Below are 57,671 nucleotides of genomic sequence, written 5' to 3' on the forward strand. Positions count from 1 at the left end.
GTTCTACGCGCTCATGGCCCTGGGCCTGTCGCTGATCATCAATCTGACCAACGTGATCAACTTCGCGCATGGCGGGTTCCTCGCACTGGGCGCCTACATCGCCTATACCCTGCATCCATATCTTGGTTTCTGGGGCGCACTGGTCGTTTCGCCTTTCCTGACCGCGCTGATCGGGATTCTCGTGGAACGCATCCTGATCCGCCCCCTGTACGCGCGGGATCCGCTCTACAGTCTGCTGCTGACCTTCGGTCTGGCCTTCGTGCTGCAGGATTCTGTACGCTACATCTGGGGCGCACAGGGCCTGCCGGTCCAGGTTCCGGCCATCCTCAATTCCTCGCTCAGCCCCACGCTCTTTTTCCTGACCGGCTATCGGGTCTTCATGGTGGCCCTGGTGGCCATCACCGTCGCCATCCTGTTTTTCATCCTCAAGAAGACCCGTCTGGGCATGCGCATCCGCGCAGGCACCCTGGACCTGGAAATGGTCTCGGCGCTGGGCGTCGACGTCCGCATCCTGCGCAACCTGAATTTCGGCCTGGGCATCTTTTTCGCCGGGCTGGCGGGAGTGCTGGCCGCGGGCATGCTGGGCCTGACGCCCACGATCGGCGATCAGCTGATCATGCCCAGCTTCGTCGCCGTCATCGTCGGCGGCCTGGGCAGTCTGGTCGGCACTCTGTTCGGCGGGCTGCTCATCGGCATCGCCGCCGGGGTCGTCACCGTGTTCTACCCCTCGGCTTCGGAAGCAACCATCTACGTCATGATGGCGCTCGTGCTCCTGATCCGGCCTCATGGTCTGTTCGGTGAAGAAGGAGGGACCAAACTGTGAACCATCCGATCACGAAATCCTTCAGCCTGATCGTCGTCTGGGCCATCCTGCTGACCCTGCCTCTGTGGATCGGCGGCATCGGCGGCTATACCGATCTGGCATCCCGGGTGCTCATCATCGGCCTGGCCGCCATGGCGACCAACCTGCTGGTCGGCCATTCCGGAGTCATGGCCTTCGGGCATGCGGCCTATTTCGGGCTCGGCGCCTACGGCACCGGCCTGGTCATCAAATATCTGATCCCCAGCACGCCGGTGGGCTTCATCATCGGCATCCTGGTCGGCACGCTGGGCGGCGCCATCATCGGTTATCTGCTGGCCAAACTGCGGGGCATCTATTTCGCGCTGGCCACCATCGCCTTTGGTCAGGTGTTCTATTTCATCGCCTTCCGCTGGAACTCGGTCACGGGCGGCGACAACGGCCTGACCTTTCAGCGACTGCCGATCGATCTGGGCATCACGCAGATCGACCTGTCCTCCAGCCTGACGTTCTACTACACGGCCCTGGCGGTCTTCGCCGTCTGCGCCGCGCTGATGGCCATCCTGTTGCGCTCGCCTTTCGGGCACACCCTCCTGGCCATGCGAGAGAACGAACGGCGGGCGCGATTCCTGGGCATTCCAGTGAATCGCCACCTGTGGATCGCCTACACCGCATCCTGCGTGTTCGTCTCCACCGCCGGCGGCCTGTACGGCCTGCTGAACAACTTTGTCAGCCCCCACAACCTGCACTGGACTCAGTCGGGCGATTTCGTGCTGATGGCCGTCATCGGCGGCATGCGCTCGTTCTGGGGGCCGCTGCTGGGAGCGGCCATTTTCGTCATCGCCCAGGACTATCTGTCCAGCATCACCGACAGCTGGATGTTCTTCATCGGGCTGATCTTCGTCCTGGTCGTTCTGTTCATTCCCCGAGGCATCGTCGGGTTGTTGCAGGGAAAGACATCATGAGCCTGCTCGAAGTCCACAACGTCACGCAGCGTTTCGGCAGCCTGGCCGCGGTCAATCAGGTCTCGCTGAACGTCGAGCAAGGCGAACTGCATGCGATCATCGGACCCAACGGCGCGGGGAAAACAACATTCTTCAACATGATCAGCGGTTTTTACCGCCCCACCAGCGGCCGCATCGTCTTCAATGGCAACGACATCACCGACCTGCCGCCGTACGCACGCGTCGGCCTGGGCATGGCGCGCACCTTTCAGATCACCGAGGTCTTTCCGGAGCTCAGCGTGCGCGACAACCTGCGCATCGCCGTCGAGATCACGCAGGGCCTGCGGTTGAAAATGTACGCCCCCCGCGCGCAGACGGCGCGCACCAACGCGCTGGTGGACGAACTGCTGGAAACCGGCGGCCTCACGGCAAACGCCGGGCGCAACGTCGGCGAGCTGTCTCACGGGGATCAGCGCTCCACGGAAATCATGATGGCGCTCGCCCTGAAACCGAAAATCCTGCTGCTTGACGAACCGGCCGCCGGCATGGGCAGCCAGGAAACCTACAACACCGCCGTCCTGATCCGCAAACTGCATCGCACGCAAAAGCTCACCATCGTGCTGGTGGAGCACGACATGCGGGTGATCTTCAACCTGGCCGACCGCATCACGGTCCTGACGGAAGGCGAAGTGCTGGATGTGGGCACACCCGCCGAAATCGCCACCAGCGAAAAGGTTCAGGTGGCCTATCTGGGGGAAAAACGTGAAGGCACTTGAAATTCAGCAACTGCACACATATTACGGAAAGAGTCACATCCTGCAGGGCATCGACCTGGAGGTCGAGGAAGGCGAACTGGTGACGCTGCTGGGCCGCAATGGCGCGGGCAAGTCCACGACACTGCGCAGCATCATGGGCATGACGCCGGCGCGCGAAGGCCACATCAGGGTCTTCGGCAAAGAATCCACTCACCTGCCGCCCTTTCGCATCGCCCGCCTGGGGGTCGGTCTGGTGCCGGAGGGACGGCGCGTCTTTGCCAACCTGACCGTGGATGAGAACCTGAAGGTGCCCGTCGACAGCCCGGGCCACTGGAACATCCCGCGCATCTACCAGCTGTTTCCACGCCTGGAGGAACGCAAGCATCACAAGGGCAAGCAGCTCTCCGGCGGCGAGCAGGAAATGCTCTCCATCGCCCGCGTCCTGCTGTTGAACCCCCGCCTGCTGTTGCTTGACGAGCCCTCTCAAGGACTGGCGCCCCTGATCGTCAAGAATGTCTTCGAGGTCATCGTCGCGGCCCGCGACGCCGGTACCTCGGTACTGCTGATCGAGCAGAACGTGCGCGCCGCCATCGAAGTGGCGGACCGGGCCTATGTCCTGGACCGGGGCCAGATCATCCATACCGGATCGGCGGCCGAATTCGGCCAGGACGAGCAACGCGTACAGGAGCTTGCCGGCGCCAGCGCCCAGAAATGGGAATTCACGGATTGACCGGCACGGTTCATCCCTGCCATGCCACAATAGGCGCTGTGTGTGTACTCGCCCGCATCGTCACGGGCTGAAGCTACGAACCGCGATTCAGGCAGGATTTTTTAAGAATGACTCTGAGCGAACCAGAAGGCCCGGCCCCCGATGAAAACATGGAACTGGCATCGTTATCGCATAACGATGTCACCATCCTCGCCGAGACGTTCCGGCTGCTGGGAGATCCGTCGCGGCTCAAAATCATGCTCTACTGCATGCAGGGAGCTTCCGCGGTGGGCGAAATCGCCGAGAACCTGGACCTCTCGCAGTCACTGGTCAGCCACCACCTGCGCCTGCTGCGCGGCGCCCGCCTGGTCAAGGGCGAGCGCCAGGCCAAACAGATCTTCTACGAGGTTGCCGACAGTCACGTCAGCCAGGTCCTGCTCGACATGGCGCATCACATCGTCGAAGAACACAACGACGACTGATCGTTTGCGCGCCCGTTTGCGCGCCGCGCCTGTCCGCTGAGGGTCACGGGGCTCCCTGGACCGAGGGCGCCTGACCGGTCTGAGGCCTCCGTTCAGCGCTGATGGCATGCATATGCCGGTCTCCGGCCTGATGATCGTGCCGGTCCCCGGCCGAGTGATGGTGCCCGTCTCCCGCGGCATGATCCTGCTTGTCCTGCGCCGCTGTCTCATGGCCCTCGCCGGGCGCATGATCGTGATCACGGCCATGGCCACCGGACTGTCCATCCGTTTCCGTTGACGACTGCAGGCTGCAGGGACTGATGTCGGCCTCTGAGTTCCAGTCGATGGCGACAGTGGCGTGTTCGATGCCGAACTGATCCCGCAGGACCTTTTCAGTCAGTTTGGCGACGACCCTGGCTTCATCGTCCACGCGCGGACGCACATGCAACGTCGCCATCGTCCGGCCCGAGGTCAGTTGCCACACATGCACATGGCTGACCGCCGCCAGCCCCGGCACGGCGTCCATCAGGCCGCACGCCAGTTTTTCGGGGGTCGCATCCTCTGGTGCGCCCTCCAGCAGGATATGGAGCGACTTGGCCAGCAGTTTCCAGGCGCTGCGCACGATCAGCGCCGCCACGATCACGGACAGAATGGGATCGATCGGCGTCCAGCCCGTCAGGTAGATGACGACCCCGGCCACGACGGCGCCGACCGACCCCAGGAGATCGCCCATCACGTGCAGGATGGCGCCCTTCACATTGACGTGATCGGTTTCTCCGCGCGTCATGATCCACAGCACCAGCACGTTCACCAGCAGGCCGACCACGGCCACAATCATCATCGGCCCGGCCAGGATGACGGGAGGTTCCGTCAAACGCTGCCATGCTTCATAGACGATCCAGATGACGATGAGCAGCAGGGTCACCGCATTCAGGAATCCGGCGATCACCTCGAAACGCAGATAGCCGAACGTGCGCTTGCTGTCGGCGGCGCGGCGGCCAAAGCGGAATGCGGCATAGGCCAGGGCCAGCGCGGCGGAATCGGTCAGCATGTGCCCGGCATCGGCCAGCAGGGTCAGCGACCCTGAAAGGATGCCGCCCACGGTCTCCACCACCATGAAGGTGAAGATCAGGATGAACGAGATCAGCACCTTGCGCTCGTTGGCGCTGGTGACGGTCGGGGTGTGATCATGGTCATGATCGTGATCATGCGCGTGAGCATGGCCCTGACGGGAGTGAGCGTGGGACATGGGGGCTTCTCGAATCAGGTTTGCATAAACTCAAGCATAACACATGAACACATATTCATGTGTTATATTCCAGTCAATGAAACCGTCCTCTGCTGTCCTTTTTGAAGCCCGTCCGTAAGCACCCCTGTCAAGCAGACAACGGTTGGTAGCCTCGGAGCGGCATCCCCCTTTCATGTACCACTGCCATATCCTTGAGCATGAGGATAACGGAATGATGGGGCAATTTGTTGTCAGCTGATGCAGCCAAGCCTGCCGTGATTCATCGTGATGGGTAGGCATTGATGCTCAACTGCCGACCGCTGGCAGGCTTATTTTGAATTCCGTGGCTTCAGGGGTGGAGCTTGCGAGGATCTTGCCGTTATGGGCCTCCACAATGGATTTGGCTATCGCAAGCCCCAGACCCGCTCCTTCCACACTGCGCTGGCGTGAAACATCCGTCCGGTAAAACCTTTCGAAAATCCGGTCAAGATGTTCCGCAGGAATGACGGGGCCCGGATTTTTGACGCTTATGGTCGCCATTTCCACGCTCGACTCCAGGGTCACGTTGATCGTATGTCCTGCCGATGTATAACGAATGGCATTGGATAATACGTTGCTCAGCGCTCGGCGGATCATCAGCCTATCCCCTTGGACGCATATCTGTTCGTCGGAGAGTTTAAACTTCACTTCACGCTCTTCAGCCCATGCGCCAAAGTAATCGAAGAGATTGCGCATTTCGGCCTCCAAGTCAATCTTGACGAGTTCGGGCTTGAGCAAGTTGTTATCTGCTTGCGCTAAAAACAGCATGTCGCCAATCATCTTTGCCATGCGTTCGTACTCTTCGAGGCTGGAGTACAGAACCTCGCGATATTGATCGATGCTGCGTGACTGAGAAAGCGCGACTTCAGTCTGTGTTTTCAGGTTTGTGATCGGCGTCCGTAATTCATGCGCAATGTCCGCGGAAAAGCCAGATAAACGTCGGAACACATCCTCAAGCCGTTCGATCATGCCATTGAATGAAATGGACAGTTCCACCAGTTCTGCCGGCACTGTGTGAGGCTCCAATCGAATATGCAATTGATCGGATCTGATTTGTCGTATTTCCCGGCTGATTCGCCGGATTGGGGCATGTCCTTGATGGACGGCCAACCAGGTAGCCAGAATGGCAATGAGGCAAGCAATGGTCGTTATGATGCGAAGATAGGTGCGAAAGCTTTCTAGATAGTGCAAATGGAAGTTGATGCTCGTTGCAACCGCGATGGTGAATGTTTTCTCTCCAGGAAAGCTCTTTGAAGTGGTGTGTAAAACGGCTCCTCGGAATGTCTCCCCATGATCTTGCCATGTACCGACCGTTTCGATGGAAATTTTCTTTACGGGCCGGGAAATACTCGCGAAACGACCCAGATCCGACCCAGGCGATGCATAAATCTGTGCACCCGTTTCAGAGGAAATGTAATATTGCGCATTGTAGTGCCCGGATATTTCGGTAGCAAAATGCTCTTTCAGGTCTTCAGGCGTAGCATTTGAAGGGAGTGTGGCCAAGGTATGTTGTAGCGCCTGAACAACGGCATTGAGTTCATCAACATCCTGCTGGACGAAATGCTCATTGATGGATCGTTCAATCATCCAGCCGAATGTGAGGAGCACAACTGTAATCACCGCGCCGATAGAGACGGTGAGCCGTACTGCCAGGGAAGCGGGGCGTCGCGCCATCCGTCAGCCTGGGAGAGCGACATCCAGCATGTAGCCCATGCCGCGTACCGTATGGATAAGCTTGGGCTCGAAGTCGTCGTCGATTTTTGCGCGCAGGCGTCTTATTGCGACATCAATGACATTCGTATCGCTGTCAAAGTTCATGTCCCATACCTGGGACGCAATGAGCGACCGGGGCAATACCTCACCCTGACGACGAACCAGAAGCTCCAGCAGCGCGAACTCTTTGTTGGTGAGGGCGATGCGTCTCTCCTGGCGTTCGGCGCGACGGCGCGGGATATCAAGGACGAGATCAGCGACCTGCAGCTTGCCTTGAAAAGCGGAAGCGGCGCCGCGACGCAGCAAGGTACGTACGCGCGCCAGCAGTTCCGAAAAAGCGAATGGCTTGACCAAATAGTCATCAGCGCCAAGCTCCAGTCCTTTTACGCGATCTTCCACGTTGTCTCTTGCCGTCAGAAAGAGCACGGGCGTAGAGGACTTCTCATACCGAAGCGCCTGCACGATTCGCCAGCCGTCCACATCAGGCAACATGACATCCAGGATGATCAGATCGTACGCGCCGGTGAGTGCCAGGTGATGCCCATCAAGGCCGGTTCGAGCCAAGTCTACGACAAAGCCGGCCTCTGTTAAGCCTTGACGGACATAATCCCCTGTTTTGACCTCATCCTCGACCACGAGCAGCTTCACGGCTGTGTACCTCTTAAAACCAGATCTCATCAACATTGCATGGATGACTGTAATCCTACCGCACTGTCATCGACATGACACGAACATTACAAACACGCAATGTTCGTGTGGCTCTTGCGAGGTAGGACCACTATTTCGCATATCACAATATTTGCGTTCATAGAGTCAGTTTTCAACCAGCGTTGACCGCTATATAAGCTCGCCCACATGCGCTGCCTCGGTTAAGGGAGGCTGCGATATGTGATCCCGTTGGGATTGGGCCCAACCTGGTAGGTGGCAACCACTTCTTGGGTACCGACGTCGATCGCGCTCACGCTATTATCAAGAGCATTGGTGACGAAGACGTATTTTCCATCTTTGCTCGCGACTACCCCATGGGCACCTTTGCCCGTCACCACCGTCCCGATCACGCTCTGGTTTTGGGTATCGATGACCGATACCGTATTATCCGGCTTGGTGTCGCTTCCCTGGTTGGCCACAAACATCGTATCGCCTGCGCCGGCATACAACTGGATTGGGCCACGACCGACATTTATCTGGTTGATGACTTTCCTTGCAGCAATATCGATGACTGCGACGCTGTTCTCATCTCGCAGTGAGACATACATCTGCTTGCCGTCCTTTGTGAATGCCACTTGCACGGGCGCTTTTCCAACAGAAATTCTGGCTTTTTCCTTGAGGGTTTTAGGTTCAATGACGGATACAGAGTTATCGCTGGCATTCGCGACGTAAAGCTCGTGTCCATCCGGGCTGAATCGCAGGCCGTGAGGATAAGCACCGGTGGCAATTTCAGCGGCAAATTTCCCTGTCTGGGTGTCCACGACGGACAATTGGTTTGCATCTGCGTTCGTAATATAGGCGTAGCGGCCATCCTGGCTGGTGACAACATGAGCAGGATGGTCGCCTGAAGGCAGCGTTTTCAGCACTCTATCAAGCCGCTCCACATCCAGGATCAGCAGGCCGGCATCCCCATGGCTGTTGGCGCTGGCGCCAGGTCCATTACCATGCCCACCTCCTTCCATTTTTGCTGTGCCGACAGCGAGCAATGTTTTTCCGTCGGGAGCAATCTGCACATTGTGGGGGATGACGCTGATCTGAGTCGTCTGTACATCACCCGTGCTTAGGGTGATTTTGCTAATGGATCCGTCACCTTCATTGGCGCTATAGACGACGCCGTTAGGAAGGGATGACGCATGGACCATACTGACGGAAAAAGCGAGAGTGACAGCCAGAAGAATGGGACGAAGTTTGAGCATGATGCCTCCAATATAGGCAGGGAAGGAAAACCTGCTTGCTGACCACGGCCGAGCGAAAGTCTCACCTTTCAGGGCGAGATCAAGCGAAGCAACATCAATGCGACGCCGACGACGCCCTTGCATCGTGGCGAAGAAACTCCGACCGAAGGGGCGGATCTCTTCACAACAGGACCAATGGTCAGAACTATATGGTTTCGCCTCTGACGTAACGATTACCTCGAAATTACATGTTCGTAATACATGTTCCTGCAACGTATATGCAGGGCGCTACGTCACTTGGAGTTAGATGGAATTCCGTGGAATCAGGAAACGCGACATGAAGATGACAAAGATGTAATGCTGAAGCAATCCGCCTGACAGACATGGGTCGCTATAGTGGTGTCGTTGCCGGGTATGTAGGTAAATGCCGGCAAGTGTTCAATAAAAGGAGTGTCGAGAGATGAAATGCGATATGAAGACCATGCTGAAAGGCGGCCTGGGATTGGCTTTGCTGATTGCTGTGGCCTACGCGGCGTTGCCGATTGCACGAGAGTGGATTGTTTCGATAAGCCCCTTTTTATTTTTTTTGATCTGTCCGCTGATGATGCTCTTCATGATGAAAGGAATGCAATCATGTCATTCTGAGCATAGTGGAAAGAAAAGCGAACCCGCGCCGGCTCCAGTGCCTGAATCGACTACCACAACCAAACATTTAGGATGATGAGCAGTTGAAGTGACATCGATCCGTTTTTTATTAGCCATGCTAGCGCCAGCACTGGCTTGGTTGCCTGGCGCCGGTGCCTACTTCTTCAGCCAGAGGTATCTTCGATTCACTGCGAGGCTTGTTTGCACTTCAACCAAACAGCCTCCGCGGAAGCCAGGGTTCAACCGGAGTATCCAGTGGTCCTCATTTGCATTATGAACCGCGCGTCAATTATCGACCATTAGATCCCATCCAAGAAATACGACAACTGGCCTCGCATGTCCAAAAATCAAGCTGTGTTTTTGCGGCATGAAGGCAGCAGGAACGAAAATGGGGTTTTGGCCCGTTCTTTTTTGACTTCGGATAGGACTGATCCATTGATTACAAAAAAGCAATCAGCCTGTCACCAGCCTGACAGTCGCACTTGATTAAGGTTAAGTAATGGCGTTTGTCGTTTTAGTCTTCGACAGGCAAATTTCAACTAAAAAACCCAGCTCACAGGATTCTCACGCGTGAAACGTCTGTCTACGCTAACTGTTCCCGTACCGTTCATGTCTCGCCGCCGCTTTGTTCAAGGATTAGCTGCTGGCGGCGTGCTTCTTGGTCTGTCGCCCTATGCCCGAGCACTTGGGATGCAGTCGAGCCGGACGACCAGCACAGGCTCTGCGCAGATCCTGACTGGAACCGAATTCAATCTGGAAATCGGTGAGTCTCCCGTCAACTTCACGGGCAGTCCCCGCATGGCAACTACCGTGAATGGCTCGCTTCCTGCGCCGACCTTGCGATGGCGCGAGGGCGATACGGTGACCATCAGGGTAAAGAACCACCTGAGAGAAGCCACCTCCATCCATTGGCACGGCATCATCCTGCCGTTTCAGATGGACGGCGTACCCGGGATCAGTTTTGTGGGAATTCCGCCTGGGGAAACCTTCACGTATCGGTTCAAAGTGCAGCAAAGCGGCACTTATTGGTACCACTCTCACTCGGGCATGCAGGAAGCTACCGGCGTTTACGGGGCGATCATCATCGACCCGGCAGTGGCGGATCCTATACGCGCCGATCGAGAGTATGTCGTCCAGCTGTCGGATTGGACCGACGAAGACCCGATGCGGGTGCTCGCCAAACTGAAGACGCAGGGTGACTATTACAACTATAACCAGCCCACGGCAGTGGATTTCTTCCGGGATGTCTCCGACATGGGACTTAAAGCGGCCGTGGACAAGCGCAAGATGTGGAATGAAATGCGCATGAGTCCCACGGACCTGGCGGACCTGTCGGCCGATGTCCTCACTTACCTGATGAACGGCACCACGCCGGCCGGGAACTGGACGGGGCTGTTTCGACCTGGCGAGCGTGTTCGATTGCGCTTCATCAATGGGGCGGCGAACACCTTCTACGACGTGCGGATTCCGGGCCTTGGCTTGACGGTCGTGCAAGCCGATGGCGTCGATGTGGAGCCGGTCACCGTCGATGAATTCCGATTTGGTCCGGGCGAAACGTATGACGTGCTGGTACAGCCGAAAGACGACGCCTACACCATTTATGCACAAGCCATGGACCGCACCGGCTATGCGCGCGGTACGCTGGCTGTCCGCGCCGGGCTCGAAGCGCCCGTGCCCGCGCTTGATCCTGTGGAATGGTTGACCATGGCAGACATGATGGGCGGCATGGGCGGCGGCATGGCGGGCATGAGCCCTGGCGGCGCCAGCCAGCCATCTATGGGTGGCATGAACCACGGTGGCATGGCCGGAATGAGCCACGGCAATATGGCCGGGATGAGTCATGGCGCCATGCAGGGCATGAATCACGCCGGTATGGCGGGCATGGATCACAGCGCGATGACGGCCACCGGCGCCAGCACCCAGGTGCGCCATGCCAGGACGGAATATGGGCCGAGTATCGACATGCGGGTAGACATGCCGCGCACCAATCTGGACGATCCGGGCATTGGCCTGCGTAACAATGGCCGGCGCGTACTGACGCTCGCTGACCTGCATACCGTGGGCGGGCCGATGGATCCTCGTGGCGCCGAGCGGGAAATCGAGCTGCACCTGACCGGAAACATGGAACGCTACGCTTGGTCGTTCGACGGCGTGGAATACGGAAAATCGACGCCGGTTCATTTCCGTTATGGCGAACGGGTCAGAGTCATATTGCACAACGACACCATGATGACGCACCCCATGCACCTGCACGGCATGTGGAGCGAACTGGAGACGCCCGATGGGCGGTTCCAGGCCCGGCGGCACACGATTCCGGTGCAGCCGGCCCAGCGGATCAGCTTCCTGGTGACGGCCGATGCCCTTGGGCGGTGGGCGTGGCATTGCCATCTGATGCTGCACATGGATGCGGGGATGTTTCGCGAAGTGGTGGTGGCATGAAAAGCATGAACAATCCGTCAGGCATCCAGGTCATGAACAATCAATTGAAGAAGAAGTTTCTTGCAGCGGCCATCGCTACAGCGGGGATGATACCCGTGCTTGCCTACGCGCAGCCGGATGGGGGACATGCCGGCCACACCTCGGACTCTTCAAAGGCGACGAATACACCAGCGACGGCCTCAGGCATGAATCACGGCTCCATGAACATGTCCAGCATGAACCATGGCGGTGGGGAAGCTCCAGCACAAGGCCATGACGCTATGAAGGCGCCGATGAAGCGGCCAGTAATGAGCAAGGAGTCCTCCGCCATGCAAGGGATGACGCACGGCCAGCCGAGCTCCAATGCGCCGGTCTCTGCCCACAATATGGACGCCATGGACCACGGCGATATGCAAATGCAAGGTGGTTCGGCGCCACCCGGCGCCCGCGATCCCGATGCCTACTCGGATGGCTACGTTCGCAATGCGGGCAAGTATGCGCTGCCACCCTCAGAGAAGTTGGTCATGTCCGACATGCACAACTTCGGTTCAGTGAATTTCGACCGATTGGAGTACGTCAGGGCGCGAGGCGAGGAGTGGGCGGCCTATGAAGGTGAAGCATGGTATGGCAGCATCTATACTCGCGCCGTGATCAAGGCCGAAGGCGAAGTGGCGAGCGGCAAACTGCAAGAGTCCAGGACGCAATTGTTGTGGCGTCATGCAGTGTCAACATTCTGGGACACAGAGTTGGGCGTGCGTTTCGATCATGATCGAGGTGCACCGAACCGGGAATGGTTGGCATTCGGCTTCAAAGGACTGGCGCCTTACTGGTTTGAAGTCGATGCCACTGCCTATGTTGGTCCAAGCGGCCGCAGCGCTCTGGGGCTGAAGGCGGAATATGACATCTTGTTGACCCAAAAGCTCTACTTGCAACCCAGTGTGGAAGTGAATTTTTATGGCAAGAATGACGAGCGCCGGGGCATTGGCAGCGGCCTGGCGGACGGTACGGCGGGCTCGCGCCTCAAGTACGAAATTACGCGTCAGTTTGTCCCGTACGTTGTAAGCACCCGGTCAACCCGTCTTGACGGTAGAGATCAAGCAGCGGGGGCCCACCGATGGGGCAGCAACTCGGCGATCCGATGGTTTTTCTGCGATGGCAGGCGCGTGAGCACATCCTTCAGATAGGCATACGGATCATGCCCGTTCAGGCGCGCCGACTGGATCAGGCTCATGATGGCGGCCGCCCGCTGGCCGCCACGCAGCGACCCGGCAAACAGCCAGTTCGAGCGCCCGATCGCCCAGGGCCGGATCTGGTTTTCCACCCAATTGTTGTCGATCGGCGCATCGCCATCGTCCAGATATCGTGTCAACGCCTCCCAGCGCTTAAGGCTGTAGTCGATGGCTCGTGCCGTCCCCGAGCCATCGGGCACTCGCTGACGTTGTGCGATCAACCACCGATGCAGGGTGTCTGCCATGGGTCGCGCACACTCCTGCCGTATCTGCCTGCGGTCATCGGTGGAGAGCTCTGAGACCTCGCGCTCGACACCGTACAGGCTGGCGAACAGCTCCAGCGCCTGGGCGGCGATCTGACTCTGGTGGTTGACGTGCAGATCGTGGAACTTGCGCCGGGCATGCGCCATGCAGCCCAGCTCCGTGATGCCTGCCGCAAACCCGGCCTTGTAGCCGGAGTAATCATCGGTCACCAGCTTGCCGCGCCAGTCCTGCAGGAAGGTGCGGCAGTGCTCCCCGGCACGGCTGGGCGCGAAGTCATAGACCACGGCCCGCAGGCTGTCGTAGGACGTGGGCGTGTACGCCCACAGATACGCCCGCTGCGTCTTGCCCGCGCCAGGCTTGAGCGTCTGCACCGGCGTCTCGTCGGCATGCAGCACCGTGCGGCCCAGCATCTCCACCTTGAGCGCATCGACCAGCGGCTGCAGGCGCAGCCCGCACACGCCCACCCAGTCGCCCAGCGTCGAGCCAGGCAGCGCCACCCCGGCACGCGCAAAGATGCCTTCCTGGCGGTACAACGGCAGGTGGTCGGCATACTTGGCGACGAGTACCTGTGCCAGCAGGCCAGCCGTCGGGATGCCCTTGTCGATGATCTGAGGGGGGACCGGTGCCTGCGTGAGCGTCTCGCACTGGGCACATACCCACTTGCCACGGATGTGGCGCTCCACAGTGAAGACGCCTGGCACGAAGTCCAGACGCTCGCTGACATCCTCGCCGATGCGCTGCATCTGGCAACCACACCGGCATTGTGTCGAGGCCGGTTCATGGTGGATGTCGACACGCGGCAGCTCGGCGGGCAGCCGCAGGCGACGCGGTGCTCGTGGTTTCTGTGGCGTGGCTGCGGGCACGTCCCGCAGGGCGTCCAGTTCTTCCTCGATGGCCGCCAGGTCCTCGTCCATCGTCTCTTGCAGCAGACTGAGCTGGGCGGCATTCAACTGTTCGCTACGCTTGCCATAGCGCCAGCGCTTGTACAGGGCCAGCTCATGCGTGAGCTGATCGATATGCGTCTGCTTGGTGTGGATCACCTGATCCCGTGTGGCAATCTGCCCGTCGCGTGCCGCCACTTCGCCCATCAGTTGCTGAACCAATGTGCGCAGTTGCTGCTCGTCGAGCTGATCGAGGGAGATTGCCGAATCCATAGGCGGCAGTATGCCGCCGACCGCCTTGTGGTGGTATTGGCGTCTTGCCTGATTTACAGCACCGAGATGGCACCCGCCGAACCCACATGCTGCCACGGCAGGCCCAGCACCAGAGCGTGCCACTGCGCGGCATCGAGCTCGATATGCGGCCCGTGCATCGCATCGGCCCAGACGAACTTGCCCCGATTCAGGCGCCGCGCTGCCAGCCACACGCCAATCCCATCATGGATCAGCACCTTCATACGATTGGCGCGACGATTGGCGAAGCAATACGCGTGATGCGGGTGGGCCGCACCGAATACCGTCACCACGCGCGCCAGGGCCGTTCCGGCACCCGCGCGCATATCCAGCGGCTCGGTCGCGAGCCAAATGGCTTCGACGTGAATCATCGCAGCCACTCGCGAAGCCACGACACGCAGGCTCCCGCTTCGCTGACAGGCCAGTGCACCGTGGCCTGCACGGCACCGCGAGCCAGTCGAATCTCGATGTGACGACCCGGGCCTGGCGACAATCCAGACGACATGATCGGCACGAATGCCGGTGCCGGGACAGGGAGCTGCTCGGCCTGCCGGATCCATTTGCGCACCACGTTTGCGTTGATGCCGTGCGAGAGCGCGACACCTGCCACGGACACGCCAGGTTGACGGCACTCGGCCACAATCTGGGCCTTCAGGGGCTTGGGATAAGACCGGCGTCGGCGTATGGGGGCTAATTCTGTCTTCGACATGGTGTCCACCTAAAAATGGTGGACACTATCGGAAGCACCCCGGGTGGTTCAAGACGGCTTTACCGGGTGCTTACCGTGAAATTTCCGGGCTAGAGGTTCCGGGTCGATTCAGACCTGTGGCCGCTCTCACCAGAAAATAAAAAAGGCCGTCTCTGATAAACAGAGACGGCCTTCCGAAATTGGTGCCCGGGGCCGGAATCGATCCGGCACGCCTTGCGGCGGGGGATTTTCTTACCACTTCGGTTTTCACCGCCGACGTTCCGAAGAACGGCGTTCGTGGTCTGGAGCACGCCTTCACCATAGCATCGCGTCAACGCTTCGCTTTAGGTGCCCGCCGTCTGCTCTCTACACCTTCCGAGGGGCCTTTCGGCTCCAGGGCTTGGCTCGGCATTAGCTCGGACTTGTCGTCCAGGGCCTTCACCGAGTTTGACGGGCTTCACCTCTGGGGTTTCCCCCGGAGGGCTCAAATTTGGTCTGAGTCCCCTGCGTCTACCAATTTCACCACCCGGGCAAAATTGTGAAGCAGTCCTACTTCACTACTACTTACTACCACCTGCCAGGAGCCAGTACGAACCCGTTTGGCTCCTATTTGGCTCCTAGAACGAAAACCAACGTTTTCGTTGCCGGTGCCTAAAATACTTCAAACCCCTATCCCATGCGGCTTGGCGGGCATCGAACTCATGTTGCGTATAGGTAGAAGTACCTATTTTTGAGTCCCCTGCGCCTACCAATTTCACCACTCGGGCAGCATCGGTGCGGCAGAACGTCGCACCGGAAAAAGAAATATCATTATACGGTGTTTTCGGCGCGGCCCGCTGCGCTGCGCCGCCAGACACCGGGCGCCATCCCGTACTCGGCGCGAAAGACACGGCCCATGTGGGCCGCATCGGCAAACCCACAGTCGGAGGCAATGACGGCGATGGATTTGTCCGTATGGCGCAGCATCCACGTCGCCTGACGCAGGCGCACGGCCCGGGCATAGGCCTGTGGCGTCGTGTCCAGATGTTGGCGGAACAATCGCTGCAACTGACGTGCGGACAGCCCCAGGCGATCAGCCAGACCGTCCAGCCGCTGGATCTGGCCTGCGTACTGCTCGATCACCAGCGTGGCACGCCGCAAAGCCGAGGGGCTGTCGGCCGGCACGCCGGGCGGCGGCGGCTGGATCTGCCCGCCCGGCCCCGCAGCCGCATCGATCTGCAAACTGCGCAGCGCGCGGCGCACATCGGCCTCCGGCAGATGACGGCGCAGGATGCGCGCGGCGACATTCGTGACCGCCGCGCCGCCGACACACGTAATGCGACGCCGGTCGAACACTGCGGGTCGGTCCGTGACGATCCGCTCCGGATCGAGGGCGGGAAAGCGTTCGACAAAATCCCGGTACTGGTCGCCGGCGACACACAACCGGTGCCCCGCCAGGACGCCAGCCTGGGCCAACGCGTGAACACCATTGCACAGGCCGACCAGATAGCGTCCACCCCGGGCCGCCTGCTCCAGCCAGGCGGACAGCGCCGGCCTCGCCTCGGCCGGGGGGAACGGACCGCCCACGACGAACACATAATCGAACCGCAGGGGATCGCCCAGCAAATCCGTCGGCACGACCTGGATGCCGCTGGCCGAACGCACGGGGATCAGGGTATCGGCAACGACCTCCCAGGCGCAGGGACCGAATGTGCCGCGCTGGGCATCGAGCACCCCCAGCAGATCGGTCAAGGACGCCAAGGCGCTCATCGAAAACTGCGGCAGCAGGGCGAACCCTATTCTCAAGGGGATGTCGCTTACATTCATAAAAACTCACTCATATGTCGCTTTTATTATACTTTTTTTCATAATCTCAATACATCGAAATACGCGCATCATCAGGACTACAGAATAAGAGCGGATTTCATTCCTGCCTCATGTCGCTTTCGTTCAATCAAGAATCCACCAATTCACTAGAATCAACAAAAACCTTTCAGACGTCGCGTCCCCCCGGCATGACCGGGCCCGACGTCTGGCTGCCTTCTTCAACAGATCACGTGCGCAGGAGGAAGATCATGGCGCTGTCGGTCTTCGACATTTTCAAAATCGGTATCGGCCCTTCCAGTTCGCACACGGTGGGACCGATGCGCGCAGCACGCAATTTCGCCCGCAATCTGGACGGCCGGGGGCTGCTGGATCAAGTGGCGAGCCTGAACATCCAGCTCTACGGCTCTCTTGCGGAGACCGGCGCGGGTCACCGCACCGACATGGGCATCATGCTGGGCCTGATGGGCGAGGCTCCGGATACTGTCGACCCTGCCGCCATCAGCGGCCTGATGAATGCCGTGACGCGCGATCATCGGCTGACACTGTGGCACCGGCACACCATCGGCTTCGATCCCGGACGCGTCTTTTCGGGCCGGGTCAAGCCGATGCCGGAACACCCCAACGGCATGCGTTTCATTGCCCTGGACGCCGCAGGCGCGACGCTGCTCGATGAACGCTACGTGTCGATCGGTGGGGGTTTCATCCGCGCGCTGGACAGCATCGAAACCGACGAGACGGTGCCGGAGCATGCGCCCATGCCCTACCCCTTTTCGACCGCGGCCGAGCTGATCGACGCCTGTCAGCGGCACCACCTGACGATCGCCCAGCTGATGATGGCCAATGAGTCCACGCTGCGTTCCCCCGAGGAGGTCCGGGCAGGTGTGCTGCGCATCGCCCAGGTCATGGACGAGGCCATCGACCGGGGCTGTGGCCTGCAAGGGCCGGTGACCGATGAAGTCCTGCCGGGGGGGCTCCGGGTCCGCCGCCGTGCGCCGGATCTGCATGCCCAGCTCAAGGCCGGGCCCAAAAAAGAAGACGACGTCATGTTCGCCATGGACTGGGTGAACCTGTATGCCATGGCGGTGAACGAGGAAAACGCCGCCAGTGGCCGCGTGGTGACCGCGCCGACCAACGGGGCCTCGGGGCTGCTGCCCGCCGTGCTGCGTTATTACCGCGCCTTCATTCCCGGCTGGTCCGAGGATGGCGTGGTGGATTTCCTGCTGACCGCTGCGGCGATCGGCTTCCTGTACAAGGAAAACGCCTCGATCTCGGGAGCTGAGGTGGGCTGCCAGGGCGAGGTCGGGGTCGCCTGTTCGATGGCGGCGGCCGGCCTGACGGCAGTACAGGGCGGCACAGTGACTCAGATCGAGAATGCCGCCGAAATCGGCATGGAGCACAACCTGGGTCTGACCTGCGACCCGGTAGGCGGCCTGGTGCAGATCCCCTGTATCGAACGCAATGCCATGGGCGGCAACAAGGCCATCAATGCCTCGCGCCTGGCGCTGCACGGCAATGGCAAGCATCACGTGTCGCTGGACACGGTGATCGAGACCATGCGCCAGACCGGCGCCGACATGAAATCGAAATACAAGGAGACTTCGCGCGGCGGGCTGGCCGTGAACGTGGTGGAATGCTGAGGCCCGCTATCACGCGGAGGCGGCATCCGCCGCGCGCCGCCCCGCCCGCACGACCTCGATACTGGCGGCGACCACCAGACCCGTGCCCAACATCTGGCTGATGCTCATGCCCTGCCCCAGAAAGACCCAGCCGGTCGTTGCGCCGACGGCGGGCTCCAGGCTCATCAGCACGCCGAACATGGCCGCCGGCATGCGCCGCAAGGCGATGATTTCCAGAATATAGGGAATCAGCGGCACCAGCACCGCCAGCCCCACGGTAAACACCAGTTGCTCCCAGGGGAACAGCGCCGGACCGGTCTCGATCACGGCGAAAGGCAGCGACAGCAATGCAGCGACCGTCAGCGAGACCGTCAGTCCCTGCAGGCCGGGAAACACCGGGCCGATCTTTTTCATCATGATGATGTACCCGCCCCAGCCGGCCGCGGCCAGCAGGGCAAAGGCAATGCCGACCGGGTCCGCGCCACCCGGCAGACGCGCGTCGCCTTGCACCAGCAGGCCGATCCCGATGGCGGCCAGCAAGGGCCAGGCCAGGGCGCGCCAGCCGCGCGCGCCCAGCGCGGCAACGGCCAGGGGGCCGCAGAATTCCAGCGCCACGGTCAGGTGCTGAGGCAGGCGCTTGATCGCCAGAAAAAAGGCCAGGGACATGATGGCCATGGCCGCCCCCAGGATCAGGGCCGCGCGCCACTGCGCCGCGTCGTAGCGATGCAAGGGCGGACGCACGAACAGCATCAGCGCCAGCGCAGCCCAGCACAGGCGCAGGCTGGAGGTGCTGAGCGCGCCATAGTCGTGGATCACCGGAACGGCCAGCGACACGCCGGTCTGCACGCTGACCATGGCCGCCACGGCCAGGCAGACGGCCAGACCGATGCCCGAGCCAGGCCGTGCGGCCGACCGGGAGCGGTCGGCCACCGGATTTTGGGGCGCGGAGGAAAATGGCTTATCGTAGGACACGGTGAGGGTTGCTTCCACTCTCGGCATGCTTGCGATTCACGACTATACAGGACTCGTCATGACCCCATCGACTGCCACGATCGACACGCCAGACGCCACCCTGCGTGCCCGGATCCAGGACAGCTTCGACCGGTCCGGCCTGCTGCGCCACCTGGGCGCCCGCCTGGGGGAGGTCGTGCCGGGCCGGGTGCATATCCACTTGCCCTACGGCCCTGGCCTGACCCAGCACCTGGGCTATTTTCATGCCGGATCGACCACCACGATCGCCGACACGGCCGGAGGCTTTGCCGCCCTGACGCTGGCACCGCCGAACCACACGGTCCTCTCGGTCGAATTCAAGATCAATCTGCTGGCCCCGGCACAGGGAGAATCCCTCGAGGCCATCGGCGAGGTCGTCCGCGCGGGCCGGACGCTGACCATCGTCCAGATCGATGTCCATGCCCTGAACGCTGACAAAAGAACCCCCGTGGCGCTGATGCAGCAAACCATCATCAACCTGCCGGAATCCTCATGACACACGCCGCCATTCCCTTCTCTGTCCTGGACCTGGCGCCCATTGCCGAAGGCGGCAATGCGGCGGAATCCTTCGCCCATACGGCGGACCTGGCCCGCCACGCCGAATCCCTGGGCTACCGGCGCTACTGGATGGCCGAACATCACGGCATGCCAGGCATCGCCAGCGCGGCCACCGCGGTGCTGATCGGCCACGTCGCTGCCGCCACCTCGCGCATCCGCGTGGGCGCCGGCGGCATCATGCTGCCCAACCATTCTCCCCTGGTGATCGCCGAACAGTTCGGAACCCTGGCAACCCTGTACCCGGACCGCATCGACCTGGGCCTGGGGCGCGCGCCCGGCTCGGATCAGGTCACCTCGCGGGCGCTGCGCCGCACGCTGGATTCGGACCCGGAGGCCTTTCCGCGCGACGTCACCGAACTCATGGATTATTTCGAGGGCTGCGGCCCGGTGCGCGCCGTGCCGGGCGATGGCTGCAAGGTCCCCGTCTGGATTCTGGGCTCCAGCCTGTTCGGCGCCCAGCTGGCCGCCCTGCTGGGCCTGCCCTACGCCTTCGCCTCGCATTTCGCGCCGGCGCAGATGATGGACGCCATCGCTTTGTACCGGCGCCGATTCCAGCCCTCGCACTACCTCGCCAAGCCTTACGTGATGCTCGGCTACAACGTATTCGCCGCCGACACGGACGAACAGGCCCGTTTTCTGGCGACCTCCTGGCAACAGTCCTTCATCAACCTGCGCACCGGCCGGCCGGGCCGCCTGCCCCGCCCTGTCAAGGGTTATCTGGAATCCCTGCCCCCGCCCGCCCGCGAGCTGCTGGATCACATCCTGTCCTGTGCCGCCGTCGGCGCGCCGGACACGGTCGCCACGCAGATCCGCGCCTTCGTCGAACGCACCGGCGCGGACGAGCTGATGATCACCTGCAACATGCACGACCATGCGGCCCGCCTGCGGTCCTACGAGATCGCCGCCGGGCTGATGGCCTGACGCTGCGGGCCTGGCGGCAGGCCGCGACCAAACCGAGACCAGTCCCGGATGGCCCATCCGATCGCGCGCGGGCCCGCGATATCCGGCGCCCGGCGCACGGGCCCTCAGGGGGCGATCGGCAGCGCCCGCTTGTGGGCGCTGCGACGCCAGGTGGAGACAATGATGTCGAAGGTTTCCGGCGAGACTGCCCGGCCCTCGAGGAAATCATCGATCTGCTCGTAGCTGACGCCAAAGGCATCCTCGTCGGGCTTGAGCGGCTTGAGCAGCTCCAGATCGGCCGTGGGCACCTTGAACACCAGCGCGTGAGGTGCGCCCAGGGCGGCCGCCAGCGCCCGTACGCGGCGCTTGCACAGCCCCGCCAGCGGCGTGACATCGGCGGCCCCATCGCCGAATTTGGTGAAAAACCCCATCAACGCCTCGGCGGCATGATCGGTGCCGACCACCAGACCACCGCGCGCGCCGGCCACGGCGTACTGCGCGATCATGCGCTGGCGGGCCTTGATGTTGCCATGCAGGAAATCCTGCTGGGCGGCATCGCGGAACGTCTGGCCGGCCGTCTCGACTGAATCCAGCATCGCGTCCGCGGCGGGCCGCACGTCCACGGTCAACAGTTCATCGGCGCCGATCACCGCCAGACTGGCTTGGGCATCGGCCTCGTCGAGCTGGACGCCATAAGGCAGCCGCATGGCCACGAACCGGGCCTCGCCGCCCTGCGCGCGCACGCGTTCGACAGCCCGCTGCGACAGGCACCCCGCCGTCAGGGAGTCGACACCGCCGCTGATGCCCAACACCAGCGTGCGCGCGCCGGTGGCGCGCAACAAGTCCGCCAGGAATGCCACCCGCCGCTCGATCTCGGCCTGGACGTCAAACGCATCGACCACGCCCAGTTCGCGGCGAATCTGCGCTTGCAGGGCTCGTTGTGCCTCATTCATTCAGCGATCCTCGAATCGGTCCAGCACCGCGCCGGTGCTGGCGTCAGAGCAATTGAAAGCGAATTTGGCCTGCACTCCGCGCGTGTAGCGCGGCGCGGGCGGCGTCCAGGCCGCGCGCCGGGCCGCCAGAACATCATCGGGTACGTTCAGCCGCAACAGCTGGCGGCGCGCGTCGATGGTGATGGAGTCGCCCTCCTCGACCAGGGCGATGGTGCCGCCCACGGCGGCCTCCGGCGCGACATGGCCCACGACCATGCCCCAGGTTCCTCCGGAGAACCGGCCATCGGTGATCAGGCCGACGGAATCGCCCAGCCCCTCGCCCACCAGGGCGCTGGTCGGCGCCAGCATTTCCGGCATGCCCGGCCCACCCTTGGGGCCCAGATAGCGCAGCACCATCACGTCGCCCGCGCGGATGCGCCCGGCCAGGATGGCCTCCATCGCGGAGGGCTCATCGTCGAAGACCCGCGCCGGGCCTGTGATGGCGGGGTTCTTGAGGCCGGTGATCTTGGCCACCGCCCCCAGTTCTGCCAGATTGCCCTTGAGGATGGCCAGATGGCCTTCGGGATACAGGGCATCGTCCAGCGCATGGATGACATCCTGATCGGCCCGCGGCGCGTCGGGCACGTCGGCCAGGGTCTCGGCGATCGTCTTGCCGGTGATCGTCATGCAATCGCCATGCAGCAGTCCGGCGTTGAGCAGGAGCTTCATGACCTGAGGAATGCCGCCGGCCTGATGAAAATCCACCACCAGGTACTTGCCACTGGGCTTGAGGTCGCAAATGACAGGGACGCGTCGGCGCACGCGTTCGAAATCATCGATGGTCCATTCGACTCCGGCGGCATGCGCGATGGCCAGGATGTGCAGCACGGCGTTGGTCGAGCCCCCGGTGGCCATGACCACCGCCACGGCGTTCTCGATGGATTTGCGCGTGACGATGTCGCGCGGTTTCAGGTCCAGTCCGACGGCCTTGACCAGCACGCGGGCCGACTCTGCGGCCGACTCGAGTTTTTCCTGGTGCACATTGGCCATGGTGGACGAATACGGCAGGCTCATGCCCATGGCCTCGAATGAAGAACTCATCGTATTGGCCGTGTACATGCCGCCGCATGAACCGCTGCAAGGGATGGCATGCGTCTCGATGTTGCGCAGATCGGTCTCGGACATGCGCCCGGCGGCATGCTCGCCCACCGCCTCGAACACGCTGACGATGTTCAGGTCCTGGCCGCAATAGCTGCCCGGCAGGATGGTGCCGCCATACACGTAGATCGAGGGCACATTGGCGCGCAGCATGCCCATCATGCCGCCCGGCATGTTCTTGTCGCAGCCGCCGATCACCAGCACCCCGTCCATCCACTGACCCTGGACACAGGTTTCCACACAGTCGGCGATGACTTCGCGCGACACCAGGGAATATTTCATGCCTTCCGTGCCCATGGCCATGCCGTCGGAAATCGTCGGCGTGCCGAACATCTGGGGATTGCCCCCCGCCGCCTTGATCGCATCGGCGGCGGCATCGGCCAGGGGCTGCAGACCGCTGTTGCACGGCGTGATGGTGCTCTGGCCGTTGGCGATGCCGATCATGGGCTTGTCGAAATCGGATTCCGTGTAGCCGAGCGCGTAATACATCGAGCGGTTCGGTGCCCGGGCGACGCCCTGGGTGATGTTCGAGGAGCGCAGCGGTTTGGCCATGACGGGGTCCTTTCGAGAGATCGGTGCGAAAAAATCGGTGCGGAATCTTTCAGTTTAAGGCTTCCGCGCGCAGACAGACCGGACACGCGCACACGGGGCGCGGGTATTGCGCCCGGACGGGGCCAACCGCGATCAAAAGCTGCGCCGCACAGGCTGCGCCAGATCGTCCAGGAAAGCCGGATCGCACAGGATCCAGTCGCGACGCGCGCCGGTGATGCGGCCCTGCGCCACCCAGTCCGCCAGCAGCCGGCTCAGCGTCTCCGCGCGCACCCCCAGGTGCGTCGCAAGCTGGCGCTGCGTCAACGGCAGGCGCACAGCCATCTCCTCGCCAGGCCGCAGACGCAGCAGATAATCCGCCAGGCGCTGCGCGGCCGTGCTGTCGCTGAACCATTCCACCTGATTGACCCGGCGATAGACCCGGTCGCTCAGGCGCGTCAGCAGCCGCATGGACAATTCCGGCCAGGCGCGGCAGGCAGCCTGCAGACCGGCCCGCTTCAGACACACCACAATGGCGTCGCCATGCGCCCGGGCGTGCATCGGATAGCGCTCATGCGTCATGAACATGGCGGTCTCCGCCAGCACCTGACCCACCCGGAAAATATGGAACACGCGTTCCTGTCCGTCCTGGGTATGCCGCAACACCTCGATGCCGCCGCTCAGGACATACAGATACTCGAGCGCATCCTCGCCCTCCCGGAAAAGCGCGGTGCCATCCTCGACATGCAGGAGCGCGGCGTCGCGCAACAACAGCCGCGCGATCGCTGGCGGCGCGCCCCGGAACAGGGGGTGCCCCAATACCCGGGCCGGAGAATCCTCGGTCTGATTGATTTTTGTCATTGGTGGTCGATGGATTTGAATGCGACTATATAAGACTGATAATAATTCGCATTTAAATATGAGAGAGTCTCTCCATTCATCATACCGCTTGATGCGGTTCTGCCTGCTGATCATCCTGATGAGCACGGGGCTATCTGCCTTCGCCGCGCCACGCGCCCGCCTGGTGCTGGCCGGTCCCACGGCGGCTGTCAGCTTCCCCCTCATCCACATGGTCGAGACCGGCGCTCTGGCCGACTGGGCCGACAAGGTGGAATTCCGCCACTGGAAAAGCCCGGACCAGTTGCGCGTGCTGCTGGCCAAACAGGAGGTCGATTTCAGCGCCACCCCGGTCAACCTGCCCGCCATCATGGTCAATCGCGGGATGCCCGTGCGTCTGCTGAACGTCTCTGTCTGGGGGCTGCTGTGGTTCGTCAGCACCGACCCGCAGGTCCGCACGGTCGCCGACCTGGCCGGCCGGCCGCTGCTGACGACCTTCCAGCGCGACCTGCCCGCGCTGCTGCTGGAACGGCTGCTGGGCGCCAAGGGCCTGACCGGCGAACGGGCACCCGCCATCCGCTATACGGGCAACACACAGGATGCCACCGCCTTGCTGTTGGCCGGCGACGCCCGCAGCGCACTGCTGACCGAGCCCGCCGTCTCGCTCCTGATCACCCAGAGCAAACGCCAGGGCGGCGTGCCGCTGCACCGCGTGCAAAGCCTTGAGGACGCCTGGCGCGAGACATTCCCGGACCACCCCGATCTGCCGCAGGCCGGCATCATGGCCCATGCCAGCGTCGCCGGCGATCCGGCACTGACCCGGGCCTTCGTGCGCGCCTACGACCAGTCGGCGCGCTGGTGCAAGGCCGAGCCGGCCGAATGCGCCCGCATGGTGCACAAATACCTGGACTTCATGCCCACCGGGGCGCTCGAGACATCCATCCGCGTCACCCGGCTGGAAAGCCGCGACGCGCAAGCCGTGCGGCCCGACCTGGAAGCGCTCTACCGCCTGATCCTGCAACACAACCCCGAAGCCGTCGGCGCGCGACTGCCCGACGCAGGCTTCTACGGGCCATGAGCGGAGCGGGCCATCCTGAACATCGCGCCAATCCCGGCATGAACGCCCCGCCGGCGGGCGCGCGCACGTCCCGGTTCTGGTCCGTGCTGGGTATCCTCCTGATCTTTGCCGGCTGGGAACTGGCCGCCCGCATGATGGGCCCCATGCTGATGGCCACGCCTCTGGAGGCCCTTCGCTCGATCACCCTTCTGGCCGACGACCCGGGCTTCTGGACGGACAGCATCGACAGCCTGACGCGCATCGCCATCGGGGTCGGCACGGGCTGCGCCATCGGCTTCACCCTGGGCGTACTGGCCGGTCATGATGCGCGACTGCGCGGCCTGCTCGAACCTCTGCGCTGGCTGCTGATGGCCATTCCGCCCGTGGTCGTGGTGGTGCTGGCCATGCTCTGGTTCGGCCTGGGCTCGGGCATGGTCATCTTCATCACCATCCTGATGATGGCGCCCGGCATGTACGTCAATACCGTCAAGGGCATGCGCATGATTGACGCCAACCTGCTGGAAATGGGACAGGTCTATCGATTCAGCGCCTGGACGCGGCTGCGCCACATCTACCTGCCCGCACTGGCCGCGCCCCTGACGGCCGCACTGCTGATCGCCGCCTGCGGCGGGGTCCGGCTGGTGGTCATGGCCGAGGTGCTGGGCGCCGAAAGCGGCGTCGGCTATGCGCTGGCCAATGCGCGCAGCACCTTCGACAGCGGCCGGCTCTACGCCTGGGTCCTGTTGATCCTGGGCCTGGTGGCGCTGCTGGAATTCCTGCTGCTGCAACCCATCCAGCGCCGCCTGACCCGCTGGCAGGAGCCCAGCCATGCTTGAAATGCGCGATCTCGGCCTGGCCTTCGGACGACGCGTCGTGCTCGACGGCATCGGCCTGGATGTGCGCCCCGGCGAACGCATCGGCGTGATCGGTCCGAGCGGCGCGGGCAAAAGCACCCTGCTGCGGCTGGCGGCGGGCCTGCTGCAGCCGGACCGCGGCACCTGCCGCAACACCTTCCAGCGCACCCGCCTGGTCTTTCAGGAGCCCCGGCTGCTGCCCTGGCGCAGCGTGGCCGACAATCTGGATATCGCCCTGCGCGCGGGGGGGCTCCCTGCCGACAGAATCGCCGCGCAGCGCGACCGCTGGCTTGCCCGGGTCGGACTGGCCGACGCGGCGCGGGCCTGGCCCGCCGAACTGTCGGGCGGCATGGCCCAGCGCGCCGCCCTGGCCCGCGCCCTGGCGCTGGAACCGGACCTGCTGCTGCTCGACGAGCCCTTCAGCGCGCTGGACCCCGCCCTGCGCGCCGACCTCGGACGGTTGTGCGCCGAACAGGCCCGCGCCACCGGCGCAGCCCTGATCTGCATCAGCCACCAGCCCTGGGAGCTGACCGGCCTGGTGGACCGCATCCTGCGCGTGGCCGACGGCCAGGTCCAGGCGCACCCCGATGTCTCCGGCCCACCGGACGGGCCGGCGGCCAGGACGCCCTCTGTCCCGCCCACCGGGTCCGATCCGGCGCCCGCCTCTTTTCCTCTCCCCTGACTCAGGAATCCTCATGAGCAAACGACACGCCCGCACCCCTCTCGCGCTGGCCCTGACCCTGGCGGCCGGCCTGACCTCCGCCCACGCCCAGGACGTCCAGAGCCTGAATCCCATCACCGTCAGCGGCGACACGCCGGCCACCCCGCTGAACCCGGGCGTCCAGGCCGAGCGCGCCCGTCTGGACGGCGTGGCCGGCGGCACCAATCTGATCGAACCCCAGAAAGAAACCCGGCTGGCCACCCTGCGCGACGCCCTGGATTATCAGCCTGGTCTCGTGGTCCAGGAATTCTTCGGCGGGCTGGACCAGCCGCGCCTGAACATCCGCGGCTCTGGCATCCAGAGCAACCCCGTCAACCGCGGCGTCCTGTTGATGCAGGACGGCCTGCCGCTGAACGAGGCCGACGGATCGTTCGTGATCGGTTTTCTGGAACCGCGCAATGCTCGGCTGATCAGCGTGCGCCGGGGCGCCAACGCACTGTCGCCCGCCGCCACCACGCTGGGCGGCGAACTGGACTTTCAATCCCTGACCGGCACGCAAGGCGATGTACTGAGCCTGGAAGGCGGCAGTTTCGGCCGTGTCGGCGCCCGGGCCGCAAAGGGTTTCCGCGGTGACAATCTGGACGGCCGCCTGAGCGTCACCTACGATACCTACGACGGCTACCGCCACTACTCGGGCTCCGATCGCACCAGCATCCAGGGCAACTTCGGCATCCTGGGCGAGAATTTCGAAAACCGGACGTACCTGTCGTACACCGACCTGGACATCGACATCCCCTTTGTCGTGACGCGCGAACAGATGGAGCATGACCCGCGCCAGACCAACGGCGAAGGCATTGCGCTCAAGCCGCCTTTCAGCATGATCGACATCGGCAAGCGCCATCCGCACCGTGCATCGAGCCAGTTCCGCGCCGCCAATCGCACCTACTGGGGCACCGACGCGCTGAACAGCACTTTCGGCCTCTACGCCCAGAACATCGACGATACCTTCCAGGATCCGATCACCTCCACCGTGACCGAGGGCATGACCTACGGGGCGCAATGGCAGCTCGCGGGCAAATACCGCACCCTCGACTACCGCGTCGCGCTGGACTGGGCCCGCAGCGACATGGATCGCGATCTGTATTCCGTCAACAAAGAGACGGGCGATCGCAAGACCCATTACGGCAACTACGACCTGCAGGCGGAAAACCGCAGCGCGCTGCTGGGCTTCGCCTGGCATGCCACGCCGCGGTGGACGGTCGTGGGCGATCTCAAGTTCACCCAGGCCGTGCGCGACGCGCGTGACCGGTTCACCGGAGAATCCCTGGATCAGGACTGGAACTACGTCAGCCCCAAGCTCGGCCTGATCTGGCAGCCCACCGAAGACCAGCGCTTTTTCGTCAACGTCAGCCGCAGCAACGAAGCGCCCACCTACTGGGAAATCATCCACGGGGGCAAACTGCCCAACCCCATGAACGACACAACCGGCATGTCCGGCCTCAGCGAACTGGCGCTGCAACGCGCCGACACCGTCGAGATCGGCGGTGCCGGCCGCCTGGGCGCCGGGGTCTACGCACCGCACTGGGCGCTGACGTTCTATCGCAGCGACGTGCGCAACGAACTGATGTCGGTCAGCACGGCCAACGGCACGGCGGCGGGCACCTACAACTACCGCGGCGGCACCCGTCATCAGGGGATCGAACTGGGCCTGAGCGGCACCACCCCCGCGCCCGGCGAAGGCGCCAGATTCGACTACCGGGTCGCCTATACCTTCAGCGACTTCCGCTTCAAGGGCGGCGAATACGCGGGCAACCGCATCGCCGGTGTGCCGCGTCATCTGGTCAGCGCCGAGGTCCTGTACCGCGTCGGCGGACTGCGCTTTGGCCCCAACGTGCGCTGGATGCCGTCCGCCACGGAGACCAATCACGCCAACACGCCCGGCACCCAGCAGGACAGCTATGCCTTGCTGGGCTTCAAGGTCGATTACCAGATCGGCAAGCACTGGCAGGCCTACGTGCAGGGCGACAACCTGACCGACGAGACCTACGCCAGCGCCTTCGTCATCCGCAACACCGGATCAGCCGCCATGCCGACCTTCCTGCCCGGCAATGGCCGCAGCGTAATGGCGGGGGTGAGCTACAAGTTCTGACCCCGGTCGCCCGAAACCGGGCCGGACACGGCGCCGTCCATGAGGGGCAGCGCCGTCATGACGATCAACCCCCGACAGCCAGCACCTTGGGACTCAGGTCGCTGCCGTGATATTTCTTGTAGGCCTCGTTCAAGCGGCCGTTTTTCAGGTTCGTCCGGATCCAGTTATCGACCCATTCCTTGAGCCTGGGCGTCTGCTTGGGCATGGCGATCCCCAGCATGAACTCATGCTGGACGAACTTGGTCTCGTAGGGGTCGTCCTTGAGTTTCTTGTTGACCTCGGCCACGTTGGGCCATTGCGATGACATCGCCTGCACCTGCTTCGAGGCGGCCGCCGTCACCAGCGTCGCATCATCCTCGAAGCGGCGGATGTTGGCGTCCGGGGCGTTCTTCGTGATGTCGGAGTCGTTCACCGTGGCGCGGGTCACGCCGATCTTCAGCCCCTTGAGGTCCTGATAGCCGGTGATCTTCACCTCCTTGGGGGCGGCCACGATGATCTGCAACGAAGCGTAGGGCACCGAGAAATCGATGACCTTGGCGCGCTCCTCGGTAATGGACAGATTCGCCACCGCCAGATCCGCCTTGCCGGTCTGGATCGTCGGCACGCGCGCGGCATTGGTGATGGGCACCAGCTCGAGCTTCACGCCGAGGTCCTTGGCCAGCATCTCGGCCGTGGTGACATCCGAGCCCTCGGGCTGCATCTGCGCGTTGGCATAGCTGAACATCGGCACCCCCATGGCGATGGCCACGCGGATCACGCCGTCCTTCTTGATCTGATCCAGATCGCCCGCCTGGGCCGCCACGCCGAAGGCACACAATCCGAATCCGAAGGTGGCCGCCAGAATGCGCTTTTTAATCATCATTGAAGTCTCCTGAGTGAGGGTCGCGGAGCCGTCCGGCTCCGGTGCTTCATAGGCAACGGCCTATGCGTTTTACAGGCCGTTGCCTATGAAATCCTGCAATTCCCGGGTTTGCGGATTGACGAGGATCTCGGGGCCGCCGGTTTCCCAGACCTGACCGTGATGCATGAACACGATCTGATCGGCCACGCGCCGGGCAAAAGCCATCTCGTGCGTCACCAGCACCATCGTCATACCGCCCTCGGCCAGTTTCTCGATGACTTTCAGCACCTCGCCGGTCAGCTTCGGATCCAGCGCCGAGGTCACTTCGTCGAACAACATCACCTGAGGCTCCATCGCCAGTGAGCGCGCGATCGCCACGCGCTGCTGCTGCCCGCCGGACAATTGCTCGGGATAGCTGTCGTATTTTTCCAGCAGGCCGACGGTTTCCAGAACCTGGCGGGCACGCTCCTCGCAGGTCTTGCGCGGCAGCTTGCGCACGTGGCGCAGGGCCAGCGTGATGTTGTGGCCCACCGTCAGATGGGGAAACAGGTTGTAGCTCTGAAAGACGATGCCGACGTCCTTGCGCAGCTGTTCCAGATCGACCTTGGCGCCTCCGAGCTGGTGGCCGCAGACCTGGATCTGGCCCTCGTCGATCGACTCCAGGTGGTCGATGCATCGCAGCGCCGTGCTCTTGCCCGATCCGCTCTGGCCGATGATGGCCACCACCTGACCCCGGGCGATGTCGAAGGACACGCCATTGAGGACCTGATTCCGTCCAAAGGACTTATGGACGTTCTGGAGACTAACGACGGCCGACATTGAGTTTCTTCTCCATGGTTCGGCTCCACTTGGACAAGGGGAAGCACAGCAGGAAATAGAACCCGCCCACCAGGGCGAACACCAGGAAGGGCTGGAACAGGGAATTGTTGATGATCTGGCCGGCGCGGGTCAGTTCCACGAATCCCACGACCGAGGCCAGGGACGTGGACTTGATGACCTGCACCAGAAAACCCACGGTCGCGGGCAGCGACAGGCGCACCGCCTGGGGGATGACCACCAGGATCAGCGACTGCCAGCGGGAAAACCCCAGACATTCGGCGGCTTCCCATTGGGTTTTTTCGATGGACTCCACGCTGCCGCGCCAGATTTCCCCCAGAAAAGCGCTGACGTACACCATCAGCGCCACCCCGGCGGCGAACAGCGGCGGCACATCGATACCGAAAATGCCGACGCCGAAATACACGACGAACAGCAACACCAGCAGCGGGATGCCCTGGATCGTCTGAATGAACAGGGACGTCAGGAACCGGACCGTCGCCAGGCGCGACACGCGCGCCAGCATCACGCCAAAGCCGGCAAGCGACCCCAGCACAAAGGACAAGGCCGACAGCACCAGGGTCCAGCCCAGGCCCTTGAGCAGATAGACGAACTGTACGAGGCTGAATTCATCCATGGCGATCTCCTATGCCGTTCCGCCGGGAATGACCGTCCGGCCGGATGATTCCAGACGGGGGCGCGCGCCACCGGCCCGCGCCGCCCGGGCTACGATCCGGCGGCGCCGGAACAGGATCACCCCGCCCAGCCAGAACAGCGCCTTGAGCAGCACGGCCAGGCACAGGTACAGGAAGGCGACGACAATATAGGTCTCCAGCGACAGGAACGTGATGGACTGCACATTGTTGGCCACCCCGGTCAGCTCCTCGGCCGAAATCTGCGAGGTCACCGAGGACATCAGCATCATCAGCACGAACTGGCTGGTGATGGAGGGGTAGACCTTTTCGAAGGCCGGCAGCATGACGACATGCCAGTAGATCCGCACGCGCGACAGGCCCAGACATTCGGCGGCCTCGATCTGGCCGGGCGGAACCGCATCCATGCCGGCGCGGATGATCTCGCCCGAATAGGCGCCCACATTGATGACCATGGTGATCACTGCGGCCCATTCCGCCGGCATGGTGTAGCCCAGACTGGACAGGCCAAAATAGAAAATGAAAATCTGCACCAGGAACGGCGTATTGCGCACGGTCTCGATATAGACCCCGCACAGCGCGGAAAGCCAGGGCCGGCTGCCGCGCCGGCCGATGGCGCACAGAATCCCCAGGATCAGGCCGAACACGGTCGAGGCCAGGGTCAGTTCCAGGGTGGTCAGCGCTCCATCCAGGAACATTTTCCAGTACGGTGCGAGGCCGGGAAAATTGAAGGTGTAATGCACGCCCGAGTTCCCAATCCACGTCTTAAAGATAAGACATCGTATATTTAGACAGGGAAGAACGCCCGATCGAAAAGACCTTGCTTCTGCGCATCAGTAATCAAATAAATGATTGTTGGTCTTGCGCCCGATCACGTTCCTTTCCTTATGAACCATATCCGCTTATTGTGATATGTCGTCATATAACTATGAATTCGGAATTACCCTGAAGACCCCGGAGGCGTCCCCATCGAACACGCATGAAAACGGGGCGGCAACGCGCCCCGTCACAGGGCAGCGGCTTGCGGGCCGTCGCCCTGGCCTGTCAGCCATCCCGTGGCTTCAGACTCGTCGCATCAGACGTGTGACATTGGACTCTTCACACCACGCTTCGGGCTTTGTGACATCCGCCTCGCGGCATCAGCCCAGTTGTCCCACGTCGCGCACCGCACCCCGGTCAGCCGAGGTCGCCAGGGCCGCATAGGCCCGCAACGCCTGGGAGACCTGGCGCTGCCGATTGGCGGGCTTCCAGGCCATGGAACCACGCGCCTCCATGGCGACACGGCGCGCCGCCAGCGTCTCGTCATCGATCGCCAGGTGGATGCGGCGGTTGGGGATATCGATCTCGATGGTGTCGCCGTCCTCGACCAGGGCGATGTTACCGCCCTCGGCGGCTTCGGGCGAGGCATGACCGATGACCAGCCCCGAAGAGCCGCCGGAAAAGCGGCCATCCGTCAGCAGGGCGGCACACTTGCCCAGCCCCATGGATTTCAGGTAGGAGGTGGGATAGAGCATTTCCTGCATCCCGGGACCGCCCTTGGGGCCCTCGTAGCGGATGATGACCACATCGCCGGCCCCGACCTCGCCTCCCAGGATCCCCTGAACGGAGGTTTCCTGGCTCTCGTAGACCCGTGCGCGACCGGTAAAGGTCAGGATGCTCTCGTCCACCCCGGCCGTCTTGACGATGCATCCATTGGGCGCCAGATTGCCGTACATCACGGCCAGGCCGCCATCCTGCGAATAGGCGTGCGCGCGGTCACGGATGCAGCCGGCCTTGCGGTCCAGGTCCAGGGTCTCGTAGTAACGGTCCTGGCTGAAAGCTGTCTGGCTGGGCACGCCGCCCGGCGCCGCACGATAGAAGTCCGCCACGCCCGCGCCTTGCTCGCCGAGCACGTCCCAGCGCCGGATGGCCTCGCCGAGCGTGCCGGCATGCACATTGCCCACGTTCAGATCCAGCAGATCCGCGCGGGCGAGCTCGGCCAGGATGCCCAGGATGCCGCCGGCGCGATGCACGTCCTCGACGTGGTAATCCGGCGTGGCCGGAGCGACCTTGCACAGGCAAGGGACGCGGCGCGAAATCCGGTCGATATCGGCCATGGTGAAGGCCACACCGGCCTCCTGGGCGGCGGCCAGCAGGTGCAGCACCGTGTTGGTGGACCCGCCCATGGCCACATCCAGCGTCATGGCGTTGCTGAAAGCCTCGAACGTGGCAATGTTGCGCGGCAGGACGGAAGCATCGTCCTGCTCGTACCAGCGCTTGCACAATTGCACGATCAGGGTGCCCGCCAGTTCGAACAGCCCCTTGCGCCGGGCATGCGTGGCCACCACGGTGCCGTTGCCCGGCAGCGCCAGACCCAGGGCCTCGGTCAGACAGTTCATGGAATTGGCCGTGAACATGCCGGAACAGGAGCCGCAGGTCGGGCAGGCGCTGCGCTCGACTGTCTCGGCCTGCTCGTCGGTGATGTCGGGGTCGGCGGCCTCGATCATGGCATCGACCAGATCGAGTTTGCGCACCACGGTCTTGCCATCCTTGGCGATGACCTTGCCGGCCTCCATCGGCCCGCCGGACACGAACACGGTGGGGATGTTCAGCCGCATGGCCGCCATCAGCATGCCCGGGGTGATCTTGTCGCAGTTGGAGATGCAGACCATGGCATCGGCGCAGTGCGCGTTGACCATGTATTCGACCGAATCGGCGATCAGTTCCCGCGAAGGCAGCGAATACAGCATCCCGTCGTGCCCCATGGCAATGCCATCATCCACCGCGATGGTGTTGAATTCCTTGGCCACGCCTCCCGCCGCCTCGATCTGGCGCGCGACCAGCTGGCCCATATCCTTGAGATGCACATGGCCCGGCACGAACTGGGTGAACGAATTCACCACGGCGATGATGGGCTTGCTGAAATCCCCGTCCTTCATGCCGGTGGCGCGCCAGAGGGCGCGCGCGCCGGCCATGTTGCGGCCGTGGGTCGAGGTGCGGGAACGATAGTGCGGCATAGCGGCTGTCCTGGAAACAGAAGGGGCAAAAACGCTTATGATAAATGAAGCCCTACAGAAGGAGACCCCGTGACGCCCGCAACCCCGAACGAACCCGTTTCCCCCCTGCGACAAGATATCCGGCTGCTGGGCAGGACACTGGGCGAGGTCATCCGGGACTGTGAGGGCCGCGAGGTCTTCGATGTCATCGAGAAACTGCGCCGCGCCGCCGTCAAACTGCGCCGCGAGGGCCAGGATCGCAATGGCCGCATCCTCGAGCGCCTGATCCGCCGTCTGGCCGACGGCGAGGCCAACTCCGTGGCGCGCGCTTTCAGCTATTTTCTGCACCTGTCGAACATCGCCGAGGACCGCGACCAGACACGCCGCCAGCGACAGCAATGGCAGACCGAGGGTCCCGCCGTCCCGGGCAGCCTGCGGCATGCAGTCGATCTGTTGCAGGCGACCGGTCTGTCCGGCGCCCGCATCCGCCAGCAACTGGCCTCGGCCTGCATCGTGCCCGTGCTGACCGCCCATCCCACGGAAGTCCAGCGCAAGAGCACACTGGATCTGCATCAGTCCATCGCCCGGGATCTGCGCCAGCTGGATGTACCCCACGCGCCCCTGGAAGCCGCCCGGCTGCAGGAACACCTGACCGGACTGATTGCCGCGCTGTGGCAGACCCGCATGCTGCGCCAGAGCAAGCTGACCGTGCTCGACGAGATCGACAACGCGCTGTCCTACTACACCAGCACCTTCTTCAGCACCCTGCCCCAGCTCCATCTGGACATGGGCGCGCTGCTGCGCAAGCCCGCACGTACCGTGTTCGACGTGGACAACACCCCGCTGCCGCCATTCGTTCACATGGGCAGCTGGATCGGCGGCGACCGCGACGGCAATCCGAACGTGGACGCCGGCACATTGGAGCAGGCGCTGCTGCGCCAGTGCACGCACGTCCTTCGCTACTACCTGACCGAGGTCCACGAGCTGGGCGCCGAACTGTCGGTCTCGCAGTCCCTGATGCACGTCACCCCGGCCCTGGCCGAACTGGCCAACGCCAGCCAGGACCCGTCCCCCCACCGCCAGGACGAGCCCTATCGCCGCGCCTGCATCCACATCTATGCCCGGCTGGCCGCCACCGCTCTGGCCCTGACCGGCCGGCGGCTGGCCCGGCGCAGCACTTACGACGCCCCGGCCTACGGCATGGCGGCGGAACTGGCGCAAGACCTGGACATCGTGGCCGAATCGCTGGATCAGCACCATGGCACGCTGGTCGCACGGCTGCGCCTGACGCACCTGCGCCAGGCGGTCGGCATTTTTGGCCTGCACCTGGCCACGGTGGACCTGCGGCAAAGCTCCGACGTGCACGAACGCGTGCTCGACGAACTGATGCGCCACGCGCGTGTGACGCTGGATGGCAAGTCCGTGCGCTACGCCCGGCTGTCCGAAGCCGACCGCGTCCGCGTGCTGCGCCAGGAATTGCACGAGGCGCGCCCCCTGGTGTCGCCCTGGATCGAGTATTCGGCCGAGACCACCAAAGAGTTGGCCATCCTGCGCATGGCCGCCGACTGCCGCCGCCGATTCGGCCACGCCGCCCTGCGGCAGAGCATCGTGTCCCATACCGAGACCCTCAGCGACCTGCTCGAGGTCCTGGTCCTGCAACAGGAAACCGGCCTGATCGCCCCCTCCACGACGAACACACCGGCCCCTGACAGCGGGCTGATGGTGGTGCCGCTGTTCGAGACCATCCCCGACCTGGAGCGCGGGCCGGACATCATGGACGCCTGGCTGTCGTTGCCCGAGGTCGCCTCGCGCGTGCGGCACGCGCAGCAGGGCATCCAGGAGGTCATGCTGGGCTATTCCGACAGCAACAAGGACGGCGGCTACCTGACCTCGAACTGGTCGCTCTACCAGGCCGAGCGGCGGCTGGTCGAGGTGTTCGGCAAACACCGCATCCGCCTGCGCCTGTTCCACGGCCGCGGCGGCTCGGTCGGCCGCGGCGGCGGTCCCAGCTACCAGTCCATCCTGTCGCAGCCTCCGGGCACGGTGAACCATCAGATCCGCCTGACCGAGCAGGGCGAGATCATCCAGGGGCGCTACAAGGATGCCGAGGTCGGGCGCTCACACCTGGAACTGTTCGTCGCCGCCACCCTGGAGGCCAGCCTGGCCTCCGGCTCGCCGGCCACCCGGGCCGAGGACGAATACGCCGCCCGCTACGGCAACGCCATGGCCTGGATGTCGGAAACCGCCCGGCACGCTTATCGCGACCTGGTCTACGGGACAGAGGGCTTCACGGATTATTTCTTTGCCTCGACGCCCATCCGCGAGATCGCCGGCCTGAACATCGGTTCGCGTCCCTCCTCGCGCAAGGCCCTGCAGCGCATCGAGGACTTGCGCGCCATTCCCTGGTCGTTTTCCTGGGCGCAGTGCCGTCTGCCCCTGCCCGGCTGGTACGGGATGGGCACGGCGCTCTCGCGCTACCTGTCCGAAGGCGGCCCCGACCGGGCCCTGTCACGCGAGGCACGCCTGGAGCATCTGCAGACCATGGCGCGGGACTGGCCGTTCTTTCGCACCTTGCTGTCCAACATGGAACAGGTGCTGGCCAAGACCGATCTCGCCATTGGCCGCGCCTACGCGGAACTGGTCGCCGACAAACCGCTGCGCAAGCGGATCTTCGAGCGCATCGCCACCGAATACCAGGCCACACGGGATGTCTTTCGCGTCGTCACCGGCCACGATCTGCTGGCGCACGACGCGCCTCTGCGCGATGCCCTGGCCGAGCGCTTCGCCTATATCGATCCGTTGAATCACCTGCAGGTGGAACTGCTGCGCCGCGTGCGCTCCGGCCAGCCGTCCACGCGCCGCGCCGACGAACAGGAATCGCGCGATCAGCGAGCGATCCACATGACCATCAACGGCATCGCCGCCGGCCTGAGAAACTCGGGATGAGGCAGGACACAAAATGGTCCCTGCGGACCATTTTGTGCCTGCCGAATCGAAGCGGCATGCAGGCCGCGACGTGGGGAGGGGATGCCCCAACAGCCGGGGATCTTGTGCCTGCCGAATCGAAGCGGCATGCAGGCCGCGACGTGGGGGGAGGGCCTCAGCGCCGTCTGGAATACGCGAGCAGCACGATGCCGCTCAGCACCACGGCGCCGCCCAACAGCTGCAAGCCGCTGAAGACCTGATCCAGCATCAGCCAACCGAACAGCAGGCTTGCCACGGGTTCGATGTTCATCACGGGCGCATTGCGCGCCATGTCCAGACGCGGCACGAAGACAAACAGGCCCGTGAATGCCGTCGCGTACAGAACCGACAGCGCAGCCAGAGCGACCCAGCCCTGGCTGCCGGCGGGCATATCCATGCCGCCGGAGACTACACCTGCCGCCCCGGCCACCAGCATCCCGCAGAACACGATCAAAATGGTGTAGAGGCTGCGCACAGCGCCGGGCAAAGCCGACAGACGATGCTCCGTGATCCACAACCCGCAGGAAAACACGCAGGCGGCCATGAAGGCAAAGCCGATCCCCGCCTTCCAGTCCGTCGGCATGGACGCCGAGGCCGATAACCAGGCGGGCAGATCCAGCACCAGAATCAGCCCGCACAGGATCAGCCCCATCAGCAGGCAAGCGCGACGCGTGGGCGGCAGGCCGCCGAGCGCCCATGTCAGAAGCGCCAACAGAATCGGAAACGTGTTCCCGATCAGCAGCGCCAGCGCGACCGGAATCCGGGCCACGGCCGAGTACAGACACAGGCTCTGCAAGGCAATCAACAAACCAAGCACAATCTGCCATTTGAGCACGCCGGGCGACAGACGCAGACGCGGCTGGCGCCACAGCACAAAGCCAGCCAGCGCCAGCAAAGTCAGTCCCGAACGACAGACGATGGCCAGCAGCAGCCCCGCCTGATCGTCAAAGGCGAGGCGGGCCGCCACATGGTTGGCCGCGAACAGCGATCCCACGCAAAGCAGGATCGCCACAGCAGTCCGACGCGGCAAGACAACGGTAGACATCATGCGGGCAGCCCGAGATCAGGACAACAGGAGGCCGGGCAGCCACAGAGAAAAGATCGGCACATAAGTGACCAACGCCAGGGCGACCAGAAGAGCGCCATAGAAAGGCCAGATCGTGCGCATGACCGTCCCCACCGAAACCTGCCCGATGGCGCAGCCGATGAACTGTGTGGTTCCCACTGGCGGCGTGTTCAGCCCCAGGGCGCAATTCAACAGCATCACAATCCCGAACTGAACCGGCCCCATGCCATACTGCATGCAGATGGGCAGAAAGATCGGCGTACAGATCAGGATCGTCGCGGCCATGTCGAGGAATGTGCCAAGCACAAACAGCGCGACATTGACCATCAGGAAGATGGCCCAGGGGTTATCCGAGACAGACGCCATCAGCGCGCCCGTCTTTTCCGCTACGCCATAGAAGCCGATCAGATAGCCGAAAGTCGCGGAAATTCCGATCAGCAGCAGCACGACACCGGTCGTCTTGACGGCCTTGGCCGCCGCGGCGACGAACTGCTGCCACTTGAGGGAACGATAGACCAGCGCCGTCAGCAGCAATGCATACAAGGCCGCCACGGCCGCCGATTCAGTCGCCGTAAATACGCCACTCAGGATCCCTGCGATGATCAGCACGACCACCAATATGCCGGGCACGGCCGCCACCAGGGAACGCAGCACGATCGACCAGCCCGGGAAGGTGCCGGCAGGATAGCCGCGCTTGCGCGCCACCAGATAGGCGGCGACAAGGTTGCACAACGTCAGCAGGATGGCCGGCACGACCCCGGCGGCAATCAGCGCGGCAATAGAGACCTTGCCGCCCGCCGCCAGCGTGTAGATGATGATGTTGTGGCTGGTCGGCATCAGGGCGCCGACCAGCGCGGCATGCGTGGTCACATTGACGGCATAGTCCGCATGATAGCCCTCGCGCTTCATCATCGGGATCATGACCGAACCCATGGCCGACACATCGGCCACCGGCGAGCCCGACACCCCGCCGAACAGCGTGCAGGCAAGCACATTGGACATGCCCAGACCGCCACGCACATGCCCTACCAATGCCTTGGCAAAGGCAACGATGCGGTCCGCGACACCGCCATACAGCATCAATTCCCCCGTAAAGATGAAAAACGGGATGGCCAGGAATGAAAAGACATTCATCCCCGAGGTCATCTGCTGGAACGCCACCGCAATGGGCAGGTCCTCGTAGACGATCGCGGTGATGGACGCCAGTCCAATGGAAAAGGCGACCGGCACACCGATCACCAGAAAGGCCGCGAAGGCCAGGGAAAGAATGGTCAACGCCATGAGGGTTCCACCTTCTTATTGCGTAGAACAGCGATGATATGTTCGGCGGAGAACAGAATGATCAGCACGCCCGCGATGGTGGCCGGCACATATTTCCAGCCTTCGGACAGTCCCAGATTGGGAATCTTGTACGTATGCACGGACTCGGCCAGCACCGCGCAATTCCAGGCCATGAGCAGGCCGAAGATCAGCACCAGCGCATGCACCAGCAGCAGCAAGGGACGGCGATGTTCGGCCGGCACCAGCAGCAGCAGTGATTCAAAGCCGATATGTGTGCCGTCACGCACGCCGACCGCCGCGCCCATCATGGTCACATAGAGTACGAGCAACAGGGACAGGCTCTCGGCCCAGGTCGGCGTGTTATTGAGCACATGGCGCCCGAAAACCTGGAACAGGACGGCCGAAAGCAAGGCGACCATGCCCACCACGCTGAGCAGCATGCACCATCGCGCCAGTTTTGCGCAGGCGCGCGTGTAGCCATCCGACCAGTGGATCCAACCACTGGCCGGGGTGTCGACGCGCCCCATCTTATTTCACCGCCTGGATGCGCTTGACCAGATCCCGCATCTCGTCCGTCGTCACGAAGCGATCGTAGACCGGTTTCATCACGGCCTGGAACGAGGCCTTGTCGGTTTCGACCACTTCAGCTCCGCCTTTCAGTACGATCTGAAGAGAGTTGTTCTCACGCTCGGCCCACAATTTGCGCATGTAGGCCACGGACTCGCGGGCCGCATCCTGAATGATCTTGCGATCGGCCTCGGGCAGCTTGTCCCACTGGCGCTTGGAGAACAGCAGCATCTCGGGCGTCATGGTGTGCTCGGTCTTGGAATAGTATTTCGCCACCTCATAGTGATGCCCGCTCTCATAGCTGGGGTAGTTGTTCTCCGCCGCGTCGATCAGGCCCGTCTTCAGCGAGGTATACACCTCGCCCAGCGGCATGGGCGTCGCATTGGCGCCAATCGCCTCGATCATGGCCACCGACAGATCGGATTGCTGCACCCGGATCTTCATGCCTTTGGCGTCGCTCACATTGCGGATCGGCTTGTCCCGGGAATACATCGATCGGGCACCACTGTCATACCAGGCCAGGCCGACAAACCCGGCCTGCTCGCACGAGCGCAGCATCTGATCGCCAATGTCGCTGTCGAGCACTTTATGCAGATGCTCTGTGGAGGTGAAAAGAAATGGGAGCGAAGGCACACGGGTGACCTCACAGATGTTGTGCATGGCCGCGCTACTGACGCGGGCCATGGTCAAGGCGCCCAGTTTGACCTGTTCGATCGAGTCGTTTTCGCTGCCCAGCGCACCACCGGAAAACACCTTGACGGTGATGCGCCCGCCGCTGCGCTCCTGGATCAGCTCGCCCATTTTCTTGACGGCAAGCACCGTCGGGTAGTCGTCCGGATGAATGTCAGCCGAGCGCAGCTCCAGCGCCTGAGCCGTCCCCGCGGACAGCAGGATGCCGGCGATACCGGCAAGCACAGCACGTTTCAGATTCAAATAAGACATGTCTGCCTCTCTATTTCCAAGATGGATTTGAGTGTTGAAACTGCTTAACGAACCACAGGTACTGCAAAACGGCTAAAAAAAGCGACCCACGATGCGGGCCGCTGGAATGCGTCAGCGCGCGTAGGCCGGTTCCTCGACCCCGCAGACCCCGGGTCTTAACGCAAACACCGCCCCATCCAATCCATGCGGGGCCGCATTTGGCATGCGGATCGAGGTGACGAACAAGGTATCCAGCCCCGCCCCGCCGAACGCGCACATGGCCGGCTTGGCGACCGGCACGCGCAAACTTCGATCGAGCCGCCCTTCCGGGGTATAGCGATGCACCATGCCCGCATCGTTCCCGCAGATCCAGTAGCATCCTTCGGCATCGATCGCGGCGCCATCGGGCCGGCCGCCCGCCAACGCCTCGATGAACAGGCGACGGTCGCCCGGCAGCCCCGCCTCAATGTCATAGTCGCAGGCCCAGACACACTGACGCAACGGGTGGGAATCAGACAGATACATCGTGCGGCCATCCGGACTGAACGACATGCCGTTGGGGACAATCAGATCCTCGCCCATCAGGTCCAGGCGCAGGCTGTCGCCACGCCCCGTCATGCGGTAGAGCGCGCCGACCGACGCGCCCTGTGACATATCCATCAGCATGGTCCCCACCCAGAACCGGCCCTGGCGGTCGCAGCGCCCGTCATTGAAACGCATGCCGGATCGCGCATGCGCGACATCGACCCACCGGTCTGTGGTCAGCACCTGATCGGCATCAAGGCTCAGGCGGTAGATGCCATCCTCCATGGCGCCGATCCACCCGCCTTCCTGCAAACGCGCGATACAGCCGATCTGCTGATCGGTGCGCCAACTGGTGTGCTGCTGATCACGCAGCCGCCAGCGGTGCAAGACACCAGCCGGAATATCGACCCAATACAGGGCCTGTTCACCCGGATGCCAGACCGGACTTTCACCAGTCTGATTGCGCAGATGCAGAACCAGTTCGGCCTCGCTGGCAGAACGCGTGGCGCGCCGCACGGGCGGCGTCTTTTCGAAGGGACCGGCGGCGGTGAACGCGCCGCCTTGATAGACCATGTCCGGATCGTCTGCCGGCAATGCCGGCTGGCCCTCGACCGAGTCGCGGAATGGCTCGGAACTGTCCTTGGGCGCATAGCCCAGGATGGCCGCGCCCGCATTGTCCCACCAGCCATCGCGATTATCCGAGGCGCCATACACCACCGTGTGCCCCACATCCGGGGTAAACAGGCCGCGCCGCACCAGATCGGTCAGGTCATCGTAACTGAGCCACGTGAACATCATCCGGCGATTGCGGGGCGCAGGAAAAGATGATCCGATCCGGATGCTGACCGTCTCGATTCCGTAGCGATCCTGATAAAAGGACGCCAGGTCCTCGCCAAAAGACTTGGACAGACCGTAATAACCATCAGGACGGCGGGGCGAGCGGTTATCCAGGCGCACACCCTGCCGGTGAAAGCCGATGACGTGGTTGGAGCTGGCAAACACCACGCGCCGCACCCCTTGCCGACGCATGGCCTCATAGAGGTGATACGTGCCGCGAATATTGGCCTCGATGATTTCCTCAAAAGGCCGCTCCACCGAAATCCCCCCCAGGTGCACGACCGCATCCACATCCTCCAGGAGCGCATCGACCGCATCCTTGTCGGAGAGGTCACAGCGGATGACTTCCTCATGCGGCCCGTCGGACGGGGCTGTCTCGGCGATGTCCGAGAGCCGCAGAATCTGCGCATAAGGCCGCAATGTCTCGCGCAGGACCTTGCCCAGGCCGCCAGCAGCCCCGGTCAAGAGGATGCGGTGGCAGGATTGCGCCTTGGGGGAATCGTCAGGCATGTCGGCCTTCCTTTGATCAGATCGCCTCGATCAGCTTGCGCAACGCGGCTTCTTCCTGGGCATCCAGATCCACCAGTGGCGCGCGCACCGGCCCGGACGGACGGCCGATGATGCGCGTGCCCGCCTTGACGATGCTGACGGCATAGCCGGCCTTGCGGTTGCGGATTTCCAGCATCGGCAGGAAGAACGTATCCAGCAGGTGGCCGACGGTCGCGTCGTCTCCGGTCTTGACGGCCTCGTAGAACCTCGTGGCCATTTCGGGCACGAAGTTGAAGACGGCCGACGAATACACCGGCACCCCCATCGCCCGGTACGCCTGGGCGAAGACCTCGGCGGTGGGCAGGCCGCCCAGATAGGCAAAACGGTCGCCCAGGCGGCGGCGCACCCGCACCATGTGCTCGACGTTGCCCACGCCGTCCTTGAACCCGATCAGATTCGGACATTGCTCGGCCAGTTGCTCCAGCAACGGAGCCGACAGGTGGCATTGACCGCGGTTATAGAGCAGCACACCGATATCCACCGAATCGCAGACCTCGCGCACATGCCGGGCGATGCCCTCTTCGGGCGCCTCGGTCAGATAGTGCGGCATCAGCAGGATGCCGGCAGCGCCCTTGCTCTGGGCTTCGCGGGCGAAGGCGATCGCCGTGCGCGTCGGACCGCCCGCCCCCGCCAGAATCGGCGTGTGCCCCTGGCAGGTGCGCACGGCCGTATCCACCACGCGGGAAAACTCCTCCAGCGTCAGGGAAAAATATTCCCCTGTGCCGCCAGCCGCGAACAGGGCGCGGGCGCCAAAAGGCATCAGCCATTCCAGGCGAGCCTGGTAACCCTTGGGATCAAAGTCCCCCTGGGCATCGAAATCCGTGACGGGAAACGACAGGAGTCCATCCCTCAGGATTTCCTTCAATTCCTGGCAAGTCGTCATATGCGTGGTGTCCTCTGATCTGAGAAGGTGGGCGTCACACCGCCTTATGTTTAAGTTATACGTTATCATATGACATAGCGCATGACTCAACAACAAAAATTCGCCCGGCCTAGCGTATACCCTGATACAGAGGGAAAATAGAGGATGATTTCAGCAGGAACTTGCGAAATCCCCAGGATTTTCTTTCTTATACGACGACATATGTATCGATCGTCCCGCCGCCTGGACGAGCAGCCCGGCCGTCTGGACAGGCATGGGCCGGTGGCATGACGCAAGCAGCGCCGGCATCCCCTGCCGCCGCGCCCGCAGACGCCTCGTCAGGCTTCTTGCTCAGCGGCTTCCTGGGCGCGACGCAGCCGTTCCCGGCTATTGGTGAGGTGCGTGCGCATCGCGGCGCGCGCCGCATCCGGGTCCTTGCGCACGATGGCCTGGTAGATATTCTCGTGCTCGACATGAACACGATTCAGGTAGGCGGTCCGGTCGTCTTCCGCCAGGGCCGCCGAGTCGATCCGCGTCCGCGGGATGATGGCCTTGCCCAACTGCTTGAGAATGTCGTGAAAGTAGCGGTTGCCGGTCGCCGCCGCCACCGCCAGATGGAAGGCCACGTCGGAGACCACCGCATTGCCGGTTTTTTTGCGGATATGGACGGCGAACTCGTCCAGAATGCCGCGCAGAAGCTCGATCTGCGCATCCGTGCGCCGCAAGGCGGCCAGCCCCGCCGCCTCGGTCTCGAGACTGATCCGCAATTCCAGGATCGCCAGGACATCCAGCATGGTCAGGATGTTTTCCGTGCGGATGCGCAATTGCTGTTCGTTGCGGGGTTCGAGCAAAAACGTCCCGATGCCATGCCGGGTCTCGACCAGACCCGCCGCCTGCAGGCGCGAGATCGCCTCGCGGATGACGGTACGGCTGACTCCGAAGGATTCCATCAGCGCGGACTCTGTCGGCAGTTTTTCGCCGACGTGGAATTCTCCGTGACGGATGCGTTCGGACAATGCAGCGACGACATTCTGAGTGAGATTGCGCGAACGACGAACGGGGACGGAGGCCATAGAGGGAGCCTATGAATTCGGACGGTTCATGATACTGCATTCCGCGAGAGATAACTTATATGACGACATCTTGTGAATCTTGCATTCAAATTAAAATTTAATGAATCACCACATAGGGCAACAGTTTAACGCTTGTTCTGCAAACAGGATTGTCAGCATAAATCCCTAGTTGTATGATGAGGTGACAACAAGGAGACTCCAGGTGCCAGCCACTCATCCTACGGTTCAGATCCCTCGCATGATCCGCATGCGCGCAGGGGACAATGTCGCCATCATCGCCAATGACCGGGGGCTGCCTGCCGGCGCCCGCATTGCCGATGGCCCGACCCTGCTTGAGAACATCCCCCAGGGCCACAAAGTCGCCCTGAGCGACATCCCCGAAGGAGGCTCCATCGTGCGCTATGGCGTGATCATCGGTCACGCCACCCGGGCCCTGCCCGCAGGCAGCTGGGTCTACGAGGCCGTGATGCGCATGCCGCCCGCCCCGGCGCTTGACGACCTGCCCATCTGCACCGCCCCGGCGCCCGAGCTGGCGCCCCTGACCGGCTATACCTTTCAGGGATACCGCAACGCGGACGGCTCGGTGGGCACCCGCAACATCCTGGCCATCGCCATGACCGTGCAATGCGTGGCCGGCGTGACGGAATTCGCCCTGGAACGCATCCGCCGGGAACTGCTGCCCCGCTATCCGAACGTGGATGGCGTCGTGGCGCTGCGCCACGGTTACGGCTGCGGGGTGGCCATTGACGCGCCCGGCGCGTCGATCCCGGTCAAAACATTGCGGCACATTGCGCAGAATCCAAATTTCGGCGGTGAACTCATGCTGGTCAGCCTGGGCTGCGAAAAGCTGCAACCCGAGCGCATGATGCCCGAACGCTTCAAGGATCGCGGCGAAACGCACCCGGATCTGGTGCGGCTGCAGGACGAACAGCATGTCGGCTTCGGCAGCATGATCGATGACATTCTGGCAATGGCCGAGACCCATCTGGAACGCCTCAATCACCGCCGCCGCGAAACCTGTCCGGCCGCCGATCTGGTGGTCGGCGTGCAGTGCGGCGGCAGCGACGCTTTTTCAGGCGCCACGGCCAACCCCGCCGTGGGTCATGCCACCGACCTGCTGGTGCGCGCGGGCGCCACCGTGATGTTCTCCGAGGTCACCGAGGTGCGCGACGGCATCGACCAATTGACCTCGCGCGCCGCCTCGCCTGAAGTCGCCCAGGCGCTGATCGAGCAGATGGCCTGGTACGACGATTATTTGCAGCGCGGCCGGGCGGACCGCAGCGCCAACACGACGCCGGGAAACAAGCGCGGCGGCCTGTCGAACATCGTCGAAAAGGCGATGGGGTCCATCATCAAATCCGGCAGCACCCCGATCCGCGGCGTCGTCCCGCCGGGCGAACGGGCGCAGGACAAAGGCCTGCTGTACGCCGCCACGCCGGCCAGCGACTTCATCTGCGGCACCCTGCAACTGGCGGCCGGCATGAATGTGCATATTTTCACCACCGGCCGGGGCACCCCCTACGGCCTGGCCGAGGCCCCTGTGATCAAGGTCGCGACACGCTCCGATCTGGCGCGCCGCTGGCATGATCTGATGGACATCGATGCCGGCCGGATCGCCAGCGGCGAGGCCAGCATCGAGGAGGTCGGCCAGGCGCTGTTCGAACGCATTCTGGAGGTCGCCAGCGGCCGCAAGACCTGGGCAGAGCACTGGGGCGTGACCAACGATCTGGTCCTGTTCAATCCAGGCCCGGTGACCTGAACCGCCCCGGCCTGGGCCGCGCTCAGAAGCGCGGCGCCTTGCCACTCCAGCCAGGCCGGTACTTGCGCATCTGCGCCGCATCGTCCCGCGACCGGATCCCGCAGGACAGGTACTGCTCGTGCAGCCGGGCCAGCGCCGCCTGATCGATCTCCAGTCCCAGCCCCGGTTCATGGCCGAGCACGACGGCGCCGTCCCGGAACCGCAGATGCCCCCCGGCCACGACCTCCTCATCGGGATCCAGCCAGGGATAGTGCGTATCGCAGGCGTAGCTCAGGGTCGGCACACTGCCCGCCACATGCGCCATGGCCATCAGGCTGATGCCCAGATGCGAATTGGAATGCATGGACAGTCCCATGCCGAATACTTCGCACATGCGCGCCAGCAGCTGCGTGTCCCGCAATCCGCCCCAGTAGTGGTGATCCGACAGGATGATCTGACAGCCGTTGACGGCGACATTCTCGCGAAACTGCGCCATGTCCGTCACCACCATATTGGTGGCCAGAGGCAGGCCGGTCGCCTGATGCAGCGCAGCCATGTCCGACAGCGTGGGGCACGGATCCTCATAGTATTCAAGCAGACCGTCCAGCCGCTTGCCCATTTCGATCGCCGTGGCCAGCGACCAGTTGCCATTGGGGTCGATGCGCAGCGGCATGCCCGGGAACCGGGCGGCCAGCGCCTGAACGCAGGCCACCTCCTGCTCGGGCTCCAGCACCCCGCCCTTGAACTTGATGCTCTGAAACCCGTATTGATCGATCATGGTCTCGGCCTGCGCCACCAGCTGCCCGGGCGTCAGAGCCTCGCCCCAGGCGTCGTCGGGATAGACGGGATCGATATGGCGGGCGTACTTGAAAAACAGATAGGCGCTGAAAGGCACCGCGTCACGCGCGCGACCGCCCAGCAGATCGACCAGCGGCGCGCCCAGATGACGCGCCTGCATGTCCAGCAAGGCGACCTCCAGTGCGGAATACAGTTTCTGGACATTCTTGGCCGGGTCCGTCCCCGGGGCAAGCCGGTAGGCCGTATTGGCGCTGACCTGCGTCCGGGTGACGACATCCTGGACGCGCCGGCGCAGGCCATTCAGGTCGAAGGGGTCCAGACCGATCAGGCTCGGCTGCAAGGCCTGCAACAGCTCAATGATGGGGGCGTCGCCATAGGTTTCCCCCAGGCCGATCCGGCCCGTGTCGCTTTCCAGTTCGATGATGGTGCGCAGCGCATAGGGCTCATGGATGCCGGCCGCATTCAGCAGCGGAGGGTCCTTGAATGCGATGGGGGTGATCTTGACGGTCTTGAGTTTCATGAGAAGCCTTGCAGAAGGGGTATTCTGTTGTCATACAACAAGATCACTGTAGTGATTCGAGAATATTCTCATCTACTAGGGAATATACCTAATCCCATCGGCGAATAAGTTTTTTCTCTTATAAATCATGATGTTACAATCTGATTTATATGGATTTCAACCCGAAGATCCCCATCGTCAGCACAAAAATCTTGCTTCGATGAATCATGTACTTATATGATGACTTACAAGCGGTCAAGCAGAAAGGCCTGGATGCCTCCACGTCCAATCCTCACGCGCGCCCCATCAGAGACACACATGAACGCCATTGAACCCTCTCAGGAGCAGGCACAGCCCGATACGCCATCGGACGCCCCGACACCGTCGATCCTCCCGCATGCCGGCGCGGCATGGACCCCCGCGCATCGGGATGCCATCCGGAACGCCGAGGTTTCGCTCATCCGCCTGCCCCTGACCGTCCCCATCAGCGACGCCAAGGTATTGACCGGCCGGCAAAAACCGCTGACAGAGGTCATGCTGGTCTTTGTCCGGCTGCAGACGCAGACCGGACACGAGGGCCTTGGATTCGCCTACACCCTGCGCACGGGCGGCGCCGCGCTGTATGAGCTGGCCCGGGAAATCGCCCCGCTGCTGATCGGCGAGGAGGCCGATGACATCGCGGGACTCTGGGACAAGCTGTCCTGGGCGCTGGCCTCGATCGGACAAAGCGGGCTGGTCATGCACGCAATCGCCCCGTTCGACATCGCCCTCTGGGACATCCGCGCCCGGCGAGCCGGACTGCCGCTCTCCAGACTGCTGGGTGCGCGCCGCGATTCCATCCGCGTCTACAACACCTCGGGGGGCTATCTGTCGACACCGCTGGACCAGGTGCTGGACAACATCGATGCCTCATTGGCATTCGGCATCGGCGGCATCAAGATCAAGGTGGGCCAGCCCGATCTGGACCAGGATCTGAAACGGCTGCACGCGGTCAAGAAAAAACTGGGCGACGCCGTTCCCCTCATGGTGGATGTCAATCAGCAATGGGATCTGGCCGCAGCGCGCCGGGCGGGCGAACGCATGGCGCCGCTGGACCTGACCTGGATCGAAGAGCCGCTGAATACCTATGACTACGCCGGCTACGCCGAACTGTCCACCATGACCGAGGCGCCCCTCTCGACCGGAGAGATGCTCGCCAGCCAGCGCGAGCACGAAATCCTGCTGGACCGCTGCCCGATCCGCATCCTGCAGCCCGATGCACCCCGCATCGGCGGCATCACCCCTTTTCTCAAGGTGATGGATCGCGCCGCGCGGCAGCACATCGGCCTGGCACCGCACTTCGTCATGGAAATCCACGTCCATCTGGCGGCCGCCTACCCCGAGGAACCCTGGATCGAGCACTTCGACTGGCTCAGCCCGCTGTTCAACGAAGCCTCCCGGATCGAGCATGGCCGGATCACCGTCCCCGACCTGCCGGGCCTGGGCCTGAGCCTGAGCGAACAGGCGCGCCGCTGGACCCAGGCCCGGGCGCACTGCCCCTGAAACATCGCCCGCCCCCGCACGGCCCGCCCCTGGGACGCACAGGGTCCCCGAGGCGGCCGCGGGACCACCGCCTTTCCCCGGATGACACCCCGATAAACCACAGAGGAGCACGACACCATGAAGCCATCCTTCCGCACCTTGACCGCCACCTCACTGGTGGTCGCCCTGACCACCCTCATGCCGCTGGCCGCCCGGGCCGCCGATGCCTGGCCCAACAAACCCATCCAGGTCGTCGTGCCCGCCGGCGCCGGAGGCGATACCGATTTCAACGCCCGGACCATGGCCCGCTATTTCGAAAAGCTGACCGGCACCACCATGATCGTCACCAACATCAACGGCGGCAGCGGCACAATGGGCATGAACAAGGTGGAAAACGCGGCGCCCGACGGCAATACGCTGATGTTCGGTCATATCGGCATGCTGATCGTCAACGAGGTCTCAGGTCTCACCAAACACAAGTTCGACGACAAGCTGACGATCGCCTGCATTCCCGCCGTCGACAAGAGCGTCGTCCTGGTCGCCAGCAAGGACTCCGGCCTGAAATCCGTCAGTGACGTCATCGCGAAAGCCAAGGAGGGCCCTGGCGCCGTCATCTACGGCACGGAATTCGGCGGCTTCTCGCACCTGCAGGGACTGATATTTCAGAAGGTCGCCGGGATCCAGATGAAGTTCGTCGATGTGGGGTCTGTATCGGACAAAATTCCAGCGCTGTTGAGCGGTCGCATCTCGCTGGCCTCGATCTCCTACGGCGCGGTGCAGGACTACCAGAAGACCGGCGACATGGCGATGGTGGCCCAGTACAGCAGCACACCCAACCCTCTGCTCGGCGACATCAAGACTTTCGATGAACAGGGCAGCAAGCTGGACATGACCAAGCCGTACGTGATTGCCTTTCCCAAGGGCACGAGCCCCGAGATCGTCAAGAAAATGTCCGACATCATGGAAAAAATCTCCCAGGATCCGGGCTATGCCAAGGCCTTGAAAGACGGGTTCAAACAACCGGTCACGTTCTACCCGACCGAGCAGGCCGTGCAGAAACTCAACGCCATCCGCGACGACCTGATGCAGTACAAGGATCTCCTGAAGAAGCGCTGAGCCGGTTGAGCATCACGGGGGGCCGGCCGCGGCCGGCCCCATCCATTCAAGCATTTTTGGACCTCCTGCCATGGACAGAATCAAGAAACGCGAACTGGTCGTCGGCTTCATCATGCTGGCATCCGGTCTGGGATACATGCTGTTGTCCAGTCAGATAGAGCACATCCAGAACCAGTATGGTTTTGTGGACGCCAGTTTCATTCCCTATGTGCTGAGCACGCTGATGATCCTGCTGGGCATCCTGCAACTGCTGGCGGTACGCAAGCTCGACACCCGAGAAGCGATCGAGTCCGCCGAGTCCGCCGAGACCCGGACCGACTACTTGACGGTCTTCAAGACCATCGGCCTGATCGTCGCCTACATCGCCCTGCTGGAACCGGTCGGTTTTCTCCTGATGACCATCGCCTATCTGGTGATCCAGTTCATCGTCCTGACCCCATCGGACAAAAAGCCCGGCATCCCCGGGTACGTGCTGATCGCCGTCCTCACGACCGTGGTCATTTACGCATTGTTCCGCTACGCCTTCGACATGGTTCTGCCGGTCGGCGTGCTCGGACTCTAGGAGAGACGCTCATGTTATCCCTGTTAGAACAAGGCATCGAAGCTGTCTTCACATTCCAGGTGTTCGGCCTGGTGCTGTTCGGCACCATCGTCGGCATCATTTTCGGCGCCATTCCGGGCCTGACTTCGACCATGGCGGTCGCCCTCTTCCTGCCGATCACCTATACCCTGGCTCCGGGCGCCGGCATCTCGCTGCTGGTCGCGCTGTTCGTCGGCGGCACGTCGGGGGGGCTGATTTCAGCCATTCTGCTCAAGATCCCGGGGACCCCCTCATCAATCGCAACGACCTTCGACGGCGGCCCCATGATGGCCAAGGGAGAGGCGGTCAAGGCGCTGGGCGCGGGGATCGTCTTCTCGTTCATCGGCACGATGCTCAGTATCGCCGCCCTGATCTTCATCGCGCCGACCCTGGCCAAGGTCGCGCTGCGGTTCGGACCGCACGAGTACTTCGCGATCGCCGTGTTTTCCCTGACCCTGATTGCCACCCTGGCCAGCGGCTCGATGATCAAGGGCATTTTCTCCGGCGTGGTGGGCTTCGGCTTTGCCACCGTCGGGATTGCCCCGGTCGATGCCATTCCCCGGTTCACCTTCGACTATGCCGATCTGAACGGCGGCTTCCAGATCCTGACCGTGCTGATCGGCCTGTTCGCCATCTCGGAGATCATCAATGTCGCCGAGACCGTCAAGCACGAGCAGAAGGCGACCATCGGCACGATCAGCATGAAAAACGTCCGCGGATTCGGTTTTTCCATGCAGGAGTTCTTCGGTCAGGGCTGGAACTGCATCCGTTCGGCCATCATCGGCACCGGCATCGGCATCCTGCCCGGCATCGGCGGCGGCACATCGAACATCGTCTCGTACATCGTCGCCAAGAACCGTTCCAAGCATCCAGAAAAATTCGGCACGGGCATTCTGGACGGCGTCGTCGCCTCTGAAACCGCCAACAACGCCTCGATCGGCGGCGCCATGGTGCCGCTGCTGACGCTGGGCATCCCGGGCGACGCCGTCACGGCGGTGATGCTGGGCGGGTTCATGATCCAGGGGATCCAGCCCGGGCCCCTGCTGTTCGTGTCCCAGGGGGCGCTGGTCTATACGATTTTCGTCGCCCTGGTGCTGTCGACCATCATGATGCTGGTCTGCGAGTTCTATGGTCTGCGGATCTTCATCAAGCTGCTCGCCATCCCGAAGCACATCCTGCTGCCGATCATCCTGGTGCTCTGCGTGGTGGGCGCCTTCGGCCTGGACAGCAGCCTGTTCGACGTCTGGACCATCCTGCTGTTCGGCCTCATCGGCTATGGCTTCATCAAGGTCGGCATCAGCCTGCCGCCCTTCATCATCGGCTTCATCCTGGGCCCGATGGCGGAAACCAATCTGCGGCGGGGCTTGCAGCTTTCGGACGGGAGTTTCAGCGGCTTTCTGACCTCTCCCCTCTCGGCGAGCTTCCTGGCGCTCTCGGTCGCATCGATTCTCTGGAGCCTGTATCAGCAATACAGAAAACCGCGTTGACGGCAGGCGGGATGCGACCTGACGGCCGCATTCCGCCGCGCGTGGATCACGACGAGGTCACTTGGCGCATCACATCCGGATGATCCAGCACCGCATCAGACAGGGCCAGACCCAGACCCGGTTCCGTCAGGGGATGGATCTGGCCGTTTTCGATGCGGGGCATGACCGTCACCAGATCCCGGTACCAGGAACTGCAATAGGCGCGGACGGACTCCTGGAAAACGGCATTGGGCAGATTCAGCGACAGATGGATCGCGGCGGCGAAAGTCACCGGCCCCGTGCAATCATGCGGCGCGACCGGACGCTGGAAGGCTTCGGCCAACGTGCCGATCTTTTTGGCCTCGGACAGCCCCCCGCACCAGGACACATCGAGCATGACATAGTCCGTGGCGTCCGCCTGGAGGATATCCAGGAACTGCGAGCGCGTCGCCAGCGTCTCGCTGGCGCAGACCGGAATGCCCGCATGCGCCCGATAAGAGGCCAGCGCCTGCGTATTGAGCATCTTGATCGGGTCTTCCGCCCAGAACGGATTGAACGGCTGCAACGCGCGGGCGATCTTCAGGGCGGCCGGCAGATCCCACATCGAATGCAGTTCGACCATGACCTCCATGGCATCGCCCACCGCGTCCCGGATCTGCCGGAAAGGCGTCAGCGCGCGATCCACATCGCTGGCGTGGATGAAGTGCCCGCCCGACTGAACCGCATAGGGATCGAAGGGCCAGATCTTCATGGCCGTGATGCCCTCGTCCAGCAGGCTGCGCGCCAGTGCGCCCGCATCCCGGCTGAAGGCGATCTGATCGTCGTAAGGCCCCTCGGGATGATCGGACGTCTGGATGTAGCGGCGCGCCCCGGTCTTGTTGTACATGTAGCCGGCGCAGGTGTTGTAGGTGCGGATGGTCGGGCGCGACAGCCCGCCCAGCATCTGGTGAATGGGCTGTCCCGCGGACTGACCGAAGATATCCCATAACGCCACATCCACCGCCGACGCGGCGCGGATCTCCACACCCGAAGACCGGAACCCGTTGTACGGCAACAGCAACAGGTTCGAAATCCGGTCGATCTGGCGCGGATCCTGTCCCAGAATCTGCGGCGCGACGTCGTGATGCAGATAGGCGGCGACCGCGCTCGTCCCCCGGAAGACCTCTCCCAGTCCGATGAGCCCCTCGTCGGTATGCAACCGGACCCACATGATGTTGTCCAGATGAGGCAGCTGCAGAGTTTCGATGGAAGTGATCTTCATGATTCGAGGCGAAAGCTTTCAGGAACCGGCGGGGGACGGGCAACCAGCATGCCCGCTATTTGGAGGCCGCGATCTCCTGATCCCAGCGATGGAAGGCCGCGACCAGCGGACGGGGATCGAGCGGCAGTTCGATCGGATAGTCGGCGATCCACGACGCATATTCGGGTCGGCCGAATTTCTTGATGATGTCCTGGCTTTGCTGCGGCGCCATGGACAGCGGCACATCCTTGACGGCGGGACCGGGATAGAAATAGCCGGCATCGTAGGTGTAGGCCTGCTGCTTGGGCTGCAGCGCAAACTTGATGAATTCCAGCAGCACCGCGACTCTTTCCGGGGAGACGCCCTTGGGAATGGCGAAATAATGCGCGTCGCAGACCCAGTGGAAATCCTTGAACCGTCCGACCTGCGCCTTGGCGGGCACGACGCCCAGCGCGCGGGGATTGATGTCCCAGCCCGTCGTCGTCACCGTCATGGCGCGCGCGCCCGAGCCCAGTTCCCGCATGACCGCCGATGTGCCCGAGGGATAGTATTCAATGTACTGATTCAGTTCCTTCAGGTAGGCCCAGGTCTTGTCCCAGCCCTTGACAGGATCCCGCGGATCGCGATCCCCGAGCAGGTACGGCAGCCCCATCAGAAAGGTCCGGCCGGGGCCGGAATTGGCGGGGCGCGCGTAGATGAATTTCCCCGGATTCTGCTTGGCCCAGGCCAGGAGTTCCTCGGGCGTCTGGGGCACCTCGGACACCATGTCCGGCATGTACTCGAGCAACGGCCCGGACGGATAGTAGGTCACGGTGACCCCCCGGCCCTGCGTCAGCGCCTGCATCCGCCAGGCGGGCGGCTGGTACAGGTTTTGCAGATCGGGCAGCCCATGATCGGGCATCGACATGATGTCGAGCCAGAGATCGGACTGCAATCCCTCGGACATCGCATCGGGGCCGATGATGGCCATGTCGATATCGACACGCTTGGCCCGCTGCTGAGCCTGAATCTTGGTGGGCAGTTGCGGAGCCGGCGCATTGCTGTAGACGAACCGGGACACGAGGCTCGGGTTCTGCGCGGCGAATTCGTCGAAAATCGGCCGCGTCAGGGCCAGATTGCCGGCCGCATCGACGATATTCAGCGCCAGCGGCGCCATCTCGGCCTGTGCCTTGGGGCTATGCGCGCCAAGCACACCGGCGCCGACCAGGGCGCCGGCGCCGGCCAGAAAGCCGCGGCGGGAAAAGTGTTGGGTCATGGCTGTCTCCTCGAGTCATTTCTAATGAAAGTGATTACCGCTGATCAGGCCGCGGACGCCTGTTTCCAGGAATTCAGGATTTGATGCAATGCCTGGCGGTCCTGCCCCGAAAGCGCCGGCAGACCAGGCAGCCGCACCTGGCCGACCGGCAGCCCTTGCAATTGCAGGGCCTCTTTGACGACCGTCACGTTGGCCCCGTCGCGGAACTGGGTCCGCATGTCCTCGAACGGCGCGATCAGGTTCACCAGGTCGCGGGCGCGCGCGTAATCGCCGGCCTCCAGGGCCTGCCAGGTGGCGAGCGACAATTCGGGGGCCACATTGACCAGGCCCGACGTAAAGCCGGCGCCGCCCAGCGCATAGAAAGGCAAGGCCCAGCGCTCGGCCAGCCCGCAGATCCAGGTCGCGTTCAGTCCCTGCGTCGCCCGGATGCAGTCGCCGAAGAGCATCAGATCCTTGGATGCGAATTTCACCCCCGCGATCGCCGGATGCGTCGCCAGACGCACCAGTCCGGCCAGGGGAATGTCGTCCGCGCGCACGTAGGCGACCACGGGCAGGTCGACGGCATCGGCGATGTGCAGGAAATAGTCGATCTGCGCCATCGGCGCGGCAAATGGATCACGCGGCTGATGCACCATGACGCCATCGACACCTTCGCGCTTTGCCGCCCTGGCCGTGGCGATGGCCTCTTTCAGGGAACGGCCCACGGCGGCTGTCACGGCGGCGCCACCGGCGGCCGCCGTGACAGCGATGACATGCAGCTGACGGATCTCGGCATCGGTCAGGCTGAAAAACTCACCCGTATTGCCGCCCGCCACGATATTGTGCACGCCCGCCCTGGCGATACGCTGCACGATCCGTCCCGTGAGCGCCGCATCGATTTCCCCGTCGTCCTTGTAGGCCGTGGCATGTACGCCGGATACGCCGCGAAGGGCCTTGCAATACTGCTCGTCAGTCATGTGTGTGCTCCATCGGTTGTCTGGACGGCGTGAAACAGCAATTCGACATGCGCCTGGCCGGCAGCCGTGATGTGGCGGCGCATCAGGGATTCCGCCCGCGCCACATCGCGGCGGACAATCGCCTGATAGATCGCCGTGTGTTCATTCAGCGACTCGGCGCGGACCTGTCTGTCCGACAGCACCGCGACCCGCGTGCCAAGACTGAAGGCATGCAGGGAATTGACCAGGCCATGCAGATACGTGCTTCCCGACGCCGCGCGGACGGTCTCGTGAAAGGCGCTGTTGAGCGTCACCAGATGATCGACGTCATCCTCCGCGAGGGCAGCTTTCATCTCCGCGAGCAGCGCTTGCAGGCGGACCAGGTCTTGTGCGCTGGCATGCCGCGCCGCCATTCCGGCCACCAGGCTTTCCAGGACGGCGCGCGCGAGGGTCATTTCTTCGGCCTGCCGCGCCGCAAAGGTCACAAAACTGCCGCGCCGCGGCTCGGTGCGCACCAGCCCCTCGGCCTCCAGGCGCCGCAGGCCCTCTTTGACCGGACTGGTGCTGACCCCCATTTCCTCGGCCAGCTTGCGCTCGTTGAGCCGCTCGCCCGTCTTGTAATACCCGGAGACGATGGCCAGACGCAGTCTTTCATGGACTTCATCGCGCAGGCTGGTCGTCTGGATGGGCGCCAGCGCGAATGACAGCGCTCCCTTGACCGGATCGTCGTGGTGATGGATCACTTGGGTTGACCTCAGTATATTTTGATATATGATATATCAGATATCAGTAGTTTTCTACTTGTCGGTAAGCAGATGGATCATTTTTAATTGTGATGTCATACAACAAAAATGACACCCTGAACGACGTAAACCACAGGCCTAGGGAATATACCTAGAATCTGTAGGCATATGAAAAAATATATTAATAATCATGTGTTTATGTGATCCATACCAGCCACGCCCCAGATCGCGAAACTCCTCCCGGCAAAAATCCTCTGGTTCGAATCAGCTCCAAGTTATATGATGACTTATGAGGAAGGATGCGCTCTGAACGACGGCCACCCACCGACTTTCCTGAACCCGCCTCCTTCCGCGCCCAGGACAACAGACAAGGAGACACCATGACAGGAACCCAACACACATTCAAAGGCAAAGGTGTGCGCATGCATGCCCTGGCAGGCGCGTTGATGCTGGCCTGCGCCGCCGTCGCGGCCCAGGCCGCCCCCGTAGCATTGAACATCGTCGACGTTGCCGGCAATCTGGCCGTCACCCAGAAAGCGCTCGAATCCTTCCGCGACCAGAATCCGGACCTGGTGTCCAGCATGACCTTCACCAACGCGCCGGCGCCGCAGATCCCCGGCAAGATCAAGGCCATGCAAAACGCCAAGCGCGCCGACATCGATCTGGTGCTGACCGGCACCGATGCACTGGCCGCAGGCATCGAACAGGACCTGTGGGTCAAGCTGCTGCCCGACCATCAGGACAAATTCAAGGACATCCTGTCGCAATACACAACCAATGCCGCCCGCATGCAGGACCTGGCCAAGGGCTACGGCCTGGAAGTCAGCTTCATGCAATCCGGCCCGCTGCTGGAATAC

The 57,671-nt window shown here is 62.9% G+C and carries 52 protein-coding genes and 1 pseudogene (2 of these 53 cut by a window edge); 23 read left to right on the forward strand and 30 right to left on the reverse strand.

The genetic code is table 11. The features are described 5' to 3' along the window. From ACK5JE_RS06415 to ACK5JE_RS06435, 5 genes are all read left to right on the forward strand, one after another. On the forward strand, positions 1-823 hold the 3' portion of the coding sequence (locus ACK5JE_RS06415; protein ID WP_416800865.1) for a branched-chain amino acid ABC transporter permease. Its footprint begins 50 nt before the window's first position; the window shows 823 of its 873 coding nt (coding positions 51-873); its start codon lies off the left edge, out of view; it ends in the stop codon at positions 821-823. Then, positions 820-1,764, forward strand: coding sequence for a branched-chain amino acid ABC transporter permease (locus ACK5JE_RS06420; protein WP_416800866.1), 945 nt, complete (start codon positions 820-822; stop codon positions 1,762-1,764). Before ACK5JE_RS06415 ends, ACK5JE_RS06420 begins: the two co-directional genes overlap by 4 nt. Beyond that, entirely contained in the window at positions 1,761-2,519 is a 759-nt protein-coding gene (locus ACK5JE_RS06425) for an ABC transporter ATP-binding protein (RefSeq protein WP_416800867.1), read from the forward strand. Before ACK5JE_RS06420 ends, ACK5JE_RS06425 begins: the two co-directional genes overlap by 4 nt. Next, the gene (locus tag ACK5JE_RS06430; protein ID WP_416800868.1) at positions 2,506-3,228 is read left to right on the forward strand and encodes an ABC transporter ATP-binding protein; all 723 of its coding nucleotides are present in this window, start codon (positions 2,506-2,508) and stop codon (positions 3,226-3,228) included. Before ACK5JE_RS06425 ends, ACK5JE_RS06430 begins: the two co-directional genes overlap by 14 nt. A 107-nt stretch (positions 3,229-3,335) precedes the next feature. Next, the gene (locus tag ACK5JE_RS06435) at positions 3,336-3,689 is read left to right on the forward strand and encodes an ArsR/SmtB family transcription factor (protein ID WP_416800869.1); all 354 of its coding nucleotides are present in this window, start codon (positions 3,336-3,338) and stop codon (positions 3,687-3,689) included. 43 nt (positions 3,690-3,732) lie between these two features. Here ACK5JE_RS06435 and ACK5JE_RS06440 read toward each other — a convergent pair whose 3' ends face one another. Next, positions 3,733-4,917 (reverse strand): cation diffusion facilitator family transporter, encoded by a 1,185-nt coding sequence (locus ACK5JE_RS06440; RefSeq protein WP_416800870.1) that lies wholly within the window; start codon positions 4,915-4,917, stop codon positions 3,733-3,735. A gap of 172 nt (positions 4,918-5,089) precedes the next feature. Here ACK5JE_RS06440 and ACK5JE_RS06445 point away from each other — a divergent pair, with 172 nt between their 5' ends. Beyond that, positions 5,090-5,155 carry a multicopper oxidase domain-containing protein gene (locus tag ACK5JE_RS06445; protein WP_416800921.1) on the forward strand — a complete coding sequence of 22 codons (66 nt, stop codon included), beginning with the start codon at positions 5,090-5,092 and terminating at the stop codon, positions 5,153-5,155. Positions 5,156-5,202: 47 nt separating this feature from the next. Here the strand turns inward: ACK5JE_RS06445 and ACK5JE_RS06450 are convergent, their stop codons facing one another. The 3 genes from ACK5JE_RS06450 to ACK5JE_RS06460 all read right to left on the reverse strand — a co-directional run bounded on the left by ACK5JE_RS06450 (position 5,203) and on the right by ACK5JE_RS06460 (position 8,552). Further along, complete coding sequence (locus ACK5JE_RS06450) at positions 5,203-6,609, reverse strand: Cu(+)/Ag(+) sensor histidine kinase (protein ID WP_416800871.1); 1,407 nt, start codon at positions 6,607-6,609, stop codon at positions 5,203-5,205. Positions 6,610-6,612: 3 nt separating this feature from the next. Further along, complete coding sequence (locus tag ACK5JE_RS06455; RefSeq protein ID WP_416800872.1) at positions 6,613-7,296, reverse strand: heavy metal response regulator transcription factor; 684 nt, start codon at positions 7,294-7,296, stop codon at positions 6,613-6,615. 221 nt (positions 7,297-7,517) lie between these two features. Beyond that, on the reverse strand, positions 7,518-8,552 hold the full coding sequence (locus ACK5JE_RS06460; protein WP_416800873.1) for a beta-propeller fold lactonase family protein: 1,035 nt from the start codon (positions 8,550-8,552) through the stop codon (positions 7,518-7,520). A 451-nt stretch (positions 8,553-9,003) separates the two neighbouring features. Here ACK5JE_RS06460 and ACK5JE_RS06465 point away from each other — a divergent pair, with 451 nt between their 5' ends. The 3 genes from ACK5JE_RS06465 to ACK5JE_RS06475 all read left to right on the forward strand — a co-directional run bounded on the left by ACK5JE_RS06465 (position 9,004) and on the right by ACK5JE_RS06475 (position 12,778). Then, positions 9,004-9,252: a DUF2933 domain-containing protein gene (locus ACK5JE_RS06465; RefSeq protein WP_416800874.1), complete on the forward strand. Its 249-nt coding sequence runs from the start codon at positions 9,004-9,006 to the stop codon at positions 9,250-9,252. Between the two features lie 533 nt (positions 9,253-9,785). Beyond that, complete coding sequence (locus ACK5JE_RS06470) at positions 9,786-11,615, forward strand: copper resistance system multicopper oxidase (protein ID WP_416800922.1); 1,830 nt, start codon at positions 9,786-9,788, stop codon at positions 11,613-11,615. Beyond that, on the forward strand, positions 11,612-12,778 hold the full coding sequence (locus tag ACK5JE_RS06475; protein WP_416800875.1) for a copper resistance protein B: 1,167 nt from the start codon (positions 11,612-11,614) through the stop codon (positions 12,776-12,778). Before ACK5JE_RS06470 ends, ACK5JE_RS06475 begins: the two co-directional genes overlap by 4 nt. Here the strand turns inward: ACK5JE_RS06475 and tnpC are convergent. The 4 genes from tnpC to ACK5JE_RS06495 all read right to left on the reverse strand — a co-directional run bounded on the left by tnpC (position 12,688) and on the right by ACK5JE_RS06495 (position 16,753). Then, positions 12,688-14,241 carry an IS66 family transposase gene (tnpC, locus tag ACK5JE_RS06480; RefSeq protein WP_416800876.1) on the reverse strand — a complete coding sequence of 518 codons (1,554 nt, stop codon included), beginning with the start codon at positions 14,239-14,241 and terminating at the stop codon, positions 12,688-12,690. The genes ACK5JE_RS06475 and tnpC overlap by 91 nt on opposite strands. Positions 14,242-14,294: 53 nt before the next feature. Continuing rightward, complete coding sequence (gene tnpB, locus ACK5JE_RS06485) at positions 14,295-14,630, reverse strand: IS66 family insertion sequence element accessory protein TnpB (protein WP_416800877.1); 336 nt, start codon at positions 14,628-14,630, stop codon at positions 14,295-14,297. Further along, a complete protein-coding gene (gene tnpA, locus ACK5JE_RS06490) occupies positions 14,627-14,968 on the reverse strand; it encodes an IS66-like element accessory protein TnpA (protein WP_416800878.1) in 342 nt (113 codons plus the stop codon). Before tnpA ends, tnpB begins: the two co-directional genes overlap by 4 nt. 789 nt (positions 14,969-15,757) lie before the next feature. Next, positions 15,758-16,753: a GlxA family transcriptional regulator gene (locus tag ACK5JE_RS06495; protein WP_416800879.1), complete on the reverse strand. Its 996-nt coding sequence runs from the start codon at positions 16,751-16,753 to the stop codon at positions 15,758-15,760. A 248-nt stretch (positions 16,754-17,001) separates the two neighbouring features. Here ACK5JE_RS06495 and ACK5JE_RS06500 point away from each other — a divergent pair, with 248 nt between their 5' ends. Next, positions 17,002-18,390 carry an L-serine ammonia-lyase gene (locus tag ACK5JE_RS06500; protein ID WP_416800880.1) on the forward strand — a complete coding sequence of 463 codons (1,389 nt, stop codon included), beginning with the start codon at positions 17,002-17,004 and terminating at the stop codon, positions 18,388-18,390. Positions 18,391-18,399: 9 nt separating this feature from the next. On the opposite strand, the gene ACK5JE_RS06505 is transcribed toward ACK5JE_RS06500, so the two are convergent. After that, entirely contained in the window at positions 18,400-19,368 is a 969-nt protein-coding gene (locus tag ACK5JE_RS06505) for an EamA family transporter (RefSeq protein ID WP_416800881.1), read from the reverse strand. A 31-nt stretch (positions 19,369-19,399) separates the two neighbouring features. Between ACK5JE_RS06505 and ACK5JE_RS06510 the strand changes: the two genes are divergently transcribed. Both ACK5JE_RS06510 and ACK5JE_RS06515 read left to right on the forward strand, forming a co-directional pair. Continuing rightward, a complete protein-coding gene (locus tag ACK5JE_RS06510; RefSeq protein WP_416800882.1) occupies positions 19,400-19,855 on the forward strand; it encodes a PaaI family thioesterase in 456 nt (151 codons plus the stop codon). Continuing rightward, positions 19,852-20,838, forward strand: coding sequence for an LLM class flavin-dependent oxidoreductase (locus ACK5JE_RS06515; protein ID WP_416800883.1), 987 nt, complete (start codon positions 19,852-19,854; stop codon positions 20,836-20,838). The genes ACK5JE_RS06510 and ACK5JE_RS06515 overlap by 4 nt, the downstream gene beginning before the upstream one ends. Positions 20,839-20,942: 104 nt before the next feature. Here ACK5JE_RS06515 and nadE read toward each other — a convergent pair whose 3' ends face one another. The 3 genes from nadE to ACK5JE_RS06530 form a co-directional block, all read right to left on the reverse strand. Continuing rightward, positions 20,943-21,770 carry an ammonia-dependent NAD(+) synthetase gene (gene nadE / locus ACK5JE_RS06520; RefSeq protein WP_416800884.1) on the reverse strand — a complete coding sequence of 276 codons (828 nt, stop codon included), beginning with the start codon at positions 21,768-21,770 and terminating at the stop codon, positions 20,943-20,945. After that, on the reverse strand, positions 21,771-23,459 hold the full coding sequence (ilvD, locus tag ACK5JE_RS06525; RefSeq protein ID WP_416800885.1) for a dihydroxy-acid dehydratase: 1,689 nt from the start codon (positions 23,457-23,459) through the stop codon (positions 21,771-21,773). Positions 23,460-23,591: 132 nt separating this feature from the next. Then, positions 23,592-24,296 (reverse strand): Crp/Fnr family transcriptional regulator, encoded by a 705-nt coding sequence (locus tag ACK5JE_RS06530; RefSeq protein WP_416800886.1) that lies wholly within the window; start codon positions 24,294-24,296, stop codon positions 23,592-23,594. Between the two features lie 91 nt (positions 24,297-24,387). Between ACK5JE_RS06530 and ACK5JE_RS06535 the strand changes: the two genes are divergently transcribed. From ACK5JE_RS06535 to ACK5JE_RS06550, 4 genes are read left to right on the forward strand one after another with little or no spacing between them, the layout of a single operon-like run. Beyond that, on the forward strand, positions 24,388-25,350 hold the full coding sequence (locus ACK5JE_RS06535; protein WP_416800887.1) for an ABC transporter substrate-binding protein: 963 nt from the start codon (positions 24,388-24,390) through the stop codon (positions 25,348-25,350). Beyond that, the gene (locus ACK5JE_RS06540; RefSeq protein WP_416800888.1) at positions 25,347-26,165 is read left to right on the forward strand and encodes an ABC transporter permease; all 819 of its coding nucleotides are present in this window, start codon (positions 25,347-25,349) and stop codon (positions 26,163-26,165) included. The genes ACK5JE_RS06535 and ACK5JE_RS06540 overlap by 4 nt, the downstream gene beginning before the upstream one ends. After that, positions 26,158-26,865, forward strand: a complete 708-nt coding sequence (locus ACK5JE_RS06545) for an ATP-binding cassette domain-containing protein (RefSeq protein WP_416800889.1) — start codon at positions 26,158-26,160, stop codon at positions 26,863-26,865. The genes ACK5JE_RS06540 and ACK5JE_RS06545 overlap by 8 nt, the downstream gene beginning before the upstream one ends. A 13-nt stretch (positions 26,866-26,878) precedes the next feature. Continuing rightward, a complete protein-coding gene (locus ACK5JE_RS06550; RefSeq protein ID WP_416800890.1) occupies positions 26,879-28,993 on the forward strand; it encodes a TonB-dependent receptor family protein in 2,115 nt (704 codons plus the stop codon). Positions 28,994-29,057: 64 nt separating this feature from the next. Here the strand turns inward: ACK5JE_RS06550 and ACK5JE_RS06555 are convergent, their stop codons facing one another. From ACK5JE_RS06555 to ilvD (ACK5JE_RS06575), 5 genes are all read right to left on the reverse strand, one after another. Further along, positions 29,058-29,855, reverse strand: coding sequence for a transporter substrate-binding domain-containing protein (locus tag ACK5JE_RS06555; protein ID WP_416800891.1), 798 nt, complete (start codon positions 29,853-29,855; stop codon positions 29,058-29,060). A 69-nt stretch (positions 29,856-29,924) separates the two neighbouring features. Next, complete coding sequence (locus ACK5JE_RS06560; protein ID WP_416800892.1) at positions 29,925-30,653, reverse strand: amino acid ABC transporter ATP-binding protein; 729 nt, start codon at positions 30,651-30,653, stop codon at positions 29,925-29,927. After that, positions 30,637-31,287: an amino acid ABC transporter permease gene (locus tag ACK5JE_RS06565; RefSeq protein WP_416800893.1), complete on the reverse strand. Its 651-nt coding sequence runs from the start codon at positions 31,285-31,287 to the stop codon at positions 30,637-30,639. Before ACK5JE_RS06565 ends, ACK5JE_RS06560 begins: the two co-directional genes overlap by 17 nt. A 9-nt stretch (positions 31,288-31,296) precedes the next feature. Continuing rightward, positions 31,297-32,046 carry an amino acid ABC transporter permease gene (locus ACK5JE_RS06570; protein WP_416800894.1) on the reverse strand — a complete coding sequence of 250 codons (750 nt, stop codon included), beginning with the start codon at positions 32,044-32,046 and terminating at the stop codon, positions 31,297-31,299. 396 nt (positions 32,047-32,442) lie between these two features. Further along, positions 32,443-34,299: a dihydroxy-acid dehydratase gene (gene ilvD / locus ACK5JE_RS06575; protein ID WP_416800895.1), complete on the reverse strand. Its 1,857-nt coding sequence runs from the start codon at positions 34,297-34,299 to the stop codon at positions 32,443-32,445. Positions 34,300-34,368: 69 nt separating this feature from the next. On the opposite strand from ilvD (ACK5JE_RS06575), the gene ppc reads away from it, so the two are divergent. Then, positions 34,369-37,224 (forward strand): phosphoenolpyruvate carboxylase, encoded by a 2,856-nt coding sequence (ppc, locus tag ACK5JE_RS06580; RefSeq protein WP_416800896.1) that lies wholly within the window; start codon positions 34,369-34,371, stop codon positions 37,222-37,224. 154 nt (positions 37,225-37,378) lie between these two features. On the opposite strand, the gene ACK5JE_RS06585 is transcribed toward ppc, so the two are convergent. The 8 genes and pseudogenes from ACK5JE_RS06585 to ACK5JE_RS06620 form a co-directional block, all read right to left on the reverse strand. After that, positions 37,379-38,254 (reverse strand): EamA family transporter, encoded by an 876-nt coding sequence (locus tag ACK5JE_RS06585; protein ID WP_416800897.1) that lies wholly within the window; start codon positions 38,252-38,254, stop codon positions 37,379-37,381. A gap of 51 nt (positions 38,255-38,305) precedes the next feature. Continuing rightward, positions 38,306-39,589, reverse strand: a complete 1,284-nt coding sequence (locus ACK5JE_RS06590) for a TRAP transporter large permease (RefSeq protein ID WP_416800898.1) — start codon at positions 39,587-39,589, stop codon at positions 38,306-38,308. Next, positions 39,580-40,116, reverse strand: coding sequence for a TRAP transporter small permease (locus ACK5JE_RS06595; protein ID WP_416800899.1), 537 nt, complete (start codon positions 40,114-40,116; stop codon positions 39,580-39,582). Before ACK5JE_RS06595 ends, ACK5JE_RS06590 begins: the two co-directional genes overlap by 10 nt. A 1-nt stretch (position 40,117) precedes the next feature. Next, positions 40,118-41,098 carry a TRAP transporter substrate-binding protein gene (locus ACK5JE_RS06600; RefSeq protein ID WP_416800900.1) on the reverse strand — a complete coding sequence of 327 codons (981 nt, stop codon included), beginning with the start codon at positions 41,096-41,098 and terminating at the stop codon, positions 40,118-40,120. A gap of 111 nt (positions 41,099-41,209) precedes the next feature. Further along, positions 41,210-42,082: an SMP-30/gluconolactonase/LRE family protein gene (locus ACK5JE_RS06605; RefSeq protein WP_416800923.1), complete on the reverse strand. Its 873-nt coding sequence runs from the start codon at positions 42,080-42,082 to the stop codon at positions 41,210-41,212. 51 nt (positions 42,083-42,133) lie between these two features. Beyond that, a pseudogene (locus ACK5JE_RS06610) lies at positions 42,134-42,949 on the reverse strand (NAD-dependent epimerase/dehydratase family protein); the annotation flags it as partial. Between the two features lie 16 nt (positions 42,950-42,965). Beyond that, complete coding sequence (gene kdgD / locus ACK5JE_RS06615) at positions 42,966-43,871, reverse strand: 5-dehydro-4-deoxyglucarate dehydratase (RefSeq protein WP_416800901.1); 906 nt, start codon at positions 43,869-43,871, stop codon at positions 42,966-42,968. 317 nt (positions 43,872-44,188) lie between these two features. Continuing rightward, entirely contained in the window at positions 44,189-44,923 is a 735-nt protein-coding gene (locus ACK5JE_RS06620) for a FadR/GntR family transcriptional regulator (protein WP_416800902.1), read from the reverse strand. A gap of 238 nt (positions 44,924-45,161) precedes the next feature. Between ACK5JE_RS06620 and garD the strand changes: the two genes are divergently transcribed. Beyond that, entirely contained in the window at positions 45,162-46,682 is a 1,521-nt protein-coding gene (gene garD / locus ACK5JE_RS06625; protein WP_416800903.1) for a galactarate dehydratase, read from the forward strand. A 22-nt stretch (positions 46,683-46,704) separates the two neighbouring features. Here the strand turns inward: garD and ACK5JE_RS06630 are convergent, their stop codons facing one another. Beyond that, positions 46,705-47,979 (reverse strand): glucarate dehydratase family protein, encoded by a 1,275-nt coding sequence (locus ACK5JE_RS06630; RefSeq protein ID WP_416800904.1) that lies wholly within the window; start codon positions 47,977-47,979, stop codon positions 46,705-46,707. Between the two features lie 297 nt (positions 47,980-48,276). Here ACK5JE_RS06630 and ACK5JE_RS06635 point away from each other — a divergent pair, with 297 nt between their 5' ends. The 4 genes from ACK5JE_RS06635 to ACK5JE_RS06650 all read left to right on the forward strand — a co-directional run bounded on the left by ACK5JE_RS06635 (position 48,277) and on the right by ACK5JE_RS06650 (position 52,662). Further along, complete coding sequence (locus ACK5JE_RS06635; protein ID WP_416800905.1) at positions 48,277-49,500, forward strand: L-talarate/galactarate dehydratase; 1,224 nt, start codon at positions 48,277-48,279, stop codon at positions 49,498-49,500. A 117-nt stretch (positions 49,501-49,617) separates the two neighbouring features. Further along, a complete protein-coding gene (locus ACK5JE_RS06640) occupies positions 49,618-50,595 on the forward strand; it encodes a Bug family tripartite tricarboxylate transporter substrate binding protein (RefSeq protein WP_416800906.1) in 978 nt (325 codons plus the stop codon). 70 nt (positions 50,596-50,665) lie between these two features. Beyond that, on the forward strand, positions 50,666-51,157 hold the full coding sequence (locus ACK5JE_RS06645) for a tripartite tricarboxylate transporter TctB family protein (protein ID WP_416800907.1): 492 nt from the start codon (positions 50,666-50,668) through the stop codon (positions 51,155-51,157). Between the two features lie 11 nt (positions 51,158-51,168). Continuing rightward, a complete protein-coding gene (locus tag ACK5JE_RS06650; RefSeq protein ID WP_416800908.1) occupies positions 51,169-52,662 on the forward strand; it encodes a tripartite tricarboxylate transporter permease in 1,494 nt (497 codons plus the stop codon). Positions 52,663-52,708: 46 nt separating this feature from the next. Here the strand turns inward: ACK5JE_RS06650 and ACK5JE_RS06655 are convergent, their stop codons facing one another. From ACK5JE_RS06655 to ACK5JE_RS06670, 4 genes are read right to left on the reverse strand one after another with little or no spacing between them, the layout of a single operon-like run. Continuing rightward, positions 52,709-53,902: a mandelate racemase/muconate lactonizing enzyme family protein gene (locus tag ACK5JE_RS06655; protein ID WP_416800909.1), complete on the reverse strand. Its 1,194-nt coding sequence runs from the start codon at positions 53,900-53,902 to the stop codon at positions 52,709-52,711. Between the two features lie 55 nt (positions 53,903-53,957). Then, complete coding sequence (locus ACK5JE_RS06660; RefSeq protein ID WP_416800910.1) at positions 53,958-55,136, reverse strand: extracellular solute-binding protein; 1,179 nt, start codon at positions 55,134-55,136, stop codon at positions 53,958-53,960. A 44-nt stretch (positions 55,137-55,180) separates the two neighbouring features. Further along, a complete protein-coding gene (locus tag ACK5JE_RS06665) occupies positions 55,181-56,092 on the reverse strand; it encodes a dihydrodipicolinate synthase family protein (RefSeq protein WP_416800911.1) in 912 nt (303 codons plus the stop codon). Next, entirely contained in the window at positions 56,089-56,814 is a 726-nt protein-coding gene (locus ACK5JE_RS06670) for a GntR family transcriptional regulator (RefSeq protein WP_416800912.1), read from the reverse strand. The genes ACK5JE_RS06665 and ACK5JE_RS06670 overlap by 4 nt, the downstream gene beginning before the upstream one ends. A gap of 380 nt (positions 56,815-57,194) precedes the next feature. Here ACK5JE_RS06670 and ACK5JE_RS06675 point away from each other — a divergent pair, with 380 nt between their 5' ends. Then, positions 57,195-57,671 carry the beginning of an ABC transporter substrate-binding protein gene (locus ACK5JE_RS06675; protein ID WP_416800913.1) on the forward strand. Its footprint extends 702 nt past the window's final position, so the window shows 477 of its 1,179 coding nt (coding positions 1-477); its start codon is at positions 57,195-57,197; its stop codon lies beyond the right edge, outside the window.

Source organism: Castellaniella sp. (assembly GCF_047971665.1).
In the GTDB taxonomy this organism is placed as follows: domain Bacteria; phylum Pseudomonadota; class Gammaproteobacteria; order Burkholderiales; family Burkholderiaceae_B; genus Castellaniella.

Bases quoted from the DNA above. Each gene is read 5' to 3' on its own strand.
- ACK5JE_RS06425 (WP_416800867.1), top strand. From the start codon at position 1,761: ATGAGCCTGCTCGAAGTCCACAACGTCACGCAGCGTTTCGGCAGCCTG.
- ACK5JE_RS06435 (WP_416800869.1), top strand. From the start codon at position 3,336: ATGACTCTGAGCGAACCAGAAGGCCCGGCCCCCGATGAAAACATGGAA.
- ACK5JE_RS06440 (WP_416800870.1), bottom strand. From the start codon at position 4,917: ATGTCCCACGCTCACTCCCGTCAGGGCCATGCTCACGCGCATGATCAC.
- ACK5JE_RS06450 (WP_416800871.1), bottom strand. From the start codon at position 6,609: ATGGCGCGACGCCCCGCTTCCCTGGCAGTACGGCTCACCGTCTCTATC.
- ACK5JE_RS06460 (WP_416800873.1), bottom strand. From the start codon at position 8,552: ATGCTCAAACTTCGTCCCATTCTTCTGGCTGTCACTCTCGCTTTTTCC.
- ACK5JE_RS06465 (WP_416800874.1), top strand. From the start codon at position 9,004: ATGAAGACCATGCTGAAAGGCGGCCTGGGATTGGCTTTGCTGATTGCT.
- ACK5JE_RS06470 (WP_416800922.1), top strand. From the start codon at position 9,786: ATGTCTCGCCGCCGCTTTGTTCAAGGATTAGCTGCTGGCGGCGTGCTT.
- ACK5JE_RS06475 (WP_416800875.1), top strand. From the start codon at position 11,612: ATGAAAAGCATGAACAATCCGTCAGGCATCCAGGTCATGAACAATCAA.
- tnpC (WP_416800876.1), bottom strand. From the start codon at position 14,241: ATGGATTCGGCAATCTCCCTCGATCAGCTCGACGAGCAGCAACTGCGC.
- tnpB (WP_416800877.1), bottom strand. From the start codon at position 14,630: ATGATTCACGTCGAAGCCATTTGGCTCGCGACCGAGCCGCTGGATATG.
- tnpA (WP_416800878.1), bottom strand. From the start codon at position 14,968: ATGTCGAAGACAGAATTAGCCCCCATACGCCGACGCCGGTCTTATCCC.
- ACK5JE_RS06495 (WP_416800879.1), bottom strand. From the start codon at position 16,753: ATGAATGTAAGCGACATCCCCTTGAGAATAGGGTTCGCCCTGCTGCCG.
- ACK5JE_RS06500 (WP_416800880.1), top strand. From the start codon at position 17,002: ATGGCGCTGTCGGTCTTCGACATTTTCAAAATCGGTATCGGCCCTTCC.
- ACK5JE_RS06505 (WP_416800881.1), bottom strand. From the start codon at position 19,368: ATGCCGAGAGTGGAAGCAACCCTCACCGTGTCCTACGATAAGCCATTT.
- ACK5JE_RS06510 (WP_416800882.1), top strand. From the start codon at position 19,400: ATGACCCCATCGACTGCCACGATCGACACGCCAGACGCCACCCTGCGT.
- ACK5JE_RS06515 (WP_416800883.1), top strand. From the start codon at position 19,852: ATGACACACGCCGCCATTCCCTTCTCTGTCCTGGACCTGGCGCCCATT.
- nadE (WP_416800884.1), bottom strand. From the start codon at position 21,770: ATGAATGAGGCACAACGAGCCCTGCAAGCGCAGATTCGCCGCGAACTG.
- ilvD (WP_416800885.1), bottom strand. From the start codon at position 23,459: ATGGCCAAACCGCTGCGCTCCTCGAACATCACCCAGGGCGTCGCCCGG.
- ACK5JE_RS06530 (WP_416800886.1), bottom strand. From the start codon at position 24,296: ATGACAAAAATCAATCAGACCGAGGATTCTCCGGCCCGGGTATTGGGG.
- ACK5JE_RS06535 (WP_416800887.1), top strand. From the start codon at position 24,388: ATGCGGTTCTGCCTGCTGATCATCCTGATGAGCACGGGGCTATCTGCC.
- ACK5JE_RS06540 (WP_416800888.1), top strand. From the start codon at position 25,347: ATGAGCGGAGCGGGCCATCCTGAACATCGCGCCAATCCCGGCATGAAC.
- ACK5JE_RS06545 (WP_416800889.1), top strand. From the start codon at position 26,158: ATGCTTGAAATGCGCGATCTCGGCCTGGCCTTCGGACGACGCGTCGTG.
- ACK5JE_RS06550 (WP_416800890.1), top strand. From the start codon at position 26,879: ATGAGCAAACGACACGCCCGCACCCCTCTCGCGCTGGCCCTGACCCTG.
- ACK5JE_RS06555 (WP_416800891.1), bottom strand. From the start codon at position 29,855: ATGATGATTAAAAAGCGCATTCTGGCGGCCACCTTCGGATTCGGATTG.
- ACK5JE_RS06560 (WP_416800892.1), bottom strand. From the start codon at position 30,653: ATGTCGGCCGTCGTTAGTCTCCAGAACGTCCATAAGTCCTTTGGACGG.
- ACK5JE_RS06565 (WP_416800893.1), bottom strand. From the start codon at position 31,287: ATGGATGAATTCAGCCTCGTACAGTTCGTCTATCTGCTCAAGGGCCTG.
- ilvD (WP_416800895.1), bottom strand. From the start codon at position 34,299: ATGCCGCACTATCGTTCCCGCACCTCGACCCACGGCCGCAACATGGCC.
- ACK5JE_RS06590 (WP_416800898.1), bottom strand. From the start codon at position 39,589: ATGGCGTTGACCATTCTTTCCCTGGCCTTCGCGGCCTTTCTGGTGATC.
- ACK5JE_RS06595 (WP_416800899.1), bottom strand. From the start codon at position 40,116: ATGGGGCGCGTCGACACCCCGGCCAGTGGTTGGATCCACTGGTCGGAT.
- ACK5JE_RS06600 (WP_416800900.1), bottom strand. From the start codon at position 41,098: ATGTCTTATTTGAATCTGAAACGTGCTGTGCTTGCCGGTATCGCCGGC.
- kdgD (WP_416800901.1), bottom strand. From the start codon at position 43,871: ATGACGACTTGCCAGGAATTGAAGGAAATCCTGAGGGATGGACTCCTG.
- ACK5JE_RS06620 (WP_416800902.1), bottom strand. From the start codon at position 44,923: ATGGCCTCCGTCCCCGTTCGTCGTTCGCGCAATCTCACTCAGAATGTC.
- garD (WP_416800903.1), top strand. From the start codon at position 45,162: ATGATCCGCATGCGCGCAGGGGACAATGTCGCCATCATCGCCAATGAC.
- ACK5JE_RS06630 (WP_416800904.1), bottom strand. From the start codon at position 47,979: ATGAAACTCAAGACCGTCAAGATCACCCCCATCGCATTCAAGGACCCT.
- ACK5JE_RS06635 (WP_416800905.1), top strand. From the start codon at position 48,277: ATGAACGCCATTGAACCCTCTCAGGAGCAGGCACAGCCCGATACGCCA.
- ACK5JE_RS06640 (WP_416800906.1), top strand. From the start codon at position 49,618: ATGAAGCCATCCTTCCGCACCTTGACCGCCACCTCACTGGTGGTCGCC.
- ACK5JE_RS06645 (WP_416800907.1), top strand. From the start codon at position 50,666: ATGGACAGAATCAAGAAACGCGAACTGGTCGTCGGCTTCATCATGCTG.
- ACK5JE_RS06650 (WP_416800908.1), top strand. From the start codon at position 51,169: ATGTTATCCCTGTTAGAACAAGGCATCGAAGCTGTCTTCACATTCCAG.
- ACK5JE_RS06655 (WP_416800909.1), bottom strand. From the start codon at position 53,902: ATGAAGATCACTTCCATCGAAACTCTGCAGCTGCCTCATCTGGACAAC.
- ACK5JE_RS06660 (WP_416800910.1), bottom strand. From the start codon at position 55,136: ATGACCCAACACTTTTCCCGCCGCGGCTTTCTGGCCGGCGCCGGCGCC.
- ACK5JE_RS06665 (WP_416800911.1), bottom strand. From the start codon at position 56,092: ATGACTGACGAGCAGTATTGCAAGGCCCTTCGCGGCGTATCCGGCGTA.